This is a genomic window from Paraburkholderia phytofirmans (genome assembly GCF_046028095.1).
Taxonomy (GTDB): Bacteria; Pseudomonadota; Gammaproteobacteria; order Burkholderiales; family Burkholderiaceae; genus Paraburkholderia; species Paraburkholderia phytofirmans_A.
Window position 1 is genome coordinate 340,082 of record NZ_JAQQDJ010000008.1, and the last position, 55,014, is coordinate 395,095.

Consider the following 55,014-nt stretch of genomic DNA (forward strand, 5'->3'; position numbering starts at 1 on the left):
CGAGTGTTGCGCCGGGCGTCGGCACATTGGGCTTCATGCTGCCGACCACGCCGCTGCATCGGTTGCTGATGGAGTCGATCGATTCCGCGCTGGTCGTGACGAGCGGCAACACCAGCGACGAGCCGCCGTGCATCGACAACGCGGACGCCCGCGCGCGTCTCGGCCGTATCGCCGATGTCTTCCTGATGCACGACCGCGACATTTCCCGCCGGGTCGACGATTCGGTCGCGCGCGTGGTGCAGGGAACGGCGCGGATCGTGCGGCGCGCGCGCGGCTATGCGCCGGCGCCGCTGCTGTTGCCCAAAGGTTTCGCCGACACCCCCGCAGTGCTGGCGATGGGCGGCGAACTCAAGAACACCTTCTGCCTCGCGCGAGATGCGCGGGCGATCGTTTCGCATCACATCGGCGATCTGGAAGACGCGCTCACATATGCGGACTATCGCCGCGCGGTGGCGCAGTATCTGCGTCTGTTCGAGCATGAACCGCAGGCGATCGCGCTCGACCTGCATCCCGAGTATCTGTCGCGCAAGATCGGCTACGAGCTCGCGCAAGCCCCACAGATTCCGGTGATCGAAGTGCAGCATCATCACGCGCATCTCGCCGCGTGCATGGCCGAGAACGGCGTCCCCTTCGATGCGTTGCCGATGCTCGGCGTCGCGCTCGACGGCCTCGGTTACGGCGACGACGGCACGTTGTGGGGCGGCGAATTCATGCTGGCCGACTATCGCGGCTATACGCGCCTCGGCCGCTTCAAACCGGTAGCGATGCCGGGCGGCACGCGCGCCATCGACGAGCCGTGGCGCAATGCCTACGCGCATCTGCGGGCGGCTTTCGACTGGTACGGATTCACGCGCCACTACAGCGGTCTGGAGATGCAGCAGTTCCTGAGCAGCCGTCCGCGCGCGGCGCTCGATTCGATGATCGCGCAGCGTGTGAACAGCCCGCTCGCGAGTTCGGCGGGCCGTCTGTTCGACGCGGTGGCGGCCACGCTCGGCGTGTGCCGTGAGCGCGTGCTTTACGAAGGTCAGGCCGCGATCGAACTGGAGGCGCTGGTCGATCAGCACACGCTGCGCAACGACAGCGACGCGCATGCGTATCCGTTCGAACTGACCAACACCATGCCGGGCGGGTTGCGCTGCATCGAACCCCGGCCGATGTGGGAAGCCTTGCTCGACGATCTGCTGCGCTGCACGCCCGTGCCGGTGATCGCGGCGCGTTTTCACAAGGGCGTGGCGATCGCGATCGTGCGCATGGTGGAGAGTCTTGCCGATCTGCTGACCGGTCCGGCCGACACGCGCAGCGTCGCGCTATCGGGCGGCGTGTTCCAGAACCGCGTCCTGTTCGAACAGGTCGCCACGCGCCTCAACGAAGCGGGTTTTCGCGTGCTGACGCATCGCCAGGTGCCGGCCAACGACGGCGGATTGTCGCTCGGGCAGGCGGTCATCGCGGCGGCGCGGCAGCGCGACGAGGGTTGATGGTTGGCACGGGATAGAGGGGAGAGCGACATGTGTCTGGGCATCCCAGGGCAGATCGTCGAAGTGACGGATGCGGCGAACGATCTCGCGCTCGTCAATGTCGGCGGTGTGCGGCGCGTGATCAACATCGCCTTCGTGATCGACGAAGACCGGCCGGCAAGCGCGTGCGTCGGCGAATGGGTGCTGGTGCATGTCGGCTTTGCGATGAGCCGCGTCGACGAGCAGGAGGCGGCGCGCACGCTTGCGCTGCTGCATGAACTGGGCGTCGCGCAGGGCGAGATGGATGAGCTGCGCGGCGCGCCGTGAGCGCGCCGGCACCCGCACACGGAGACCGGTCATGCCTGAACACGAATCGCTGCAAGCGCTGTATCCGTTCCTGCATGGCGCGCATCAGGACGCGGAGCGGCTCGACGCCGCCTTGCTCGAATCGGTGCGTAGCAAGGCGCAGGACAGCGTGGATGCGAAAACGCGTTTCTTCGAGGAAAGCGCGCCCGAGGTCGTGCGCGTGGCTCACGCGATTGCCGGCGTGTATCGCCGTGGCGGACGGCTCTTCGCGATGGGCAATGGCGGTTCGAGTTGCGACGCGGCGCATATCGCGGTCGAGTTTCTGCATCCCGTCACGACGGGACGGCCCGCGCTCACCGCCGTCAATCTCGTCGCCGACATGGCCATGTTGACGGCGGTCGGCAACGACGTCGGCTTCAATCATATTTTCGTCCGGCAACTGGTGGCGCAGGCACGGCGCGGCGACGCGCTGATCGGCGTGTCGACGAGCGGCAATTCGGAGAACCTGCTGGCCGCGTTCGCGAAGGCGAAAGAGATGGAACTGCTGACCATCGGACTCTCCGGTCACGACGGCGGCCGCATGGCCACGAGCGCCGCGCTCGATCATTGCCTCGTGGTGAGAAGCGACAGCATTCATCGCGTGCAGGAGACCCATGTCGCGATTTATCACATTCTGTGGGATCTCGTGCATACGCTGCTCGCCGACGATCGCGGCGGTCTCGGCGCTTCGGCTACGGCGGCCAAGGTGGCCTTGGGAGGCGCGCCATGAAATACGTCGATGAGTTTCGCGACCCGGACAAGGCGAAAACGCTCGCGAAGGAAATCCGCGCGCTGGTGTCGCGCATCGAGCGCGCGAAGCAAAGGCCGCTGCAAATCATGGAGGTGTGCGGCGGCCACACTCACACGATTTTCCGCTACGGCATCCAGCAACTGCTGCCCGACGCCGTGGAGTTCGTTCACGGTCCTGGCTGCCCGGTGTGTGTGCTGCCGATGGGCCGTGTCGACGATTGCGTCGCGCTGGCGGAGCGTGCGGAAGTGATTTTCACGACCTTCGGCGACGCGATGCGCGTGCCCGGTTCGAAGAAAAGCCTGCTCAAGGCGAAGGCCGACGGCGCCGACGTGCGCATGGTCTATTCGCCGCTCGACGCATTGAAAATCGCGCAACTCAATCCGCACCGCGAGGTGATCTTCTTCGGCCTCGGCTTCGAGACGACCATGCCGAGCACTGCGATGACCGTCTTGCGGGCACACGCGCAAAAGGTCACGAATTTCTCGCTGTTCTGCAATCACATCACCATCATTCCGACTATCAAGGCGATTCTCGATTCGCCGGACTTGCACCTCGACGGCTTTCTCGGCCCCGGACATGTCAGCATGGTGATCGGCACGCGGCCGTATGACTTCATCGCGCGGCACTATCGCAAGCCGATCACGGTGGCCGGTTTCGAGCCGCTCGACGTGCTGCAGTCGATGTGGATGGTGCTCAGGCAGATCGCGGATGGCCGCTGCGAGGTCGAGAACCAGTATGGACGCATCGTGCCGGAGGATGGCAACGCGCAGGCGTTGTCGGCGGTGGCGCGCGTGTTCGAGATGCGTGAGTTTTTCGAATGGCGTGGACTCGGCTCGATCGACCATTCCGGCGTGCGGATGCGCGAGGCGTTCGCGGCATTCGACGCCGAGCGCAAGTTCGCGGTGCCGAATCTGAAGATCGCCGATCCGAAAGCCTGCCAATGTGGCGAGGTGCTCAAGGGCGTGATCAAGCCGCAGCAATGCAAGGTGTTCGGCACGGCGTGTACGCCCGAGTCGCCGCTCGGCGCGCTGATGGTGTCGAGCGAAGGGGCTTGCGCGGCGTATTACAACTATGGGCGGATCGATACGTCGCGTATCGATGAACGGCGCGCGGCGCGGCAAGCGGCGACTCAATTAGCGACGCAGGTAGTGCCGTGTCCCGGCGCCGGTGGCGTGGCCGATGCGCCTGCTGCGGCGATGCTCGCCACCTCTACCGTGCGAGGCGGCCCATGAATGACCGTGCCGCCACCTCGATCAAAACCAGCGCGCCACGCCGCGTGCGGGACGCCTCCGTCAATCTCGCGCACGGCGGCGGCGGCCGCGCAATGCGCGATCTGATCGAAGACGTGTTCGTGTCGACGTTCGACAATCCCACGCTCGCGGCGCTGGAAGATCAGGCCGTTTTCGCGCTTGCCGATCTCGCCGCGCACGGCGACCGGCTTGCCTTTACGACCGATAGTTACGTGGTCGATCCGCTGTTCTTTCCGGGCGGCGACATCGGCACGCTCGCGGTGTCCGGTACGGTGAACGACCTGGCGGTGTGCGGCGCGACGCCTTTATATCTGTCGTGCGCGGTGGTGATCGAGGAGGGATTCTCCGTCGATCTTCTGCGCCGCGTAGCGGCGAGCATGCAGCGTGTCGCGCTCGAAGCCGGCGTCGCGATCGTCACGGGCGATACAAAAGTGGTGGAACGCGGTTGCGCCGACAAGCTGTTCATCAACACCGCGGGCATTGGCGTGGTGCGCCGCGATGTCGCGATCTCGGCGCGCCACGCGCGTCCCGGCGACGTGGTGATCGTCAACGGGTATCTCGGCGATCACGGCGCGGCGATTCTGGTGGCGCGTCAGCAGCTTGCCCTTGAAGCCGACATGGAGAGCGACTGCTGTCCCCTCAACGGCCTGATCGCGGCCATGCTCGACGCGTGCCCGCAGATTCACTGTCTGCGCGATGCAACGCGCGGCGGTGTCGCGACCGTGCTCAATGAGTTCGCGCAAAGCTCGAACGTGACGATACGGCTCGATGAAGCAGCGCTGCCCTTGCGTGAACAGGTGAAGGGCGCCTGCGAGATTCTCGGCCTGGACCCGCTATATCTCGCCAATGAAGGCAAGCTGGTGGCCGTCGTGCCCGCCGATGCCGCCGAACGTGTGCTGGCGGCCATGCGCGCGCATCCGGCGGGACGCGAGGCGGCGGCGATCGGCACGGTCGAGCGGAGCGAGGCGGAGGCGAGCGGACTCGTCGTCATGCAGACGGTGTTCGGCGGACAACGCATCGTCGATATGCTGGTGGGCGAGCAACTGCCCCGTATCTGCTGAGCGGTCAAAAGGGAGCGCGGCGTGCACGAGTTGAGCATTGCGAACAGCGTCGTCGAGATTTGCGCGGAACAGGCGCATGGTGCGCGCGTGCGACGCGTGACGCTGGAGATCGGGCAACTGTCGGCGGTGATGCCGGAGGCGATCCGGTTCTGCTTCGACGTGTGCGCGAAGGATACGTCGGTGGAAGGCGCGACGCTCGAGATCGTCGTGATGCCGGGCGAAGCGCGCTGTCTCACGTGCGGTGCGACGCTCGCGCTCGACGTGCCGTACGGGCAGTGTGCTTGCGGGAGCGAGAGTCTCGAACTGATTTCCGGTCAGCAGTTGAAGATCCGGCAGATGGAGGTGGTGTGATGTGTACGACATGCGGATGTTCGAATACGCAGAGCGCGCCGGTGACCGATCTGGATGAGGCGGTGGCGGGTGGTGCACAGGCGCGGTCGGAAAGCGGTAGCGCGGGCTCGGCTGCAACCGTGTATCGGCGAGTTGGCGAGCATACGCGTGCGGGTGTCGGTGGCCATTCGCATGCACACTCACACTCACATTCGCACAGCCAACGCGATGATCACGAGCATGCGCATGGAGATGTCCAAGACCATCATCACGAACACGACCACTACCACGAACACAGCACCTCGATCGACCTCGAACGCGACATCCTGGCAAAGAACCAGCTGCTGGCCGAACACAATCGCGGCTGGCTCGCCGGCCGTTCGATACTCGCGCTGAACCTGATGAGCTCGCCAGGCGCCGGCAAGACGACCTTGCTCGAACGGACGATCCGCGACCTGGGTAACGCGTTCCCGCTGACGGTGATCGAAGGCGATCAGGCTACGCTCAACGACGCCGAGCGGATTCGCGCAACCGGCGCGCGGGTCGTGCAGATCAACACCGGCACCGGATGCCATCTCGACGCGGAGATGGCGTCGAGGGCATTGACGCAACTCGACCCGCCGTTGCATTCGGTGGTGATGATCGAAAACGTCGGCAACCTGGTGTGTCCGGCGTTATTCGATCTCGGTGAAGCGGCCAAGGTATTGATTCTTTCGGTGACTGAAGGCGAGGACAAGCCGATCAAGTATCCGCATATGTTCCGGGCGTGTTCGTTGTTGTTGCTGAACAAGATCGACTTGCTGCCTCATTTGCGCTTCGATGTAGAGCGGTGTATCGGGTATGCGAAGCGTGTCAATCCGCAACTGGAGATTTTCCAGGTGTCGGCGCAGAGCGGGGAGGGGATGGACGGGTGGTATGGTTGGTTGCGGACGAGAGCAACCTCGATTCACGCGTAGAGTGAAGAGCGGGGCTATCGCATATACACGTTGGGCCACCGCTTCTGTGAGCGAGAATCAGAATTTATGCCGCATTCCGATCCGCACTACCGCCTGTTTATCATCCGCCGAAGCGACGGCCCGTTGATCGCGGCACCGCCTGGTTCCCCGTCGAGTCCGTTCCCGACGCCTTCATGGGTCAATGCGACGCCACGCGTTTGATGCGATGGAAGTTGCGATCGAAGTAGATCAACCCGTCGCCATCGCTGCGCACGCTGATGCGTGTGGTCTTCACGAACATCACCGAGTGCGAGCCGACTTCCTTCAGGTCGACGATCTCGCCTTGCAGACTCGCCAGCGCGTCGCGCAAGACCGGCACGCCGTGCGTGCCTTCATCCCAGATCGACCAGCCGAAGCGTTCTTCCATCGGCACCTGGGTCATGCCCGCGAAGTGGCGCGCGAGCAGTTCGTGCTCACCGGGCAGCACGTTCACGCAAACGTGCCGGTTGCTCTGGAAGGTCGCGTGCATCGCGCTCGACCGGTTCAGGCAGACGAGCAGCGTGGGCGGCGTATCGGTGACGGAGCACACGGCGCTTGCGGTCACGCCGCAACGTCCATGCGGGCCGGCTGTCGTGATGACGTTCACGGCGGCGCTGAGGTGCGCCATGGCTTGACGGAATTGCTGTTTCACGTCGATGTGAGCTTCGGCGTCGGGAGTCGCGTGTGGGGTCGGCGTCATCGTTTAGATTCCTCGGGCAGTGTCGAGCGATTGGGTTCAAGCGTACTCAATCGCCGTGCGGAAAAAAATCCGCGCGAGCGGCAGGCGGGCAGGCGTGTTTCCCAGTTCGTCTAAAGCTTTCCCCAATGTGTGGTTGAGCACTGGCGCATGGACCATGATTAATGAGTCTTTCAGGGTAACTATCGCTTTGCAGCGCTTTTCCCGCTGGTTATGATGGACCGGGTATTACGCTTCGAATCGCATCTACAACAGCCACCATGTCCCAGCCCTCGTCGTCCACTACGCCCCTCGCACCGATCGTCTACATCGTCGACGACGACAGCGGCATGCGCACGTCGCTCGCGTGGCTGCTGGAATCGGTCGGCGTGAAGTCGGCGGGTTTCGCCAATGCGAGCGAGTTTCTCGGCGCATTCGATGCGGACGTGCCTGCCTGTCTCGTGCTCGACGTGCGGATGCCGGAGCAAAGCGGCTTCGATGTGCAAGCGAAATTGAATCGCCAGGGCGTCACTTTGCCAATTATTTTCGTGAGCGGCCACGGCGATATTCCGATGTCGGTGCGGGCGCTGCAAAACGGCGCGATCGATTTCGTCGAGAAGCCGTATAACTCGCAGCAGATGCTCGACCGCGTGCAAAACGCGTTGAAGCTTGCGTCGCAACGTCACGTAGCCGGCCAGAAGCAGCGCGAGTTGCGCAAGCGGATCGGGTCGCTGACCGCGCGTGAAAAGGAAGTGCTGCGCGGCGTGATCGACGGCAAAGGCAGCAAGCGCATTGCCAGCGATCTGTCGATCAGCGTGAAGACCGTCGACGTGCATCGCGCGAGCATCAAGGACAAGCTCGGCGCGGCGTCGATCGCGATGCTGGTGCGCGAGGTGATGGCGGTGTGGGATCAGGATGCGAACACGGGCGGCATGCAGCGTTGAGGCCGGCCGCTGTGGTGTTCCGCGCAACCGCATCCGCATCCGCATCAGCTTCAGCGCATGAAGAGTCCGCCGTTCACATCCCAGCACGCGCCGTTCGCGAAGTAGGCATTTTCCGCAGCAAGCATCACCGCAACATCGGCGACATAGTCCGCTGAGCCCAGACGTCCCGCTGGAATGTTCGCAATCACCGCCTTCAGTTTGTCGGGCGCCACGCTTTCATGCACGATCGGCAGATCCATCGGTCCAGGTGAAATGGCGTTGACGGTCACGCCCGCGGCGCCGAGATCGCGCGCGAAGACTTTGGTGAGCGTGATCACACCGCCTTTCGCGGCCGCATAGTGCGCGCCGGTTGCCGAGCCGCCGTTCTGTCCCGCGAGCGACGCGATATTGACGATGCGGCCCGTGCCCACGTCGGCGAATTGCTGGCCGAACACCTGGCAGCCGAACAGCACGCTGCGCAGGTTGACGTTGATGACCTGATCGAATTGCTCGGCGGTAATGTCCATCACGGAGACAACTTTGGAGGCACCCGCGTTATTCACCAACGCGTCGATACGCCCCCAACGCTGCAGGATTGCGTCGCGCGCCGCTGTGAAGGCAGCTTTCACGGTGACGTCGAGATTCAGCGCGAACGCAGTGGAACCGTCGGCGCTGAGATGGCGCGCGAGCGCTTGTGCGGCATCGAACGCGATATCGCCGATGGCGACCGCGTAGCCTGCCGCGTGAAAGCGCGTGGCGATCGCGGCGCCCAAACCGCGCGCGGCGCCGGTGACAAGAACGACTCTCTTCTGCATTACATCCACTCCACTTCCAGATAACGACCGCTGTTCGAGCGGCCCGAGGCATCGCCGAAGCGAATCAAGCGGCGAGGGCGGCTTCGAAACGCGCCGCGATCGCACACACCTGCTCATCCTGTCCCTTGCGTCCGACAATCTGCAAACCTGCCTTGAGCGGCGAGCCGCCAATCGGCAACGGCAAACTCAGCGCGGGATGGCCGCTCAGATTAAACGGCCGGATCAGCGACGACATGGCGATCACCGGCGTGCCGCTGCGCGCCTGTTCAAGTGTGATCGGCAGCGCGGGCAGTGTAGGCAGAATCAGCACGTCGACGTTTTCCAGAGCATGATCGACCGCCGCGGTGAAATCGCGGCGCACCTGTTCCGCTGCGTCGAGTTGCGCGGCGGTGGTGTTGGCTGCGGCGCGCAAGCGTGCGTCGAGATCCGCGCCGAGTTTGCCGCTTGCCACCAGATGGCCGAATGCGCGCGAAGTCTCGACGTTGATCACGGCGAGGCCCGCGTCGAAGGCGGCGGCGAGTCCTGCAAGCGGCAGCGTCTGCGCGACACAACCTGCCTTGTCGGCCGCGCGTGTCGCGGCTTCGAGGATTTCGGGCACGGCCTCGGCCTGCACGATGCCGACCTTGCACGCGCCTTGCCATGCATGCGCGGCGTTCGCATCGAAGTTCGCGGTGATGGCCTGCATCGCTGCAACGAGCGTGCGCATGTCTCGTGCAAACGGGCCGACACAATCTAGCGTGGATTCTCGCGGCGCCACGCCGAGCCGCGACACGCGCCCGAAGGTGGGCTTCAATCCGATCACGCCGCAGCATGCGGCGGGTCCGCGAATCGAGCCGCCGGTGTCGGTGCCGAGCGCGGCGTCGGCGAGTTTCAGGCCGACTGCCGCCGCCGATCCGCTCGACGATCCGCCTGGAATGCGCGCAGCGTCTTGCGGATTCTGCGGCGTGCCGGTGTAGTCGTTGATACCGGTCATGCCGAACGCCAACTCATGCATGTTCGCCTTGCCGACGATGTGCCAGCCAGCCGAAAGCAAACGTTCGACGACTTCCGCATGCTGTTGCGCGGGCGGTGTATCGGCGAGCGCACGGCTCGCGGCGGTGGTGGCATAACCGGCGATATCGATCGTGTCCTTGATCGCGATGCTCGGGCCGGTGCCGCCTATCGACAGCGTCTGGATAAACTCGTTCATGGATGCGGTTTCCTTGCGTTGACTTGCCACGGCGCGTCGAACAGACGCTCCGTGCGAAAGTGCGTGATGAGCCAGTCGCGGCCGTTATCGGCGGGCGCGAAATCCACTTCGAGGCGCGCCGAGATCAATTCGGCTTTAGCATCGACATAGCCCGAGGCCTGCAGCATGATCCAGCGGCCTTTCGCGCTCGCTCCCTGCACGTCGATGCTCTCCGACGTGAGAAAGTGCACGTTCACCGAGAAATGCGGCGAGGGCGGCAGGTAGCGCGTGAGCATCGCGAGAATTTCAGCGTGGCCTGTCAGGCGGCCGAACTTGTTCGCGTACTGTGGGCCGATGCCTTCCCAGATCGCGTCGGCGCGGAAGAGGGCCACGAGCGTCTCGCCTTCGAGCGCGCCGGACGGCACGTCGCATAGCGCCATATAGCGCGCCATCGTGCGGCGCACGGCTGACTCGGCTTCGAGCGCGGCGAGCCGTTCGGTCAACGTGGCAAGCGTATCCTGGTTCGCGTTCATTGCATTGCGCTCCGTTATGCTCCGTTGTGCTCCGTTGTGTTCAAGCCGCATTGGCATGTTGCGGCGGCACTTGCAGCGCGCGTCCGACACGCGCTTCGATCTTGCCGTAGCGCCACAGATTGTATTCGCCCACCGGCGTGGTGCGATACAGATTGCACACGGCGACCGTCGTGTCGAAATCGCGCACGTCGGCCATGATGTAGAAGGTCCACGGCGAGTTGTCGGCATGGCCCACGGTGAGACGGTCATCGTCCATGATGCCGAGCACCTTGACGCCTTCCATCGACTCGATCGCGGCCAGCATCTTGCCGTAAGCCTGCCAGACTTCGCCGATCTGTTCGCGCCGCAGGTCGAAGAAATTCTGCGTGACGCCGCAGCAGAACAGAACACGCAGCGGCAGCGTAGAGGTATCGGACATGAGATGTTGCTCCTTGCAATCCTGGTTGTGCGGATAGTGGTCGATCAGAAAGTGGCTTACAGGTAGCCCGGAATCGGCGGTACGCCGACGAACACCGCGCCTGCGCCGTCGTAGTTGCCTTCGCCGAGAAACGCATGCTGCGTGACGACCATCGAGTCGCGCATCAGGCGTTGCAACGGATGCGAGCGATAAATCGCCGTCGTGCCGCCGAGCCGGTAAGCGCGCTGCACGACGTCGGCGCCTTCGCGGGCGATCTGCGTCGCCGAAAGACGCAGCAGGCTCACCTGATCCGCTGTGACGGGGTTGCCGGCGAGGATCGATTGCCAGACCTGGTTAGTGGTGTCGTAGAAGAATGCGCGCGCCGAGCGCAATTGCGCCTCGGCTTTTGCGAGTTCGATGCGGTAGTAAGCGCGGTCGGCGAGTTGCGGCGCGCCTGTGGTCGTCTTGCGGCCGCCGGCCATGTGGTTGGCGACGTCGAGCGCGGCACGCGCGAGGCCGAGGTTGACCACGGCGAGCACTTGCGCGGCGTAGGCGATGGTTGGGTAGCGATACAACGGTTCGTCCACGCAGGGTTCGCCGCCACGCACGAAGGTCCAGTCGTCCGCGACGAACTGGTCGGACACGCGCAGATCGTGACTGCCGGTGCCCTGCATGCCGACCACGTCCCAGTTCTCGACGATCTGCACCTGATGCGCACGGAACACGGCCGTGCGCGGTTTGCCGCCCGCGCCGGGAGCGCCGACACCGATGCCCACGCCGAGCCAGTCCGCGCCCTTGCAGCCGCTCGCGAATTTCCATGTGCCGTTCACACGCCAGCCGCCTTCAGCGGGCTGCGCAGGCTGCACGGGGAAGAGGCCGCCCGCGAACACCTGGTCGGGGCCATCGGCATAGATTTCCGCTTGTGTATGCAGCGGCAGCGCCGCCAGATAGACGTTGGCCGAGCCGAAGCTCGCGACCCATGCCGCCGAACCGTCCGCGACCGCAATGCGCTCGATCATGTCGAGAAACAGGGCGGGCGCCAGCGCGTCACCGCCGAAGCGCCGCGGCGTGGCCGCGCGATACACGCCCGCACGCTTGAGCTTCGCGATCACGTCACGCGGCACATGCGAAAGGCGGTCGAATTCTTCGCGGCGCGCGGCGATCTCGGCGATCACTTCGTCGAGCGGCAGGCGCGCGGTGTTCGACGTATTCGATTGTTCGGCAGCAACGGCGGCGGTGTCGGACATGGTGGGATTTCTCCTTGATTCGTTATTGACTGGAATTCGCGGCAAGTTGGACCCGAAACGACCAACCACGCAGATTCAGACCAGTCTAGAAATGCAAAAAGAACGCTTCAATTGGGACGCCAGGCGCCGTTTTAAGTAATGCTCCGGGGGCATCTAAAGAAATCTTCAGACGCGGAACACGCGCACTGGTGTTATGTTTCTGCCCATACGTGATCGAACCTGTGTGCTGTACTGCCCGATGAATTTCCCCGCCGAAGAAGACTTCCATCGCCTGCTCGACGCGCTCACGCTGTGCGTGCTGCTGCACGACGCCGACACCAAGGCGATCGTGTGGGCGAATCGCGCGGCCTGCGACGCGCTTGGCTTTACGCTCGCCGAATTGCTGCCGCTCAAGGCGAAGGACATGACGCGGCCGGTGCCGAAATACCGCCGCGAGATCGGCGTCGGCGCAATGGACCGTTCGATTACCGAAGGCCCGCAGGTGTACGAGTGGTGTTACCGCTCGCGCACCGGTGCGGACATGTTGTCCGAGGCGATCGCCACTTACGTGCCGCTGCGCGAGCGCGCGGTGGTGATGGTGCAGTTCCGCGACATCAGCGTCGAAGACACGCTCAAGCAAACGCTGCGCCGTTACGAATCGCGGCTGCGCGAATTCATGCAGGATCTCGGCGAAGGCGTTGCGGTGCTGACGCCCACTGGCGAAGTGGAGTTCGTCAGCGAATCCGGCCGGCGCGTGCTCGGTCTGGAAGAGGGCGCGCCGATGGGCGACCTGCTCGACTATTGCAGCGAACCGGACCGCGAGCGTCTGCTGGAACAGCTCGCGAACGCGCCGCGGATTCAACCGTCGGCGCCGCAGCGTTATCGCATCACGCGCCGCGACGGCACGCCGGGCTGGTTGCGCATCACGTGCCGGCGTATCGAGATTGAAAACGAGCTGAATGGAAGGCTGCTGCACTTTCGCGACGTGACGGACGAAGTCGCCGTCGAAGAAGCGCGGCGCAATGAAGCGCGTCTGCTTGAATACGCGGGACGTTACAACGCAATGGGGGAAATGGCGACCGCGATTGCTCATGAGTTGAGCCAGCCGCTTGCCGCCGTGCGCAACTTCATCGAAGGCTCGATCCGGCGGCTCGCGCAACCCGCTTCGATCGACGACGCCGTATGGGGCCTGCGCAGCGCCGATCGCCAGGCCGAGCATGCGGCGTTGATCATCAAGAGTGTGCGCGATTACGTCGTCAAGCGCGAGCCGAGCGAGACGCATGCGGATCTGCGCGAGGTGCTCGCGGACGTGGCGTACTTCATCGAGTTGCGCGCGCGCGAGGCGGGCGTGACGCTCACGATCGAGCAGGCGACGCAGCCGCTGCCCGTCTACGTCGAGCGCGTGTTGATCGGCCAGGTGGTGTTGAATCTGGCCTTCAACGCGATCGAAGCGCTTGGAGAAGGGACAAACAAAAGCGCGACCTCGGAAAGCCGCGAGCTTCGCCTCGTCACGCACCTGCGCGGCAAACACGCGATTGCCCAGGTCATCGACAACGGCCCAGGCGTTCCCGCCGATGCTCACGGCCGTCTGTTCGACGGCTTCTCTTCGTCGAAAGCAGGCGGCAACGGCATCGGACTTTCGTTGTGCAAGAACATCGTCACGCGACACGGCGGCGAGATCTGGGCAAAACCGGCGCAGCACGGCGGGCTCGAATGCAGCTTCTCGCTGCCACTCGCCGCCGCGCCCGCCGGCTGATTGCAGCAGATCAATCATGCGTGGTGCTGGTGTGGCGCGGAATCGTCACGAGCGTGAGGGCCGTGATGACGCCGAAGCCGATCAGCATCAGCGCGACCGGCCACGGCGCGCGCACTTGCGCATACAGCGCGGTAGCCACGAGCGGCGCGAGTCCGCCGGAAAAAACCGAAGCGATTTCGTGGCCGAGCGCCATGCCCGAGTAACGCACTTCAGTGGGGAACAGTTCGCCCATCAACGCGGGTTGTGTGCCGATCATGGCCCCGTGGCAGAAGGGCAGGCCGAGCACGAGCGAGAGGAACACCAGCATCGGTTGATGCGTATCGATCAGCCAGAAGGCGGGAAACGCGATCACCACCAAGCCGAGCGCGCCGATCATATAGACGGGCCGCCGTCCGATTACATCCGATAGACGTCCCCACAACACGATCGTCACGAGTTCGAGCAGCATGGCGGCCATCACGCCGCCGAGCATCACCGAAACCGGCACGCCGATCGTCTTGCCGTACACCAGCACGAACGAAAGAAAGATATACGTCCCGCCGTTTTCGGCGACGCGCAGCCCCATTGCTTGCAAGACCTGCTTCGGATGATTGCGCAGCACCGTCAGCACAGGCATGTGCTTCGGTTTGGCGGCGGTGAAGTCGCGGCTCTCCGGCAGGCGCCGGCGAATGTACACGCCGACGCCGAAGATCAGCACGCTGGCCAGAAACGGCACACGCCAGCCCCACGACATGAAGCTTTCTACCGGCAAGCGCTGCACCAGATAGAACGCGGCCGCCGACAACACGAAGCCACCCGCCACGCCCAACTGGCTGAACGCCGCATAGTAGCCGCGACGATTGGCCGGCGCGCTCTCGCTGATCAGCAGCACGCCGCCGCCCCATTCGCCGCCTGACGCGATGCCTTGCACGACTCGCAAACACACGAGCGCGGCAGGCGCGAGAAAGCCGACTTGCGAGAAGGTGGGCAACAGGCCGATGCCGAAGGTGGCCACGCCCATCATCATCAGCGTGATGACGAGCGCGCGCTTGCGGCCGTGCCGGTCGCCGATATGGCCGAACACGATACCGCCCAGCGGCCGCGCGAGGAAACCGATCGCGAAGCCCGCGAAGGCGGCCAGCGTGCCGAGTAGCGGATCGCCGTGCAGCGGGAAGAACAATGGTCCGAAGATCAGTGCGGCGGCCGTGCCGTACAGAAAAAAGTCGTACCACTCGAGCGCATTGCCGAGCACGGAGGCGATGATGATCCGCCGCAAGGTTCGCGAGGTGGCCGGTGCCGCGGATACAGGTGGCGATCCGGCCGTGGGAGAAAACGTGTCGTTTTGCATCTGCGTGCCTGTTGGTTCGCGTTGACTAAAGGGAAAGGCGCTAGCGCGGGAAAGGCGCTAGCGCCCGAGTGATTTCGCGGTCTGCCCGCCGATGCCGAAATCGGTGTTCGGAATGTCCTTGATCATCACGCGGGCGGCGTCGAGCGGCGTGTCGAGCAGGTCAGCGCCGGTCTTGCTGAGCGCGGCGATCAGGGCTTCCTTTTGCGCGGGCGTGCGGCCCGCGATCAGGATCGCCACGATGGTGAGCAGCGGCGCTCGAACATTCGCGTTGCTCACGCCGCCCGAACCGAAATCGTGCGATGGCAGTTCACTCAGCAGAATCCGCACTGATTCGGCGGGCGCGCCGATTGCCTTCACGGTGGCCTGAGTGAGGCCCGCGATCAATTGCGCCTTGCGCGCCGGCCAGTGACCATCCGGCAAATAGACTTCCAGTGTAGGCATCCCTGTGCTCTAAAGTTCGAGGACCGAAAAGATCAAAGCAGGAAGCCGATCGCGCTCAACGCTTCGGTCGAATCGATCAGGCGAATCACCTTCTGCGCGATGCGCGGCTCGCCGCTTGCGAAACTGATGCGATGCGTGAGGTCCGCGGCGAACAGCGTCGACTTGCCGCGTTTATACGCGACGATGACTTGTGCCGAATTCACCGTGACTTCATCGCTGGCGTCGCTCGTGAGCGTGAAGCGCGACACGGTGCGCACAGTACGGGCGGCGTCGGTAGCCGATGCCGAATAGCCGGACATCATGCGTTGCACGCGTTTTTCGCGCATGTCCTGATCGTCGTACGCGTAGTTCAACGTGGCGGCGAAGTCGGTCGTGTCGTGATCGATCGGCACCACGTAGAAGCCCGCCGGGTCCCACAGCGTGAGCCACTCGCGATAGTCCTTGCGGTCCAGCAACTCGGCTTCGCGCCAGATGAGTTCGATTGCACCGGCAAAGGTCTTCTGTGAAAACAGCGTGTTCCTGTCGTCCATCATGCTTGCTCCATCATCGTGCGCCATTGCGCGTACGCTTCGCGCATGCCGGTTTCGTCGGTGGCGTGGGCGGTCTTTTCGCCGTTCGGCGCGGTGCTTTCGCGATTCAAGCCACGGTTGACGAGAATCGGCAGATCGGGTCCGGCCTGCGAGCCGCGTTGCACGCGCTCCCATGCTTCGGCGTCGTCCGGGCTGCCGAAGCCGAACGGGCCCTGGAAGTGTTCGTGAATGCGCAGACGCACGCGGTTCGCTTCCTCGGGGCCGCCGTCCATCGCGAGGGCGACGTGACGGATCTCGGTCTCGTTCGCGGAAATGGGCCGCAGTACGCGGAAAAACGCCATCGACAACGCAAGGTTAGGAAACAGATTCAGGTTGAAGCCGACGCCCATCAGGGAGCGCACGATGCGGCGCACTTCCTCCGGCGTGTGATCCTTGGCGAGCGAGGCCGCCAGTTCTTCGAAGCGTTCGGGAATCGGCGCGCCGTCGTCCATGTCGAGATCGACGATTTCCGGCACCAGCACGGCGAGGCTGTGGCCGTTGCCGAGCGAGCGGCAGAAAGCCTGGTCGCTGGTCATGAAGCTCGTGATTGCGGCGGCGGTTTCGTCGTCGATCGATTTCATCCAGGACTTGTGGACCACGGGGAAGTGATACAGGTCGGTGGTGTTCTCGAGCTGGATTTTCCAGTTGCCGTTGAAGCGGAAACGGTGTTCGCCGTTGGCCTTGATCGGATAGCCCGCGCCCTGCTTCATGAACAGATCGATCCACGGCTTGGCGCCGCCGAGGAAATCTTCCAGCGGCTCGATCTCCTGATTGAAGCTCGCAAAGATCAGGCCTTGATAGATGCCCACGCGCAGACTGGCAAGTGGCAGTTCGGTCTTGTCGATCACGCCTTCATAACCGTCGCCGTACGGCAGCGCGCGCAGGGCGCCGTCGAGGCCGTAGGTCCAGCTGTGATACGGGCACGTGAAGCCTTTCGCGTTGCCCTTGTGCTGTTCGCAGACGGTCGCGCCGCGATGACGGCAGCGGTTCTGCAAGACGTTGACCGCGCCGCTCTTGTCGCGCACCACGATCACCGGCTGACGGCCGATCGTGGTCGTGCGGAAGTCGCCCGGATTCGGCAGTTCGCTTTCGTGCGCGACCCAGATCCACGTCTTGTAGAAAATGCGTTCGAGTTCCGCTTCGAAGACGGCCGGGTCGTAGTACAGCGACGGGGCCACGCGGTCGGACTGCGCGCGCTGGTACAACGCGCTCGTATCGACGGTCTGATATGACGATTCGCTCATGGCTTGTGTAAGTGGGGTGGTCGATGAAGCGCAGTCTCGCCGACTCGCTGATATGCGTCAAATTGATCTAAAATGAAATATAAAATCAACCGCATGGATATCTCGATGAATTCGCTGGACCACGTTGACCTCAATTTGCTGCGCGTTTTTCAGGCGATTGTCGAAGAGCGCAGCCTGACTCGCGCGGGCGAGCGGCTGGCGCTGTCGCAGCCCGCCATCAGCTATTCGCTGGGGCGGTTGCGTACGCTGTTCGACGACCCGCTTTTCATCCGCACACGCGCCGGCATGCAGCCCACGCCGATCGCGCTGGAACTGTCGACCATCGTGTCCCGCGCGCTCGACACCGTGCGCGAAGCGCTGCGTTACGCGGAGCATTTCGACCCGGCGGTGAGCACGCGCACGTTCCGGCTGTCATTGTCGGACGCAGGCGAACTGGCCTATCTGCCGCCGATTTGCGAGGCTTTGCACCAGCAGGCGCCGCGCGTGAGGCTGCGTATCGAGCCATTGCCGGTCGAGGAAATGGAAGACGCACTGCGCGCGAGCCGGCTCGATTTCGCTATCGGCAATCTGCCCACGCTGACCGCGCGCACGCGGCATCAGCCGCTGTTCGAAGAGACGTACGTGTGTATGACGAGGAAGCGGCGCGGCCTGCCGCGCACGAAGGAGCTGAGTTTGAAGGCGTTTCTGGATGCGTCGCACGTGCAGATCACGTCGGTCGAGCACAGCCACCACGCGCTCGACGACGAATTTCGCACGCAAGGCGTCGGCCGTCATATTGCGCTGGAGCTACCGCATTTCGTGGCGTTGCCGAGTGTGCTGGCCGTCACCGATCTGTTCGCCACGCTGCCGCGCCGTCTCGCGCATATTTTCAATCGCGACGGCGGCTTTCAGATCTATGAATTGCCCGTGACCTTGCCGATCGCGGCGGTCACGATGCACTGGCACGAGCACTTCGATCAGGACGAGGGCAACGTGTGGCTGCGCAATCTGATGGCGGATATCGTCAAGCGCTTCGACGAGAAGTGACGACGAGACCAGGAAGTTCAGGCCTTTTTGAACAGGTCTCGCGCGATCGAACACAGTAACGTGGTGGTCGGCGATTCGTCCTGCAAGCGGCGGCTCATGATGATCGGCGAAGCGACATTGGCCGCCGGAATGGGCCGGTACACCACGCCGTGCGCGCGCAAACCCTCGACGCTTTCCGGCACGAGACACACGCCCACTTGCGCCGCCACCAGACCTAAAGCGGTCTGCAATTCCCGCACTTCATGAATCGCCTTCGGCTCCAACGCATGATCGTGCATGGCCGATAGCTGCTGGTCGGCATAGCTCGGCCGCGGCGTACTCGGGTAGACGATCAAGGTTTCCTGCGCGAGCGCCGCCAGCGTCAACGGCTTTTTTTGTCGCGCCAGCGGATGGTCTTGCGGCAATGCGGCAATCATTCTTTCTTCCACAAGAACCTCGCGCGCGAGTTGCGCGTCGTCGAAACGCAGGCGGCCGAAGCCTACGTCGATACGGCCGCCCTTGAGCGCGGCGAGCTGTTCGATCGTGAACATTTCGATCAGCGACAGCTCGATATGCGGCGCGGCCTCGCGAAACGCGCGGATCACGGCGGGCAGCGCGCCATACAGCGTCGACGGCACGAAGCCGATGACGACGCGCTCGGCCAGTTGCGCGAGGCGCCGCGTGAGCGGGGCGAGCTCGTCCGCCTCGTCGACGAGTCGCTTGGCCTGCGTATAGAAGATCCGCCCGGCCTCGGTCAGCCGCAGCGGCCGCGAACCGCGCTCGAACAGCGCCAGGCCGACGCTTTCCTCGATCTGCTGGATCTGGCGGCTGAGCGGCGGCTGCGTCATGTGGAGGCGCTGGGCGGCCCGCGTGATGTTCATTTCTTCGGCGACCGCGATGAAATAGCGGAGTTGGCGAAGTTCCATGCATACCCCTACGGTATGGAAGTAGTCGGAATCGGTGTTGGACTGCTTCGCGGGTTGTTTCTACTATTGGGGCTCCCGGTACAGCAGTTCAGGAGGGCAACGAATGATAGCAACACCCGTGAAGATCGAGAGCGTGGAGACGATTCTCGTCGACGTACCGACGATCCGTCCGCACCGCCTCTCGGTCGCAACGATGAACTGCCAGACGCTGGTGCTGGTGCGCATCCGTTGCGCCGACGGGTTGGTCGGCGTGGGCGAGGGCACCACGATCGGCGGCCTCGCGTACGGCGAGGAAAGCCCGGAAAGCATCAAGGTCAATATCGACACGTATTTCGCGCCGTTGCTCAAAGGCATGGACGCGACGCGTCCGGGCGCCGCGATGGCGAAACTGCGCAAACTGTTTCAGGGCAACCGCTTTGCGAAATCCGCGCTGGAAACGGCGTTGTTCGATGCGCAGGCACAGCGCCTCGGCGTGCCGCTCTCGGAGTTGTTCGGCGGGCGCGTGCGCGATTCCGTGGACGTGGCGTGGACGCTCGCAAGCGGCGACACGCAACGCGATATCGACGAAGCCGAGCAGGTGTACGAGACGAAGCGCCACCGCGTGTTCAAGCTGAAGATCGGCACGCGCGCCGTCGCCGAGGACGTGGCGCATGTCGTCGCGATCCAGAAAGCGGTGGAAGGACGCGGCGAAGTGCGTGTCGACGTGAACCAGGCATGGAGCGAAGCGGACGCGATCTGGGCCGCGCGGCGTTTTGCCGACGCGGGCGTGACGCTGATCGAGCAACCCATCGCCGCGGAGAATCGCGCGGGTCTGAAGCGCCTGACCGACCTCGCGCTGGTGCCGATCATGGCCGACGAAGCGCTGCACGGTCCGGCCGATGCGTTCGCCGTGGCCAGCGCGCGCGCCGCCGATGTGTTCGCCGTGAAGATCGCGCAATCCGGCGGCCTCGTGGGCGCCGCGCACGTGGCGGCCATCGCGTCGGCCGCGAACATCGATCTGTACGGCGGCACGATGCTCGAAGGCGCGGTGGGCACGATCGCTTCCGCGCAACTCTTCAGCACCTTTGGCGAGTTGAAGTGGGGCACGGAACTGTTCGGCCCGTTGCTGCTGACCGAAGAGATTCTCACCGAACCGCTGCGCTACGAGAATTTCGCGCTGCATCTGCCTCAAGGTCCGGGTCTTGGCATTACGCTCGACTGGGACAAGATCGACCGCCTGCGGCGCGATACGCGCAAAGGCGCCAGCGTTACCACGAACTGAAGCATCGAAGTACTGAAGGCTCATCCGTTAGCCATCCAGAACATCAATCGAAGGAGATACCTCATGAACAAGCAAGCTATCGACGCGCTGCTCAACAAGATCAACGACAGCGCCACCAGCGAAGGTAATCCGCGCACCAAGCAGATCGTCAACCGGATCGTGCAGGATCTGTTCTATACGATCGAAGATCTCGACGTGCAGCCCGCCGAATTCTGGACGGCGCTGAATTATCTCGGCGACGCCGGCAAGAGCGGCGAGCTCGGTCTGCTGGCCGCGGGTCTGGGTTTCGAGCATTTTCTCGATCTGCGTCTGGATGAAGCGGAGGCGAAGGCCGGCATTGAAGGCGGCACGCCGCGCACGATCGAAGGCCCGTTGTACGTGGCCGGCGCGCCGGTTTCCGACGGGCACGCGCGACTGGACGACGGCACCGATCCGGGGCAGACGCTGGTCATGCGTGGCCGCGTGCTCGGCGAAGACGGCAAGCCGCTCGCGCATGCGCTCGTCGAAGTGTGGCACGCGAACCATCTGGGCAATTACTCGTACTTCGACAAATCGCAGCCGGCCTTCAATCTGCGCCGTTCGATCCGTACCGACGCCGAAGGCAAATACAGCTTCCGCAGCGTGGTGCCGGTCGGCTATAGCGTGCCGCCGCAAGGCCAGACGCAATTGCTGCTCGATCAACTCGGCCGGCATGGGCATCGTCCTGCGCATATCCACTTCTTCGTTTCCGCGCCGGGTTTCCGCAAGCTGACCACGCAGATCAACATCGACGGCGATCCGTATCTGTGGGACGACTTCGCCTTCGCCACGCGCGACGGCCTCGTGCCGGCGGTCAAGCAGGCTGAAGGCGCCGAAGGCAAACCGTATGGCGTGGACGGCAATTTCGCGCTGATCGACTTCGACTTCACGCTGTTCAAGGAGCGCGACAACCTGCCGGACGCCGAAGTCGAGCGTCTGCGCGCCGAAGCCTGATGCGGCATTCGCAGGGCTGAAGCCGGGAGTTCGAGAGAAAACGCCCTGACGTATCGCACGAATCTGTCAGCCCTGGTTGCGCGGCGCGATTGGCCGCGCCGCTGGGGCTTTTTTTACCGATCAGAGAGGAGAGCAAGCATGCTGTTTCACGTTGAGATGACCGTCCACCTGCCGGCCGATATGGATGCCGAACGCGCCGCGCGCCTGAAAGCCGATGAGAAAGCGATGTCGCAAAAGCTGCAACAGGAGGGCGTTTGGCGGCATCTGTGGCGCATTGCCGGCCGCTACGCGAATATCAGCGTGTTCGACGTGGAGAGTCCCGCGCATCTGCACGACGTGCTGAGCCAGTTGCCGCTGTTTCCGTATATGGAAGTCGAAGTGCGCGCGCTGTGCCGGCATGCGTCGTCGATTCGCGACGACGACCGGTAAGAAAAGGCGTCTAAGAAAGGTGCTGCGATTGCAGCACCTTATGTCAGGCTTTAGAGATCCAACACCAGCACCGGCGACGTAGCGCGTGAAATGCAGCAGCAGATCACCTTGCCGCTTGCGCGTTCCGCTTTGCTCAGGCAATGGTCGCGATGCTCGGGCGTGCCGCTCACCACGTCGACCATGCACGTGCCGCATACGCCTTCGCCGCACGACGTATCCACCTCGATGCCGATCGATGCCAGTGCCGCGACGATGGTCGTGTCCTTGTCCACGCGCACGGTCGCGCCGCTGCTCGCGATCTGCACGTCGAAGGTATCGAGCGAGGCCGATTCGGCGCTCGTGGTCGAAGCCGGTTCGGCGGCAAAGCGTTCGAGATGGATCGCTTCAGACGCGAGGCGCGTTTCGCCGATCGCCACTACACGTTCCATGAAAGGCGCCGGCCCGCAGGTGTAAACGTGCGTGCCTTCGCGCGCTTCCGCGAGGCAATCGCCGAGCACCGCATCGAGTTGCTCGCGCGCGACGCCGAAGTGCAGCTTCACATAATCACTGAACGGCGCGCGTGAAAGCAGCGGCAAGAACGCCGCGTGCTCCGCGCTGCGCGCGAAATAATGCAACACGAAGCGCTCTTGTTGCTTGAGCAGACGGTACGCCATGCTCAGCAGCGGCGTCACACCAATACCCGCGGCGATCAGCACATGGTCTTCGGCGCCCGGCGCGAGCTGGAACAGATTGCGCGGTGCGCCGATGGTCAATTCGCTGCCGACGGTTACGTCCTCATGCAGCGACCGCGAGCCGCCGCGTGACGTGTCTTCGCGCTTCACGGCGAACAGATGCGCGTCCCGCTGGTCCGGGTCGCCGCACAACGAATATTGCCGCGTGACGCCGGATGGTCCGGTCACGTCGATGTGCGCGCCGGGTTCGTAGCGATCGAACGGTTGCCCGTCCAGTCGCGAGACGCTGAACGAGCGCACGCCATGCGCTTCGTCGCGGACGCTATCGACGCGCACGTTGAAGGTGGTTCTTTCCATGATCTTGCCGGCAAAAAAGTGGCGGACGGCGCATGCATCGAGCCGCATGCGGTTGTGCGTCAAGGATAAGAAACCGTGCTAAATCAGGCAAATCGATTAAAAATAGGCAGTTAGATAAACTGGACTGATAATAGTGCAGCGCAGGCATGCCAAACGCAACATTCAGATCCCCGCCAGATGCCGCACCAGCGCCTTTTCCGGCCGCGGCATCGCGTTCAGATCGCGCATGCAGATCAGCAACTGGCGCGCGGCCCAGCTATCGGTCAGCTCGATCGTGCGGATGCCGGGCGTGCCGCGATAGCGTTTCGCCGCGGTGGCCGGCACGATACCGACGCCGGCGCCTTGTTCGACCATGCAGCAGATGGCGTCGAACGTCCGTACGTGGGTGCGGAAGCTGAGCGGCTGGCCGGCCAGCAGCGAGCGCTCGCCGAGGTAGGCCTGCAATGCGCTGTCCGCGCTCAGTCCGATGAATTCCCTGTCCGCCACTTCCGCGAGCGTGGTGCGGCGCAGTGCGGCAAGCGGATCGTCGCGGCTCGTGATCAGCACGAGTTTGTCGATGGCGAAGGGGTAGGTCTGCAATGCGCCGTGATCGACCGCGTCGGAGATGATGCCGATTTCGGCCGCGCCGGTCAGCACGGCCTTGACCGTTTCGCTGCTTTGACGCTCCTTCAGATCGATCTGCACGTTGGGGTGATCGCGCAAAAACAGGCCGATCGCGGAGGGCAGGAACTCGGTGATGGCCGCTGTGTTGGTCCACAGCCGTATGCACGCTTTGCGGCCTTCCTGATGCTCGCCCAGTTCGCCCTGCATGCGTTCGATCTGCCCGAGCACGAGCCGCGCGTGATGCGCGAGCGTGTCGCCGGTCGGCGTGGATTCGACGCCGCGCCGTCCGCGTTCGAGCAGCGGCATGCCGAGCGCGTCTTCCATGCCGCGCAACCGCGCGCTCGCCGACGGCAGCGACATGTTCGCGCGCGCCGCGCCGTGGGTGATGCTGCCGGTTTCGAGGATATGCAGAAAGAGGCGTAGGTCGATGAGGTCGAAGCGCATGGAAGACGGATCGTTATGTGTGTGGAAGCGGGTGGGATTCAGCGAGGGTCACAGCCTTAGCCCCAGCCTAAGTCACGGTAAGTATCTTACGCATTGTGGCCCGCCTTGCGGCGATTGAAAATTGCCGGCATCACTTCAATAACAAGCTCCCAATGATCTCTTCGTTTGCGATGCGTGCGGGCGTGGTCGCCGCGACTTTCGTTGTCGCCGGCTTCGTCAAGGGGGTGACCGGCATGGGACTGCCGACCGTCGCCATGGGCGTGCTCGGCACGCTGATGCTGCCGGCGCAGGCCGCCGCCATGCTGCTGTTGCCGTCGTTCGTGACGAACGTCTGGCAACTTTTCGCGGGGCCGAGCGTGCGGGTGCTGCTCAAACGTTTGTGGCCGATGATGCTCGGCATCGTCGCCGGCACGGTCGCGGCCGCGTCGTTCATCGCGGGCGGAGGCGGCGAATGGGCCGTGGTCGGACTCGGCGCCGCGTTGACGCTCTACGCCGTGGCCGGTTTGCTGGCGTGGCGCTTTTCAGTGCCGGCGCGGCACGAGCGCTGGTTGTCGCCGGCGATCGGCGCGGTGACGGGTGTCGTCACCGGCGGCACTGGCGTGTTCGTCGTGCCGGCAGTACCGTATCTGCAGGGGCTCGCGTTGAAGAAAGAGGATCTGGTGCAGGCGCTCGGCTTGTCGTTCACGGTGTCGACGATCGCGCTGGCAATCGGCCTCGCCAGAGAGCACGCGTTTGCCGCCGGCGATCTGGGCGAATCGTCATTCGCCGTGGTGCCGGCGCTGCTCGGCATGTGGATCGGCCAGCGCGTGCGCGGACGCATCGGCGCGGACACGTTCAGACGCTGGTTCTTTATCTGTCTGCTCGGACTGGGTATTCAATTAATGGCACGAGCATTCGTTTAATCGGCAATGGCGAAACGAATGTGGAAGGAGCGATATCGTGTTGCACGTTATTCTGGATACACTCGGCGCGCTGGCAGTGCTGGCCAGCGTAGCCGCGCAAATCGCGTTGCTGCGTAAGTGCTGAATTCATTGCGTGGTAAGCAGCGTAAACGGCTTTGACGGAGCCGTTCCTGATTGAACGACTCCGCTGCCAGCTCAGAACGGTTTGGTCGGCAGATACTTTCCGTCGAGCGTGATCACGGCACGCTGACCGCCTTCCGGATCGTCGACCTTCTTGATGTCGAGCTTGAAGTTGATCGCGCTGATAATGCCGTCGCCGAACTGCTCGTGCACCAGCGCCTTCAGCGTCGAACCGTAGATCTGCACCATTTCGTAGAACCGGTAGATGGTCGGATCGGTCGGCACGCCGCCCGGAATGCTGCCGCGTAACGGGATGGTTTGCAGCAGGCGCACCGCATCTTCGCCGAGTTCGAGCTTATCGGCCACGACTTTCGCGGCATTCGCCGGCAGCGGATGCTGGCCGAGCAGCGCGGCGGTGACGAATGCAAGACTCAGACCGGTGCCTTCGTTGATCTGCTCGAACGTCAGATTCTTGCGAACCTTGGCGTCGATGATCGCGTCGGTCAGCGCTTCACGCGGGGCCTGGCTGTATTGGGACTGCGTCATGATGAATTTCCTCGTTCGTAAGTAAAGAAAGTAAGTGGAAAGTAAGTGCGGTCAGGCCGCGACGTCGAGTCGAGCCGGGGTGGCACACGTATGCGGATGATCCGCGAGAGAAACGAAGCGGTTCGTCGAGCCGTCGAGCGCATCGATCGAGCCGCTTTCGATGTCGTACACCCAGCCGTGCAGCGCGAGATGCCCCTGTTCGAGGGCGAGCCGGACGGAAGGATGAGTCTTGATGTTAGCGAGCTGCGCGATCACGTTTTCGCGGACCATGGAGTCGACCCGGTCGCGTTCGCTCTTGTGCTCGCGCGCCTCGTTGACGACTTTCGCGGAGTCCGCGTAATGCAGCCAGTTGCGCACGGCGGGCATATGGTCCATGCATTTGCAACTCGCGATGGCCGTCATCGCGCCGCAGTCGGAATGACCGCAGATCACCACATCGGTGACGCCGAGCGCGGCGACTGCGTACTCGACCGTGGCGGTCACGCCGCCCGGCTCCGGACCGTACGAGGGCACGATGTTGCCCGCGTTGCGGATCACGAACAGATCGCCTGGTTCGCGCTGCGTGACGAGTTCCGGCACGAGCCGGCTGTCTGAGCACGAAATGAACAAGGTGCGCGGGTTCTGGGTGGTGGCCAGCTTCCTGAATAGCTCGGAGCGCTGCGGAAAGGCGTCGCGCTGAAACTTCAGGAAGCCGTCGATGATGTCTTGCATGTTTCGCTCCATCAGGTTGTTCGTGGGGAATCGATGGATGAACAATGCGCCGATCAAGCTATAGCGTCCAAGACCGGTTTATTATTCTCTCGATAGGAAACACCAATAGGTCAAGAGGACGTCATGCTACTCAGGCACATCCGTTACTTTCTTGCAGTCGCCGAGCACCGCAATTTCACGCGCGCGGCCGAAGCGCTGCACGTGTCGCAGCCGACGCTGTCGCAACAGATCAAGCAGCTGGAAGACACCTTGCGGGTGCAATTGCTCGACCGGTCCGGCCGCACGATCCAGCTGACCGATGCCGGCACCGCCTATGTGCACTACGCTCAGCGCGCGCTGCAGGACCTCGAGGCGGGCAAGCGGGCGATTCACGACGTGGAGGAGTTGAGCCGCGGTTCGCTGCGTCTCGCGATGACACCGACCTTCACGGCCTACCTGATCGGCCCGCTTCTGGACAAGTACAACCGCCGCTATCCGAACATCACGCTGAACATCCTCGAAATGCCGCAGGACCGGATGGAAGCCTTGCTGAACGAAGACGCGCTCGACGTCGGCATCGCATTCGACGACACGAACACGCCGGACATCGAGACGCAAACACTATTTGTCGAAGCGCTGGCGATGGTGGTCGGCAAGGCGCATCCGTACGCGAAGCGTCGTTCCGCGTTGAAGCTGAGCCAGTTCCAGAACGAAGCGCTCGTTCTGCTCAACGAAGAGTTCGCAACGCGCCAGTACATCGATCGATATTGCAAGCTGCATGGTGTGTCGCCGCGCATCGCGATGGAGGTGAACTCAATTGGCGCGGTCGTCCAGATCGTGCGCCGCAGTGCACTCGCCACGCTGCTGCCGGCGGCGATCGCGCGCGAGCAGAACGAACTGTTTCTCGTGCAGTTGGAGCCGGCTCTGCCGCAGCGTACGGCTGCGCTGCTACTGCGCAAGGGCGCGTACCGGAACGCGGCAACGCGGGCGTTCATGGAGCTCGCGATGGAGGAGCGTGCGGCTGACACGGGCGGACGGCGCACCAAGACTGTTTTATAGAAACGCCGACGCTTCGGACCGCCTACACTGACAGGGGGAAGTACTGTTCGCTCTTATGTGCGTGCTTACTCGTGCTTTCCCATTCGCACTGGCGGGTGACACCGCTGGTCGCATCGAGCCTTCGGGCCATCCGCGTCACCTGTCTTCCGATTGTTCGTCTCAACCGACGTATCTATTCGCCTTCAGCCGCTTTATCCGCGCGGCCGACGTGCCTACATTGTCACCAGTGTCAGCGCCAGTGCATTTCCACCGCAACGCGCGAATCTTCGCGACAGCGTCGGCGCCAATCCCATCTATAGGAATCGATCATGAGCAAGCTCACAGGTAAAGTGGCAGTCGTAACCGGTGCATCGAAAGGTATCGGCGCGGCAATTGCCAAGGCATTGGCCGCGCAAGGCGCTTCGGTGGTGGTGAACTACGCGTCGAGCAAGGCCGGCGCGGACAGCGTGGTCGAGGCGATCACCGCTGCCGGTGGCAAGGCCGTGGCCGTTGCAGGCGACGTGTCCAAAGCAGCGGACGCGCAAGGCATCATCGATACGGCGGTGGAAACGTATGGCCGTCTCGACATTCTCGTCAACAATTCGGGCGTGTACGAATTCGCGCCGATCGAAGAGATCACCGAAGAGCATTTCCATAAGCACTTCAACGTGAACGTGCTGGGTCTGCTATTGACCACGCAGGCCGCTGTCAAGCATCTCGGCGAAGGCGCGAGCATCGTCAATATCAGTTCGGTCGTGAGCCGTATCACGCCGCCGGGCAGCGCGGTCTATACCGCCACCAAGGGCGCCGTCGACGGTATCACCGGCGTGCTGGCACGTGAGCTTGGCCCGCGCAAGATTCGCGTCAATTCGGTGAATCCGGGCATGGTCGCAACCGAAGGCACGCACACCGGCGGCATCCTCGGCTCGGACTTCGAAACGTGGGCCGTCAGCACGACGCCGCTCGGCCGTATCGGCCAGCCGGACGATATCGCCGATGTAGTCGCCTTCCTCGCTTCCGACGACGCACGCTGGCTGACTGGTGAAAGCCTGATCGCTAGCGGCGGATCGCGTTAAGCGGTTCGGCGTGAAGGGATGTGGCGTGGCCGCATGACGCCACGCCGCAAATGCAACACGAGAAAGAAAAGCCGCCCGCAGGCATCGCCTGCCGGGCGGCTTGTCGTTTCATTCGGCCGGTGCAGCGGGAGCTGGCTTGTCGTTTAATGCCGCCGCCGGTTTCCCCAACTCGACCGCGAACAACGCGTCCAGCAGATTCGACCCCGGCCGCTCGGCGAGCCGCGTCAGCGATTCGATCATCTGCACCCGGCAGTCCTGGAGCGGAATCATCCTGATTCGCCGCGATTCGTTGAATTCGGCGCGCGCGATGACCCCGACACCCATGCCTTGCGCGACTGCTTCTTCGAGCGCCTCGCGGCCGTCCACGTACATCACTGGTTCCACTTGCAGCGATTCGCGCACCAGTTCGATCTCGAGCAACTGCTGCGTGACGGATTGCGACTCGCGGAAAATCATCGGCTGCTGCACCAGTTCGGCGTAGCTCAGCTTGCGTTTCTTCGCCACCGGATAGCTCGCCGGCACCATCGCCACCAGCGGATCGCGCCGCAATACGCGCGCCTCCAGCCGGCTGTGCACTTGCGGCGCGGCGGTAATGGCCGCGTCGACGACGCTCGAGAGCACGCGCTGCATGCAATCCGCGGCGTTGGCGATGGACAGCGTCACGACGATGCCAGGATGCAGCTTGCGAAACGCGCCGATCAGCGCGACCGCCAGATCGGGCGCATCAGCGGCCAGCGACAGCGAGCCGGATTCGAGCCCGCCTGCTGATTCGAGCAGTTGCCGCGCGTCGCGTTCGCAACTGAGCATCTGCCGCGTCACGCTGAAGAGGCGCAGGCCGAGTTCGGTGGTCTCGACGCCGCGCGGCCCGCGTTCGAACAGTTTGACGCCGTAATCCTGTTCCAGCCGCCGCACGTGATCCGACACGGCCGGCTGCGTGAGCGAGAGCGCCTGCGCCGCTTTGGAAAACCCGCCATGTTCCGCGACCGCATGAAACGCCCGCAATTGCGCGTATTGCACGTGTGCCTCGCTATCCTATAAGTTATTGCGATACCTGCATCGATTATATCGATTTTACCGATGCCTCGCGTTTCTGTACTGTGTAAGTCACCAAACCAGCGATATCGGAGATTCCGAACATGGACAGCGTGATCGACCGTTCCCCCGCCGTGAACGCCGCGGGATATTCCGCCGTAACGTGCGTGGCGCCGGCCAGGGGCGAGCCGTATCTGTTGACGCCCGGGCCGCTGACTACGGCGTTCTCGACCAAGGAAGCGATGCTGCGCGACTGGGGTTCGTGGGACGGCGATTTCCGCGCGATGACCGCGCTGTTGCGCAGCAGCCTGCTGGAGATTGCCGGCGACACGGCGGGCGACTACGACTGCGTGCCGCTGCAAGGCAGCGGCAGCTATTGCGTCGAAGCGATGCTCGGCAGCCTCATCCCGCGTGACGGTCATGCGCTCGTGCTGGCCAACGGCGCGTACGGCAAGCGCATCGCGACCACGCTCGGTTATCTCGGCCGCGCCTTCACCTTGCTCGACAAGGGCGACTACCTGCCGCCGCGCGGCGCTGAAATCGAGCACATGCTGGACGCCGATCCGCGCATCACGCACGTGGTCGCCGTGCACTGCGAAACCAGCTCGGGCATTCTGAACCCGCTCGAGGAAATCGCCGCCGCCACCGCGAAGAAGGGCCGCAAGCTGCTGATCGATTCGATGAGCGCCTTCGGCGCGGTGCCGCTTAACGTGCGCGAGATTGCCTGCGAGGCCTTCGTGTCGTCGGCGAATAAATGTATCGAGGGCGTGCCGGGTTTCGGCTTCGTGATCGCCCGCAAGAGTGCGCTGCAGGAAGCGAAGGGCCGCAGTCACTCACTCGCGCTCGACGTCCACGATCAATGGGACGTGATGAACCGCACCGGCCAGTGGCGTTTCACGCCGCCCACGCACACGGTCGCCGCGTTTATCGAGGCGCTGCGCCTGCACAAGCTCGAAGGCGGGCAGCCGGGACGTCTCGCGCGCTACGCGAACAATCGCGACCTGCTGGTGGCCGGCATGCACGAACTCGGCTTCGAACCGCTGCTGAACGCGCGCTGGCGCTCGCCGATCATCGTGACGTTCTTCGCGCCGGCGCATCCGTCGTTCAAATTCGAGCGCTTCTATGAATTGATGAAGCAGCAGGGTTTCATCATCTATCCGGGCAAATTGACGGTGGTGGACAGTTTCCGGATCGGCTGCATCGGTCAGGTGGACGAGCACGTGATGCGCCGCGTCGTGGCGGCGTGCGGCAACGCGCTCAGGACGATGGGCGTCGAGCACGCCGCCCCGCCGGCGGCCGCGCTCGACGAGCGCAAGAGATTGGCCGACGCGGCTTGAAGCACAGCTCATGCGCACCGCGCGAGCTTAAGAAATTCCTTGGGATCGAAGTAAATGAAACACGTAAAAGCAGTGATTTTCGATTGGGCCGGCACCGTGGTCGATTACGGTTCGCTGGCGCCGATGGGCGCCTTTGTGGAGACCTTCGAACAGTTCGGTGTGTCGATCACGATCGATGAAGCGCGCGGCCCGATGGGCATGGCCAAGCGTCCGCATATCGCGGCGCTGATGGCGTTGCCGCGCGTCGCGCAAGCTTGGGTCGACAAGTACGGCCACGCGCCGGGCGAAGCGGATATCGACGCCGTATACGACGTGTTCGTGCCGAAGAACATCGCCGTGGCGGCGAGCTACAGCTCGGTGATTCCCGGCGTGGCCGACGTGGCGAGCGCGCTGCGCAGCGACGACATCCGGATCGGCACGACCACCGGCTATACGCGCGAGATCATGGCCGAGATCGTGCCGGGCGCGGCCGCGCAGGGGTTCTCGCCGGACAGCATCGTGTGCACCGGCGATACGCCGGAAGGACGGCCGTCGCCGTACATGATCTACAAGACGTTGCCGGAATTGGGCGTGTGGCGCGCGAAGGATGCGATCAAGGTCGACGACACCGAAGTCGGCATCGAAGAGGGCATCAACGGCGGCACGTGGGCGGTCGGCGTCGCGGTGAGCGGCAACGCTTTCGGCATGGCCGAAGACGACGTCAAGGCGCTGGCGCCCGATGAGTTCGCATGGCGTCGCAAGGCGGCGATCGAGAAGCTGCAGGCGGCGGGCGCGCACTATGTGATCGACAGCGTCGCGGATCTGATGCCGGTGGTGTACGACATCGAGGCGCGGCTGGCGCGAGGCGAGCGGCCTTGATCGGAAGAGAGGCCTCAAACGCCTCTCTCTAAGGCATTACTCGAAAAACCCCACCGCCAGATCGATAAACTCCCGGATCTTGCGCGGCACGAACTCCCGGCTCGGATACACGAGCGACACCGCCACGTCGCCGTTGAGCACGGCGTGATCCTCGAGAATCCGCATCAGCGTGCCCGCGCGCAATTCGTCATCGACCATCTCCAGCGGCAGCAGCGCAATGCCCATCGCGCCGAGCGCCGCCTGTTTCTGCATGATCATGCTGTTGACGGTGAACGACGCATCGAGCGCGATGCTGTCTTCGCCGCCTTCGCCGTTGTCGAAAACCCAGGTCTGCGGGCTCGTATCGAGCGGCGCGGTGATCACGCGGTGCCGCGCGAGATCAGCGGGCGTTTTCGGATGACCGGCCTGCGCGAGGTAAGCAGCCGACGCCACCGGCACCGCGTGCGAGTTGATCAGGCGGCGCACCACCAGCGACTCCGAGCGGATCATATGCTCGGTCACGATCCCCACGTCAAAACCGCCTTCGAGCAGATCGACACGCTTTTCCGTCAACGTGACGCGCAGATTCACCCGCGGAAACTTGGCCTGATACTCCGCGAACAGCGGCGTGAGGCGAAATAGCGAAAAGCTGCCCAGCGCCACGATGCGCAGATCGCCCGCGACTTCCTTCGACGCGGTGGTGGCGCGCGATTCGACTTCTTCGAGCTCGGCCATCAGCAAGCGGCAGCCGTCGGCATATTCGGCGCCGGCTTCGGTCAGCACGACCTTGCGCGTGGTGCGCTGGAACAGGCGAATGCCGAGATGCTTTTCAAGGCTCGACACGTGGCGCGTGACCACCGAGGTCGAGACGCCGAGTTGCTCCGCGGCCTGCGCGAAGCTGCCCGCGTCGGCGACCTTGACGAACGCCTGCATGGCCTGAAAGAGATTGATCATGAGAATGCGAGATACGCGCGGCGAGAGCGTGGGCAATTGTCTGTTGAAAAGGACGCGCTGCCTGTTTCTTGAGCAAACCTAGGCGCCGCGCGTCCGGCGGGTGAATTGTACTTCCTGACGCTGCGCGCTCATCCGCTCCTGCATGCGTGGCTTGCGCGCGGACAAGCTTTCACAGTGCCTCAAGTTTCGCGTGATTGTGCCGTTGACACGAGCTAATCACATTCTGGGACCCAGCCGTGCAACTCGCCTTCAATAACGACCGTCTGTCCAGCCGCATGCAGTTCGATTCGTCCGCCGCCGGTGAACCCGAGGTGGAGTCGTCGGTGATTGAATGGCTGTTGCACGACGATCAGGTGATGCGCGAATGCTTCACCCACGCGGCGGAAATTCTCAAGAGCGTGACCGGCGCGGCAATCACCGCGATCACGCTGCTCGACGAGGAGTACCAGCATTACCGCGCCGAGGTCGGCATGGCGATGCCGCTCGTCACACGGGCCCGTTCGCTCGCCGACTATGCGGTGCGCGACGCCGAGCTGTTCGTCATCGAGGATGCGCACGACGACACCCGCTTCGGCGAATGCATGCTGGTGCAGCGGCATCCGTTCGTGCGTTTCTACGCGGCGATCGCGCTGCGCGCGCCCAATGGCGAGATCGTCGGCGCGTTGTGCGCGATGGACCCGGCGCCCGGCCGTCTCGACGCGGGCCAGCGCGGCGTGTTCTATCACCTGCGCGCGATGATCGAGAACGACCTGAAGATGCGCACGGCCACCGCGATCGATCCGCTGACGCAGCTGTACAACCGCCGTTTCCTGCTGGAGAGCATCACGCGCCGCTGGAAAGAGGCGCAGGACGGCGACGTGATGGGATCGGTCGTGGTCGACGTGGACTGGTTCAAGCAATACAACGACACCTACGGCCATCAGGCGGGCGATCAGTGCCTGCGCAAGGTAGCCTCGGTGATGCAGGCCGCGGCCGACGGCGAACGCATCATCGTCGGGCGCATGGGCGGTGAGGAGTTCGGCCTGCTGGTGCTGCACGCGGAGCATGCGGCGCTCGAAGACACGCTCGACACGCTGCGTCAGGGCGTGGTGGATCTGGCAATCGAGCATCGCGCGTCGCCGCTCGGCAGGGTGACGGTGAGCGTGGGCGCGTCGTTGACGCGCATCAGCGAGACTTCCCGGCCGGCGCATCGCGAGGGTTTCGCGAGCGCGGATCGCGCGCTGTATCGATCGAAACATGGCGGTCGAAACCAGGTGACGATGGCATAGCGCGCCTGTGCGTTCAGGCAGTCTCAAGCTCCGCGTAGAGCTGGCTCACCCAGTCGGCGAACACGCGAACTTTGGTGCTGTAACGGCGGCTCGGCGGATAGGCGAGATAGACCTGCAGCGGGTCCGGCCGCCAGTCCGTGAGAATCGGCACGAGCTCGCCGCGCTCCACGGCCGGCCGCACCATGAAATCCAGCGTGTGAACGATGCCGAGTCCCGCCAGCGCGGTGGCCAGATGCGCATTGCTCTCGCTCACCATCACCGTATTGCGGACCTTGTCGAGCACGATACGCTCGCCGTCCTTGAGGAAATGCAGGGGCTGCACGAGTCCGCTGCTCGCTGAAAAATAGCCGGCCACCGCGTGCCGGTCATCGACGATCTCGCGCGGATGCAGCGGTGTGCCATGTTCGGCCAGATAGGCCGGGCTCGCGCACGTGGTCCAACGCAGCGTGCCGATAGCGTGCGTGACCAGATTGGGGTCGTCCGCCGTGCTGCGAATCGCGCAGTCGATGTTCTCCGCGATCAGATCGGCGGTCCGGTCCGTGACGCTCAAGCGCACCTGAATGTCCGGGTAACGCGCGCAAAATTCGGGCAGCGCGGGAATCAGGATGCCGCTCGCGGTCGAGCCGCCGCTGTCGACCCGCAGCACGCCGCGCGGATTCGCGCGGTCGCGGCCCAGGGTCGCTTCGATATCGTCGAGTTCACTCAGCAGATGCCGCGTGCGTTCGTAATACGCCGTGCCCTCTGTCGTGACGCTGACGCTGCGCGTGCTGCGTTCGAGCAGTTTCACGCCCAGATGATCTTCGAGCGACTTGACCCACTTGCTGACCGTCGCGTTCGGCATCTGCAGCGACTGCGCCGCCCGGCCGAAGCCGCCGGTTTCCACCACACGCGCAAAGATGCGGATGGCCTGCAAATGATCCATGCGGACTCCATTTCCCGGTGATTATCCACGTACGTGGATAAAGAAGTCACAGAATACCTATTTATCTCTATGTGTGCATGACATAAGCTTCTCTTCATGGTCAACCGACCTCACGCCCTTAGGAGCAGATCATGAACACATCCACGCTTGAAAACGTCAATTCCCGCAAACACGCCGGCAAGATCGTGCTGGTCACCGGCGGCAGCAGCGGCATCGGCTTTGCGGCCGCAACGCGCTTCGCCCAGGAAGGCGCGACGGTCTACATCACCGGCCGGCGTCAGGCCGAACTCGACGACGCGGTGGAGCGCATCGGCCACGGCGCCACCGGGATTCGCGCGGACATCTCGTCAGCCGAAGACCTCGATCGCATGTTCAACACCGTGCAGGCCGCCCACGACCGGCTCGACATTCTGTTCGCGAATGCGGGCGGCGGCGAGTTTTCGCCGCTCGGCGCGATCACCGAGGCGCAGTTCGACAAGTACTTCGGCATCAACGTCAAAGGCACGCTGTTCACGGTGCAGAAAGCCTTGCCATTGATGCGTCCCGGCAGCGCGATCGTCATCACGGGCTCGATCGCCGGAAGCAAGGGCATGCCGGCCTTCGGCGTGTATGCAGCGACCAAGGCCGCGCTGCGCTCGTTCGCGCGTACATGGGCGACCGATCTGAAAGGCCGCGGAATTCGCGTCAACGTGGTGGCGCCCGGCGTGGTGGTGACGCCGGCCTACAAATCCGAACTGGGGATGAATGACGAGCAGATCGCCGCCTTCACCCAGCAGGCCAGCGAGACGACGCCGCTTGGCCGCGTGGGCGAACCGGACGAGATCGCCAAGGCCGTTTCGTTCCTCGCTTCGGACGACGCGAGCTACATCACGGGGATCGAAATGGCTGTCGACGGTGGCATGGCGCAGGTGTAGCACTACCAGGCAATCGTCGAGTCTTCATATGAAAAGGCCGGTTTTTCCGGCCTTTTTTGCATGTGAAGAGCCAAGGGCCACGGCGCGTTCAGCAAAACATTCCGATATTCATCGAGTTAATGGATTGCGTATCTCAAGCGTGCGTCTGCGTGAGCTTTTATCCGTTACGCATAAGGTTCTCTTAAGCTTCAACTGTTCAGATAGAAGGAGACGGTTGCGTCAGGCGGGAGCATAAGAACGCTTCGCCGCGCCAGCAGGAGAGAGCCGCTGGTTGCACACGCAACGAAAAACAACCGAGAAAAACAACGATGCGTAACGGACGAAAATCCGCTCGAGAGGCAGACAAGACGCTTTGCAGATCCACCTACATGATGGAGTTGGCGCGCGGCAGTTCGTACATTGCCAGCACGTTGACGCCGAAGACGCAACAGGCCGCCATCGCTGAAGTCCTGAAGGGATTTCGCGAACAGCACGGCACCGACACGCTGCTCATCTTCCGCGAGCTGCTCGCGGAGAGTCTCAGGAATCGCAAGCACAAGCTTGCGGCGGAGGCGGTGCTCAATTTCAAGCTGCCTTAGTCGCGCCAGCCTCAGCTCGCGATCAGCTTCAGTCCCGCTGGCAGCGACTCGCCGAACACGCGGCCTTCGTCGGCGTTATCGAGCTCGACGCTCTCGCTCACCATGGTGATCCACGCGCGCGGCGCGTTGGCCGCTTCGAGGCGCCGCACTACCGCAAGACGCGAGTCTTCGGGCAAGTCGCGCGAACGGTCGCCGGTCATGCGAGCGATCTGCACGGCGGCGAACGCGGCGGGATCGACCTTCTTCCAGTCGAGCGCGAGGATCGCGTCGAGCCACGCGCCGGCAGTCTCCGGCGGCACGACGCTATGCGCACTGCCGTAAAACGGCCGCCGCGCACCGATACGGCCGACCGCCCACCAGCTTTGATGATTCTCAGCGGGTTTCTTCAGACGCGCGAGCACCGATTCGCCGAGTTCGATCTTGCGCTCCACGGGAATCCGTTCGAGCGATGCGCTCAGCCGAACCATGTCGGTGAAGCCGGTTTTCGCCACGTCGAACGGCAGCTTGTGACGCGATTGCGCGGCGCCTTGCAGATACGCCATCGCGTCGAGCACGCGCAGCTGCGCGCTCTCGTCGAGGCCGCCGGCGGCGCGGCGCCAGAGCGTCCACCATTCCGACCAGACCTGGCTTTCGTTGACGTACTGGATGCCGTCGTCGAACAACGACCAGAGTTGTTCGACGCGCCATTCGTCGAGTGGATAGCCGAAGCCGGGCCGCACGCAATAGCCGGCCAGATTCAGCCAGAGGCGCTCGTGATCCGCCGAGCGGCGCCGGCGGCGCGCGCGTTCCCACAGCGCGCCGAACAGTTCGCGCAGCAACGCGCTGTTCCAGCTTTCGCGCGGGCCCAGCAGTTGTTCGAGTTGCGAGCGCAGACGTTTGACTTCTTTCGGATCGACTTTCTGCGCGCGCGAGCCGAAGCAGCGGTCGATGTGGTCGATCGCCTGGTCGAGCGCCGGATCACGTTCCTGCGCGCCGTCCGCGCTCAGCTTCACTTGCGCGTCTTCACGGCGCAACTGGAATTCGAGCAGCCAGCGCTGCGTGGGATCGTCCAGTTCGATGCAGTGGACGTCGAGCGTGCCCACTTCCGTGAGCGACGTCGCGATCTGCACCGCGGTTTCGCGCGCGCTCTTCGCGCCGCGCGGTTGCACGATGGTCGCGATCGGCGGCAGGCGGACGAAATCGCCGCCGGCGAGATCGATCAGTTCGCCGGCTCGATACACCGTATCCGCGCTCGACGAGACAAGGTGAAACCGCACCGGATGCCCGAGACGCAGCGCGAAGGTGCGATCCGCGATCAGAATCTCGTGGCCTTCTTCCGTGCCGCGCGGCAGCAGGCAGATGCCGCGTTGCACGGGTTCGGCATCGGGCTTGCGGTTGCCGGCTTCGTCGAGCACGAGGAAATAGCTGCGCGGCGAGCCGCCGCCGATTTTCGGCGCGTTGCCCGAGCGCGCGAGCGAATAGGCGACCGCGCCGCGCGCCACGGCTACGTCGGGATTGTCGTTGTGCAGCACGTTGAGCGCTTCGCCGCGCCACGTGCCCAAGGTGCTGGCCAGACGTTGCGTGAGCGCTTCGGCGCGGAACACGCCGCCGTTCAGCAGCAACGTGTCGGGCACTGGCAACGTTGCTTCGTCCGATGAACCGGAGGGCTCGACGACGCCCAGCGCCTTGCGTGACTGCGCCGCGAAGCGGCTCAGGAACGCTGCGATATGACGCGTGACGGCGGCATCGGTCGCATAGGGCAGGCCGAATTCGACGATCGCGCCGCGCGGCCGGCCCGGCCGTTCGTGCGACGCCACCGCCGGAAAGAAACCATCGACGATGATCCGCTCGACCTCGTCGCGCGTGACTTGCGCCGTGCGCGCGCCACCTATCAGCTTCGAGCCCGCGCCCAGCAGTGTGATCGACGTGGAGTCGGGCGCCTGCGCGCCGAGTAGTTCTTCCTTCGCGTTGCGGCAACGCTCGACCAGTTGCGACAGGCTCGCCGCCGATAGGCGCGCACGCTCGCCCGACTGATTCGAGCCGCCCGGCAGCCGCGCTTCCACCAGATGCGCGAGCGCCAGATCCATGTTGTCGCCGCCGAGCATCAGGTGATTGCCCACGCCGATGCGCGTGAGCTGCGGCTCGCCGTCGCGCAGGCCGACTTCGATCAGCGTGAGGTCGGTGGTGCCGCCGCCCACGTCGCAGATGAGCACGAGACGGGTGTCAGCGAGTTCGCTCGCCAGCCGCTCGCGATGATGAAACAGCCAGTCGTAGAAGGCCGCTTGCGGCTCTTCAAGCAGCTTCAGGGTAGGCAAGCCGGCCATGCGGGCGGCTTCCACGGTCAATGCTCGCGCGCCTTCGTCGAACGATGCCGGCACCGTCAGCACTACATCCTGGCGTTCGAGCGGCGCGTCTGGAAAACGCTGATTCCAGGCCGCGCGCACGTGCGCCAGATAGCTCGCGCTGGCTTCGACCGGTGAGACTTTGCGGACGTCTTCAGCGGCGCCCCACGGCAGGATCGGCGCGGTGCGATCCACCGACGCATGCGAGAGCCAGCTCTTCGCGCTCGACACCAGCCGGCCCGGCACCTGTGCGCCCAGCACGCGCGCGAGCCGGCCGATCACAACCGGCTGCGTGTCCTGCTGTGCATCCTTGCGCGCGCCACTCTGAGCCGCACCGGACCATGGCAATTGCAGGTCGCCAGGGTTCAGTTCGCCTTGCGCGGCCTGATAGCGCACCGAGGGCAGAAGCGGCCGCGCGGCCACTTCGCCGGGGCTCACCAGCTGCTCGATCTCGAAGACGTGGATAAGCGGCGACCCACCCGGCGATCCCGCCTCCGCATAGGCGAGCACCGTGTTGCTGGTGCCGAGATCGATACCGACGCTGTACCGCTTCATCTCAGTCATGCATTCGCGTTGCCGCGCACGTCGAACTCGACCTTCCAGCGCTCGTCGGTGCCGCGCGGCACGGCTTCGAGTTCGAGCGTGCCCGCTTCGGTGACGCGCGCGTGCAGCTTCACCGGCACGACTTCACCGGCGTTACGGCCGGAGGCGGGCAGTGTGGCCTGAATTTCCTCGAGTTCCTGCAATTCCTCGGGACCCCAGAAGTCGAGCAGCGTGCCGACCTGATCCTGACGGCGCACCGACGATCCGAAGAAGCGGAAGTGCACCGGCTCGCCGACCACGAGGCCAAATTCCTGCGCGGGCAGTTCGGCCTCGGTGCCTTCCTCCATGCCAAACGGCGCCACGCACAGCGCCTGGATCGGCGGTTCGAGACCGGGCACGGCGGGCATCGCCGATTCGATCGCGATGTAGTACGCGCGCGCCGTACCGCCGCGAATCCGCACGCCGCGGCCGCGTCGCACGTAGCCGTAATAGGCCGCTCCGCGCGCCACCGCGAGATCGAGATCGGCGCCTTCGAGCAGCCGCGCCGGCGCCGCGCCTTCCGCGGCGAGCCAGTTGTTCAGCGTGCCCATGATGCGTTCGACGAGCAGCGGCGACTTGAACACGCCGCCGTTGAACAGCACCGCCGTGGGATGCAGGAAGCTCGCATTCTCGGCAGCCGCGATCCCGCTCGTTCCCGCCAGTTCAGCGAGCGCGCCCACTTGACGGCCGAGGAACGCCGCCAGATGCCGCGTGATGCCGGCGTCCTGCGCATACGGCAAGCCGAGTTGCGTCAGACCGGCACGCGCGCGGCTCACCGGACGCGCGGCGCTGTCCACCTGCGGGAAGAAGCCTTCGAGAATCGTCTGGGTCAATTCGGCGCGCGTGAGCTCGGTGCGGATCGAACCGCCGATCAGCTTCGAGCCGCGGCTCGGCACGACGAGCGGCACCGTGTCGGTGGCCGGATCGCTGAGCAGCGTTTCCTTGGCCGAGCGGCACGCGTAGGTGAGGGCGCGCAGTTGCCACGCGTCGGCTTGCGTGCCTTGTGCAGCCAGCTTGCGTGCAACCACGTGCGCGAGCGCGAGGTCCATGTTGTCGCCGCCGAGCAGAATGTGTTCGCCGACCGCGACGCGATGCAGTTCGAGGTTGCCTTCGCGTTCGATCACGGCGATCAGCGAGAGGTCGGTCGTGCCGCCGCCCACATCGACCACGAGGATGATGTCGCCGATCTTGACCTGCTTGCGCCAGTCGCCGCCGCTCTTCTGGATCCAGCTATACAGCGCGGCCTGCGGTTCTTCGAGCAGCGTCATGCGGCCGAAGCCCGCGGCCTCGGCGGCTTCGGCGGTCAGTTCGCGCGCGGCCGGATCGAACGATGCCGGGATCGTCACCGTGATGTCCTGCTCGCCGAACGGTGCGTCGGGATGCGCGTGGTCCCAGGCCTCGCGCAAGTGCGTCAGATAGCGCACCGAGCTCTCGAGCGGCGAGACGCGCGCGACTTCGGGCGGCGCGTCGTTGGGCAGAATTGCCGCGCGCCGGTCGACGCCCGGATGGCACAGCCAGCTCTTCGCGCTCGACACGAGCCGGATCGGCGTGGCCGCGCCACGGCTGCGGGCGAATTCGCCGACCGCGAATTCACGCTGGCCGGTCCACGGCAGATAGAGGTCGCCCGAGGCGAGTTCGTCCGGGTGCGGCAGATAGAGGAACGAGGGCAGCAGATCGAGGTTGTCGATCGCGCCGGGGCCCGTGAGCTGCGCGATCGGCAGCACGCCTTGCGAGGTCTTCTCGCCGTCGCTGGCGCTGGTGTCGACGTAGGACAGCGCGCAGTGTGTGGTGCCCAGGTCGATGCCGATGGCGTAGCGTGATTGGCGTACGTCGCTCATAGCTCCACCTCGGCCGGTGCGATGACCTTTGCGTTGTGGCTGTCCGCGAGCTTCGGCAGACGCACTTCGTCGACGCGCCAGCCGCGATGGCTGATGCTGCCGTTGAACGGCGCGCGGCCGACGACATTGCCGGTCAGGCGAATCGAGGCAGCGTCGAAACCTTCGGCCAGCGTGATGCGGCTGCCTTCGGCTTCGTCGCGCACCGGGCGGATCGTGAAGTGCTCGCGCAGCGTCGCGCGGCAACCGTCGTGCACGAGGCGCGCGGCCGCGCCGATATCGGCGTCGCTATAGCTCTTGATGTCTTCCTCGACGAAATCGATGAAGCGCGCGTCGCGTTGCAGCAGGCCGAGCAGTTGCAAGGCGGCGTCGGGGCTGGCTTCCTTCAGGACGGGCGCGGGCGCCGGTTGCGGTACGGGTGCCGGCGCCGGCGTAGGTGCAGGCGCGGCGCTGGCGGCAACGCCGCCGTCACGCAGGCGCAGCACTCCGGTCGCGAATTCGCCGTCGCCGAGGATGCGGAAGAACGTGCCCACGGCCAGGGAAATCCTGCCGAGGAAGGATGGGTTCGAATCGGTCATAAATGCTCCTGAGGTGCTCTGTTAAAGGACGAGCTGTCCTGGCTGCGCCGCACGCGGCCGGCCGCCGGAGCCCCGTTGGGCTTGAGCGGGCGGTCCTCGTGCGAGATTGCGAAGGCCGTCGGCATGCGTGCCGCCGGCGTCTGATTTACCGGGATGCGCGGCGCGGCTGGCGCGCGCAAAACCCGTATTTTGCCTTGCGGCGAGCCCGAAGCGGGCAAAGGCGGCCATTCTAGCGGGCAATGCGGCGAGATTGGCGGCTTGTCACGGGCGTGTGGTGAGCATTTCCGCGCGGCTGGTTAGCGCGATGTTCGCGCCTGGTTCACGCATTGTGCGGGCCGAATTCGGCGACGACCTGGTCGATGAACGCACGCAATTTCGGCGTGACGCGGCTGGCGGGGAAGACCAGATGCATCGGCCGCGCGGTCGCTTCGTAGCCGGTCAGCAGGCGCACGAGGCGGCCCGCCGCGAGTTCGTCTTTCACGGCTACTTCGGGAGCGAGCATCACGCCGCCGCCGTTGAGCGCGGCGGCCAGCAGCGCCTTCACGTCGTTGGCCTCAAAGCGGCCGGCAATCGGCACCGCCTGTTCGCCTTGAGCATCGGTGAAACGCCATGCGGTATCGGCTGGCATGCTCGTGTAGACGAAGCTCAGACACTCGTGCGCCGTCAGCTCCTGCGGCGTGCGCGGTTCGCCGCGTTCCGCCAGATAGCCGGGCGAGGCGCACGCGACCAGCCGATACGGCATCAACGGTCGCGCGATCAGCGACGAATCCGACAGCGCGCCAAGGCGGATCGCCGCCTCGTAACCCTCATCGATCAGATCGACGAAGCGGTCCGTCAATGTCAACTCGACCCGCACCTCGGAATGCGCTTTCAGATAGCGCGTGATCAGCGGCGCGAGACAGCAGGCGCCAAATGTGACGGGCGCGGTAATGCGCAGGCGTCCGCGCGGCGACGCCGACAGTTCCTGAGCGACCGACTCCGCCGCCGCCGCGTCGGCGAGCAGCGCCTTGCAGCGCTCGTAGAAAATCTGGCCGATTTCGGTGAGGCTCTGGCGGCGCGTGGTGCGGTTCAGCAGCCGGGCGCCGACGCGCTCTTCGAGCGTGCTCACGTGCTTGCCGGCCATCTGCGACGAAATGCCGAAGGCGAGCGCCGCCGCGGAGAACGAGCCGCTGTCGGCTGTTTTGACGAAGATTGCCATGCTGGTCAGTCGATCCATGATTCCCCATTCCTGCTTTCGACAGTCGTCGAATTGCACGTGTTTATTCCGTGTGAGTTTTGAATCATAGTGGTTCTCACCGGCGAGCGTGGGCTCGACGGAGCGATTCTCGGACATGCATGGAGTGTGAAACATGAAGATAGGCATTCTCGGCGCCGGCTTTATCGGCCGCGCGATGGCGACTTTGGCGAAGCAGAACGGTCACGAAGTCATGATCAGCAATTCCCGCGATCCGCGGACCTTGATCAGCACGGCTGCGGCGCTCGGTTGCGCGCTCGGCACGGCGCAGGAAGCGGCGAGGTTCGGCGAGGTGGTGGTGATCGCCGTGCCGTTCAGCAGCATCGACGCACTGCCGGCGGCCGCGCTCGACGGCAAGATCGTGATCGACACCTGCAATCACTATCCCGAGCGCGACGGCCGGATCGAGGCGCTCGCCAGCCACGCCACGACCACCAGCCAGATGCTCGCCGCCGCCTTGCCGGGCGCTCGCGTGGTGAAGGCCTTCAACGCGATTCTGGCGAGGGACCTCGAAACTGATGGCTCAGCGCCGCATACGCCGAAGCGCCGCGCGCTGCCGTTTGCCGGCGACGATGAAGCGGCCAAACGCGTCGTGAGCGAACTGCTGGATCAGTTCGGTTTCGATCCCGTCGATGCCGGCGCGCTGGCGGACAGTTGGCGCTTCGAACGCGCCAAGCCGGTGTATTGCATCCCGCTCGATCGCGCCGGCATGCTGGAAGGACTGGCTGCGGCACAGCGGGATGTGGAGTTGCCGCATGGGTCGTGGCGGCATTGACTGCCGCATCGGCAGTTCAGTCCCGAAAAGAGAGCCTTCAATTTGCCGGTCCAAGGTATAGACGAACGGTCGCGCTCGAGCAACGGCTACGCCGACGAAAAGAATCGCTCTTTCTCCCTGACGTGCGCTCACAGAAGAGTGGCGAGGCGGCGTGGATGCAAGCGCTCTGCAAAGGCAGTTGAGTTCCCCTCCATCATGCAAACGGGGCTGCGCGCGAAAAGGGACAAACTATCCGCGGGCGCGACCCCGTCGCACCCGCGCCTGATCAATCTAGCCGGTCGTAGTAGCGGACAACTGCGTCATATCCACTGCCGTGCTGGATTTGCGGATTGCGCGCATCGCCACCCATGCCACCAGATATGCCGACCCGCAGATGACGAACAGGATGTTATAGCCGGCATTGATCTGGCCAAGCAATTTGAAATGGTCGAGCAGCGTGCCGACCAGCAAAGGAAACAGCGTCGCCCCCAAGGCACCGGCCAGCCCCCCGATCCCCACAACCGAGCCGACAGCCGCTTTCGGGAACATGTCTGAAGCGGTCGTGAAAAGGTTGGCCGACCACCCCTGATGCGCTGCCGCAGCCAGGCTGAGGAGGCCCACCATCGCCCACATGTTATCGATCCACGGTGAGAAAGCGATCGGCGTGACCAGAAACGCAAGTCCGAGCATCGTGGTTTGACGGGCCTTCGTGACCGACCAGCCTCGCTCGATCAGCGCAGAGGAAATCCAGCCGCCGCCGATGCTGCCGATCGAAGTGGCAACGTAGACGATGACAAGCGGCAAACCGAGATTCTTCAGGTCGAGATGGAACCGCGAGTTGAAGTAGGACGGCAGCCAGAAGAGCATGAACCACCAGATGGGGTCGGTGAGAAGCTTGCCCGCGAAGAAAGCCCACGTGGGACGTAGCTTCAGCAGCGAGAACCAGTGCACGCGCGCGGTCGGAGAAACCGGCACCGGGTCGTCGTTGATGTACTCGATTTCAGATCTGGACATCTTCCCGTGTTTCAACGGGGCCTGGTACATCACGTACCAGAAGCCAAGCCAGATGAAGCCCGTCAGACCGGTGATCAGGAAAGCCGCTTCCCAGCCATACGTCGCGGCAAGCCACGGAACGACGGCGGGCGCTGCAACGGCGCCGATACTCGTGCCGGAAGTGAGGATCCCGACTGCCAGCGCCTGTTCCTGGCGCGGGAACCATTCCGATACCGTCTTGACCGCGCAGGGAAAGCTGCCGGACTCTGAAAGGCCCAGCAAGGCACGCATGACTCCGAAGCCGAACGTGCTGCGCACGAGGGCATGGCCGCACGCGGCAAGGCTCCAGAGCAGAACACAGACGCCATAGCCGAGCTTCACGCCGACCTTGTCGACGAGCTTGCCCGAAAGGAGCATGCCGATCGCGTAACAGCCGGTGAAAACGATGACAATGTAACTGTACTGGGTTTCCGACCAGTCGAATTGCAAAGCAAGTACAGGCTTGAGCAGCCCGAGAACCTGCCGGTCCAGGTAATTGATCGTGGTCGCGAAGAACAGCAGAGCGCAAATGCGCCACCGGTAATTTGAACGATCTTCCATGATGTATCTCTGTCTCCTGATGTGCGCTTGCGCAGGTTTGGCGCCTGCATTGGCGCGTTGGTTTGCGCTGTCGTTTGGTCAGTTGAACTTTGCTTCGCGTTTTTCCCGGAACGCGGCCACGCCTTCGATTGCATCCGGCGACGCTTTGCAGACTGAAGCGGCGAATTCGTGGGCGTATTCGGGCTGGCCGGTTTCCATCATGCGAAGGAGCCTCTTGCCGACCGACAGCGAAGTTCGTGAGCGCTTCTGCAAGGTGTCGCAGACGGCGTCGATCCGAGGCTGAAGTTCGTCCGGCTGCAGGGCTTCATTGACGATTCCCCACTGCGCAGCGCGACTTGCCGTGATGGGATCTCCGAGCAGGACCAGTTCGCGCGTGCGCGTCGCCCCTACGAGCTCGACGAGTCGTGCACATCCCATCCATCCCGGGATGGCGCCCACCGATGACTCGGGGAAACCTAGCCTCGCGTCGACGCTCGCGTAACGCAGATCGCACGCCAACGCCAGTTCAAATCCGCCTCCCAGCGCGCTGGCGGAAAGCACGGCGATGGTGGGCTTGTCCAGCTCCGCAAGTCTGCGGAACACGCGGTTTCCTTCCCGGATAAACCGGGAGCCCATTTTCCCGGCTTCGAGATCACCCCATTCATTGATGTCCGCGCCGCTGCAAAAAAAACGCTGACTCGATGTATCGAGTTTCAGCACGCGTACTTCATCGTTATGCTCGACGCTCGCAATAGCGTGCTCGATCTGTTCGAGCATGTGTATCGTCAATGCGTTATGGCGTGAAACCCGGTTGAGCGTGATGGTTGCAACACACCCGCTGATGTTGAAGAGAACGTCGGAATTCGACTGCATGAAGGCACCCGGTTTTTAAGGAGAAGAACAACCCTTGCATCGCGATCGACGAGGTCGGTTACTGTGCGGCCTCGGCCTCAAGGAGGCGCTCATCGACTATGGGCGTGAACTCCATGCGCGACAGGACATCCTTGTGGACGTCGATGCCCCTGGCCACCTCGATCAGACGAACCCCAAGCGGATCGAGTTTGAACACGGCACGCTCGGTGATGTACAGAACCTCTTTCCCTTCGAGCTGCGCCTGAACGCCGCTAAAGGTCACGTGGCGAACCTTTTTCACCGCCTTGGGAACGGAGCCGGGGCAGACAATCTCGAGCGTCCCGTCCTGCCGACTGACCTTCAGTCCTTTCGCTTCGAATGCGCCGCAGAACACGATTTTTTTGGCGCCTTGCGCGATGTCCATGAATCCGCCCGGTCCGACAACGGTGCTGCCCAGTTTCGAGACATTGACGTTGCCTTCTTCGTCGAATTCCCCCATCCCAAGGAACGTGACGTCGATACCGCCGCCGCTGTAAAAATCGAACTGGTCGACGCTCGGCACGATGGCGTCCGCATTACGGGCCGTGCCGAACATCGCGCCGTCAAGCATGGATCCCCGATGGATGCCCTGTTCGACCGAGCCCCAGTACTCGCCGCCTCGTCCTTGCGTCGAGAGCACGGCAGGGATTGCGCCGGGAAAGCCAAAACCGAAGTTCACGGACCGGTTCACGCCCAGTTCCTGAGCGGCACGTTCAGCAACGAAAAGACGCATGCCATCCGGCATTGCCATCTCCGCATCCGCGCCATGAGCCTCACCGCTCAATGTCGGGTCGTAATCACTAATGGCGCACTGGCGCTGGCTACCTGTCTCGACGATTTGATCGACCATTACGCCGGGGACTCGCACGAGACGCGCAAGTACGTGGCCGGCGGACTTCGCCTTGACTTGCGCGATGACCTTTCCGCCGCTGTTGTGCGCAGCCAGTGCGACCGCGTAGATGTCGAGATCGGCCGGCTCACGTTGGGTGGTGAGATTCCCGCGCTCGTCGGCCGACGACGCCATGACGAGGGCGAAGTCGATCCTGAACGGCTTGAAGCGCAGATACTCTTCGCCACCCACGTTGACGAGTTCTACGAGATCCTCGGTCGTCGCCGCATTGAGTTTGCCGCCGTCGAGCCGGGGATCGACAAAAGTTCGCAGGCCGACTCGCGTAATCACGCCTGGGCGCCCAGCCCCGATTTCGCGGAACAGGGTTGCGATGACGCCGCCAGGAAAGCTGTAAGCCTCGATCTGGCCGCTTTCAGCCAGTTTCTGCATTTCCGATGACCACACCCAGTGGCCGCCAATCACGCGCTTGACCATGCCGGTATGCGCGAGCCTGCCGAGGCCGCTGCCTCGTCCGTCTCCAACACCGAGGGCGTGGACAACCGTCAGATTTCGCGGGTGCCCAGTCTCGAGATACCGCGCTTCGATTGCGGCGAGCAGGGCGTCCGGTTCGAGCAGGCCGCCACCGGAACCGGTGATCGCAATCGTCGCACCGTCAAAGATTGAAGCGGCAACCGCTTCAGCGTTCGTCCATTTGTCCACCGTGCCTCCTTGTCATAAATTCGCATCAGTCCCGGTCTAATCAGAACTGAATCGTTACTTGTTGATAATGGTGGCATACGATTCGACGAGGTTCAAGAACTTGTGACGTGTGGTCGGGTCTACGACAGGTCTTTGGCTTTTCAGGCCGGAAATTTGATAAATTTTGCGTCAAGAGTCGTCAATGGCCTGGTGAAAACCCTTTTGACGTCGAACGCTCCGGCGTATTAAAGTAGAACCAAATCGTTACTTAATTTAAAAGACTAACCAGCGGTCCATGCCGTGCACTCGAATTCATCTCGACGTAACGCAGGAGGAAGTACCCATGCCACAACGCCCGATCGCGCTCGTAACAGGCGCCCGACGGGGAATCGGCCGGGCCATCGCGCTCGAACTCGCGGATGCCGGCTTCGACATCGCGCTGACCGACGTGAGCGCGTCCGACGAACTCGACAGCGTGTGCCACGCCGTCCAGCAACGAGGCGCACGAGCAGCTACGTTCGTCTCGGATCTGGCCCGCATCGAAACTCATGAAACGTTGCTGCAGTCGGTTGAAGACGCGCTTGGGGCTGTCACGTGCCTTGTCAACAATGCGGGCGTCTCGGTCATGTCGCGTGGCGACTTGCTGAACGTCACACCCGAAAGCTATGACCGATGCCTCGGAGTGAACACGCGCGGCACGTTCTTCCTCATGCAGGCATTTGGCAGGAGGGCAGAGCAGGCGGCGCGGCCGGGCGTTGCGGTCGGCACCTCCCGTTCGATCATCACGATCACGTCGTCTAACGCGGTCGCCGCGTCGATACAGCGCGGCGAGTATTGCGTATCGAAAGCCGGCCTATCCATGGCAACGACGCTGTTCTCGGTGCGCCTCGCCGAGGTCGGCGTGCGCGTCTACGAGGTGCAGCCGGGCTTTATCGAAACCGAGATGACATCTCCGTCCAGGGCGCGCTACGACGCGCAAATGGAGAGCGGGCTAACCACCATCAAACGGTGGGGTACGCCTCAGGAGGTGGCGACCGTCGTCCGCACCCTCGCGACAGACTGTCTCCCCTATAGCGTTGGCCAGGCGATCCGCGTAGACGGTGGCCTGCTCGTTCACAAGTACTGAGTCAATCATGCAAATCAATCTTCCCGGTACTGACGGTCAAACGTACGAATATCGCGTCAGAGGCACGCCTCTCGCGCCCGTGCGTCCCGCCAGACCATTCACGCGGATTGCTTACTCCGCGGCGCATGTCGTTGCAGACCCGCTGCGCGCCGGCGAACTGAATCGTCCCTGCGCAATCGACTGGACCCGCACGATCGAATACCGCCGCTATCTGCTCGAGCAGGGTCTGGGCATCGCAGAGGCAATGGATACGGCACAGCGGGGCATGGGACTTTCATGGCCGCAAGCCCGCGATCTTGTTGTGCGCACCCTTGAAGAAACACGAGATATTCCAGGAGCGCTTATCGCTTCAGGTTGCGGTACGGATCACCTGTCGCCCGGCGAAGCGACGACGTGCGACGACGTGATTCGTGCTTACGCCATGCAGATCGCCGAGGTGCAGCGTGCGGGAGGCCGGATCATCCTGATGGCGAGCCGCGCATTGGCTCGGGTCGCGCGCGGTGCGAACGACTACCTCCGTGTATATCGCGAAGTGCTGTCGATGTGCGAGCAGCCAGTGATCCTGCACTGGCTGGGCGAAGCATTCGACCCGGAACTGGCGGGCTATTGGGGGCATGCGAGTTTCAAAGACGCTGCGGACGTGTGCCTCGAAGCTATCGCGACGAGCAGTGCCAAGGTGGACGGGATCAAAATCTCCTTGCTCGACGATACGAAGGAAATCGCATTCCGGCGCCGCTTGCCCGCATCCGTGAAGATGTACACCGGCGACGACTTCAATTACCCCGAATTGATCGCGGGCGACGAGGCGGGCTATTCACACGCGCTGCTCGGCATATTCGATGCCATTGCCCCGGCCGCGTCGCAGGCGCTGGCCGCGCTGGCCGACAACGACCGCGCCCGTTACGACCGGCTGCTCGCACCGACTGTGCCCCTGTCGCGCCATATCTTTCGTGCGCCGACGCAGTACTACAAGACCGGTGTCGTGTTTCTCGCCTACCTGAATGGATTCCAGCCTCACTTCTTCATGCTCGGCGGCCATCACGGCATGCGCCCGCCTGTCTACCTGGCGGATGTGTTTCGCCTCGCTGACGAAGCGAATCTGCTGCTCGATCCGGAAGTCGCGGTTCACCGGATGCGCAACATCATGACGACGTTTGGCATCGCCTGATCTCGCTGCGCTTTTGGGCGTCGCTTTCGGAGGGCGTCCTTTCTTCTCGACCGGAACTCATCATGGACTCACTGCGCGGGCGACTCGATCGCTGCTCGATCAATACGGCCACGCTAGGCCATCGCGAACCCCTGAGCCTGACGATCGACCGCATCGCGCGCGCCGGTTTCGGCGGCGTCGCTCCGTGGCGGCACGAACTCGACGCGGCCAATCTCGACGATATTGCAAAGCAGATACGCGCTCTCGAACTGACGGTCACGGGCTACTGCCGCTCGACCTATTTTCCCGCGGATACCGCAGCGCAAAGGGCTGCCGCAATCCAGTCCAACCTGAACGCGTTGCGGCAAGCCGCGGAAATCGGCGCGCAATGCTTCGTGCTGGTTGTCGGTGGTTTGCCGGCCGGAAGTCGCGATCTGTCGGCCGCACGCGAGCAGGTTGCGGAAGGCGTCGCGACACTTTGCGGCGAGGCACGCAGGCTCGGTGTCCGACTTGCCATTGAACCGCTGCATCCGATGTACGCGGCCGACCGGTCCGTCATCAACACGATCAGTCAGGCACTGGCATTGTGTCAGGCCGTCGAACCGGATGGCGCGGACGTGTTGGGCATCGCCCTGGATATCTACCACTGCTGGTGGGATCCGCAACTCTCCGAATCGATACAGGCGGCGGGCGACGCACAGCGGATCTTCGCCTATCACGTGTCCGACTGGCTGCCCAATACTCGCGACATGCTACTCGATCGCGGAATGATGGGTGACGGGGTGGTGGACCTCGAACACATCGGCGGCCTTGTCGAGCATGCCGGCTATCGTGGCCTCGTCGAAGTCGAGATCTTTTCGAAGGAGCGCTGGTGGACTGCAGCGCCGGACGAGGTTCTGCGGATGTGCGCGAGTCGCCTGCAGTCTGTCTGCTAGAAGCGGCTGTGCGTCGGTTAAGGGTAATCTCGGCGGGGAGACGCGGGTGGTGTAAAGTTCTGGAACCTGTTTCACGAATCACGCAAGGTTGAAGCAATGTCCACCATGTCCGCGACCGAAAAGAAAACGCGCTTGCCGGAGCGTTCCACGAAAATACGGGACCCGGTCCAGACCCAGATCAAGATCCTGGCGGCCGCCAAGGCGGAGTTCGCGAAAGTGGGACTAGGCGGTGCCCGGATCGACACGATCGCGGAAAAGGCCGGCGTCAACAAGCGGATGATCTATGAGTACTTCGAGGGAAAGGACCAGTTGTTCCAGGCTGTCCTCGAAGACGCGTGGGCCGAAATTCGTACTGCGGAAAGCAGGTTGCAACTCGACGCGCTACCTCCAGTGGAAGCCATCAGGCAACTGATGATTTTCACGTGGGAGTACTACCTCAGTCACCCGGAATTCATTTCTCTGGTGAACAGCGCAAATCTGCATGAAGCCCGTCACGTGAAGAAATCACGGCGATTTCATGAACTGCACGGTGGTTTCATCGACATGCTGCAGCGTATCCTCGATCGGGGCGTCGCTACAGGGGATTTCCGGCCCGGTGTCGACCCGCGGCAATTGCATCTGACGCTCGCGGCGGTCGGCTATTACTACCTGAACAACCGCCACACCGGTGAGGTGATTTTCGGCTTCGACTTCATGTCGAAAGAGGCACGTGAGGCACGGCTCGAATTCAATATCGATACCGTGCTCAGCGTGCTTCGTCCGCGGTAAGCCCACCAGGCTGCCGTTGACACGGGCCAACGACGCCAACCATCGGCGAAAAAAGATATGAACGAATTCTGTCGAGTCTCGCGGATGCGTGCCAGTCGGCCCGGGCCGCGAGCTTTGTCCGGCCGGCCGTGAGGCCGGACAAAGCAGCCCGTTCAACTTCGACGGACTCGGGCCCAGATTCGCCAGGCACCCTCTCCCAAACGCCGCTTCAAACCTTGACGACAGAGGCCTGATAAATCTCGTCGACGGCCTTCTCGAGCGCTGCGTCGAACTCGCTGTCGCTCATCGAGTCCTTGAGCTCGTTGATCAATGCCCGCGAAAAGCTGGCGATCATGCCGTGATTCGAAGCGAGCCGTTGGCACGCGTCGGCGCGCGTGTAGCCTCCGGACAGCGCCACTACCCGTGCGACACGCGGGTGTTCGATCAGCGGACGATAGAAGTCCGCCGCGTCGGGTATGGTCAGCTTGAGCATCACGCGGCGGCTTTCCGGCAACGCATCGAGGCCTTTGATCAGTTCGGCGCGCAGGGTGGCTTCCGCGCCGGGCTTGTCCGGACTCTTGATCGAAACCTCGGGTTCGAGGATCGGCAGGAGGCCGTGCGCGTCGATCTGCGCCGCCAGTTCGAACTGTTGCTTGACGATCGCAGCGATCCCGCTTTGCGAATTCAGATTGATCACCGAGCGCATCTTGGTGCCGCAGATGCCGAGCTTCACGGCCCGCGCGAGCAGATCGTCCAGGCCGGGAATCGGCTTCATCAACTGGACACCGTCGGCTTCGGCTTGCAGGCCCTTGTCGACCTTCAGGAACGGTACGACGCCGCGCTCTTCCCACAGGAAGGCGGGAACGGGTTTGCCCTGAGCCTGTCCGTCCATGGTCGCTTCGAACAGGATGGCGCCGATGATCTTGTCCCCCGTAAAGGCGGGCGCCGTGATGATGCGCACGCGCATCTCGTGGATCAGTTTGAACATCTCGGCGTCACCGTTGTAGGCGGTCTCCGGAATGCCGTAGAGCCGCAGTGCGCCAGGGGTCGATCCGCCGCTCTGGTCCAGGGCGGCAAAAAATCCCTGTTTTTCACAAACTTGCGCCAGCATCTTTTCATCAGCCACGATCGTCTCCCTCTCTTTCACAGTGGAATATCGAACCAGCACGTCTGCTCGCGACGCGTCGAGTTGCATACGTTCAGTGTCACGATGTTAATGCAAATGTGAGATTTGACGAAAAAATGGTCGCCGGCGCGGCCAGTTGCCTTGCTCCGGCTTTCTTTCGGCACGGCGTTCAGGCGATCGACGCCGCAGATGCTCCGGGTGTGGCGCGACGCGATGACCGCGCCGTTCCAGAGAGAAGAGTCGTGTCGTTTTCGTAGCGACCGACATGCAAACATTATTTAACACACAATTACATGGTGGTTTGTTAGGCTTGTGCTCGCATGCGTCGCGGGCCGGGCCTTAAGCTCACGGTCGCTCCGCGGTCACTCAATAGTAAGTCCGTTCTTTCTGGGACCCACATGAAGTCGAGAATCATCGCACCGCTTTTGATCGTTTCCTTGCTTGGCACCTCGGTTGCCGCCTTCGCGCAACAGCATCATGACGACCACGATCACGGCGGCGGCCAGCCTTCGCACAACGGGCCGAACCCCGGTCACGGGGCTCCGCATGGGCAAGGACAAGGGCATGGACAAGGGTACGGTCACGGGCCGGCTCAGCACGACGCGTCGCGCGGCGGTCCCGACGGTCCCATTCCCCATAACGACTGGCACAAGGGCGAACGGATTCCGGCCGAATACCGCGATCGTAACTATGTCGTCGACGACTGGCACGGGCATGGTCTTCAAGCGCCGCCGCGCGGGTATCAGTGGATCGGCGTGAACGGGGACTACGTGCTCGCTGCGATCGCGACGGGTGTCATCGCAAACGTTCTGATTTCGGTGCACTAAGCGGGGGAATTGGTAGCGATCCTTCTGGACTGCCTTGCGCTGATGCACCGTTCGCGGCCGGTTCTCTTTGAAATCCCGGTGTGGTCGATCATCGCGTGCAGCATTTGCGAAAGGCTGTTCGCCCCGAAGGGGGCGAACAGGTTCGTGCTCACGAATCAATGAGGACTTTCCTGCCTGGCATACGTTGTTTCCCATCCGCCACCGAGCACCTTGTATAGCGTGATGAGGTTCGCGTCCGCGGCGGCCTTGCTCTGCTCGAGGTTACTCTGCGCATCGAGCAACTGTTTCTGCACGTTCAGCACATCGAGGAAATCCACCGCACCCGCCTTGTACCGTTGCTGCGCAATCGACAGCGCGCGCTGGTTCAGACTCACAACCGTTTTCAGCCGATCGCGCCGCCGCTGTTCGGCGTCATAGACAACCAGTGCGTCGTCCACCTCACGCCATGCCTGAAGCACAGTGTGCTTATAGACAATCGCCGCTTCCTGCTGCTGCGCCTCGCGCAAATGAAGCGTGCCTTTCAGGCGTCCGCCTTCGAATATCGGCAGCGTGATCGACGGTCCCACGACAAACTGGCCGGACGCCCAGTCGGCGAGATTCGACAGTTGCAGACTCTGGAACCCGGCGCTGCCGTTCAGCGAAATGCGCGGATAGAAGTCGGCCTTCGCCATGCCGATGGTCGCGGTGGCCGCATGCAGCTGGGCCTCGGCTTTGCGGATGTCGGGCCGGCGCTGCACCAGTTCCGACGGAACACCGATCGGCACCTGATCGGGCAGTGCCGGCACATCGTGCGGCTCGGCGAGCATCTGCTGCAACGCACCCGGTTCTTTCGCGAGCAGCACGCCAATCGCATTGATCGTTGTCGTGTTGCGCGATTCGAGCGTCGGGATCAGGCTTTCGATCGACTCCGCCTGGGCCATTGCGTTGGCCACATCGAGATCCGTCGTGACGCCTTCATGCACCCGGTTCTGCGTGAGCTTCGTGGCGTCGTGGGCGATGTCGAGGTTCTGTTTCGCGATCTGCAGCAGCGCCTGCGTGTCGCGCAACTGGATGTAGTCCCGCGCGAGTTCGGCGCGGGCGGACAGCAGGATTGCGTTACGGTCCTCGTACGAGGCATCGGAGAGTGCCGACGCGGCCTCGACACCGCGTCGCACGCGGCCCCAGAAGTCGAGTTCCCATGACGCGTCGAAGCCGAACTGGTACAGATCGTAAGCAGGCGAGCCCTTGGATCCCGGCAACGGCGCGACACCAAGTGGCGCGCTGCCCGATGCCGACTGCGTCTGACTTCCCGTCGGCGTGACGCCAAGCAGCGACAGGATGCCGTTCGGACTGCCGCGCTCGCGATCGTATGAGGCGGCGCCGTTCAGCGTCGGATATTCTTCGGCACCGGCAATGCGCTGTTGCGCCCGGCTTTGCCGCAGACGCGCCGACGCGGCCGCCACATCGAGATTCGCATCGGTCAGTTGCTGTTCCAGCGAGTCCAGTATCGGATCGTTGAACAGCGTCCACCATTCAGCTGTGAATTCGGATTCGACTGCCTTGCTCGAAGCCTGTGCGGTCCGGGTGCGGTTGAACACGTCGGGCGTGGCGGTCTGCGGAGGTTCGAAGTTTGGGCCGACCAGACAGCCCGTGAGCATGGAGCACAGCAGCAGCGCGAGCGCCGGTGTGCGCAGGGAGAAGTCGCTCGTG

General features: G+C 63.6%; 54 protein-coding genes (1 of these 54 running past the window's edge). 27 read left to right on the plus strand and 27 right to left on the minus strand.

Features of this window, described 5'->3' with window-relative positions:
• The 7 genes in view from hypF to hypB are tightly spaced (at most 31 nt apart) and all read left to right on the plus strand, a layout consistent with a single transcriptional unit that may run on beyond the window.
• Positions 1 to 1,475: the 3' portion of a carbamoyltransferase HypF gene (gene hypF / locus PQR54_RS23505; protein WP_408249809.1), read on the plus strand. Its footprint begins 937 nt before the window's first position; only the last 1,475 of its 2,412 coding nucleotides appear in the window; its start codon lies beyond the left edge, outside the window; the stop codon is at positions 1,473 to 1,475.
• A gap of 30 nt (positions 1,476 to 1,505) precedes the next feature.
• Positions 1,506 to 1,781, plus strand: coding sequence for a HypC/HybG/HupF family hydrogenase formation chaperone (locus PQR54_RS23510; RefSeq protein ID WP_168794162.1), 276 nt, complete (start codon positions 1,506 to 1,508; stop codon positions 1,779 to 1,781).
• Between the two features lie 31 nt (positions 1,782 to 1,812).
• Complete coding sequence (locus tag PQR54_RS23515) at positions 1,813 to 2,529, plus strand: D-sedoheptulose-7-phosphate isomerase (RefSeq protein WP_408249811.1); 717 nt, start codon at positions 1,813 to 1,815, stop codon at positions 2,527 to 2,529.
• Positions 2,526 to 3,782, plus strand: a complete 1,257-nt coding sequence (hypD, locus tag PQR54_RS23520; RefSeq protein WP_408249813.1) for a hydrogenase formation protein HypD — start codon at positions 2,526 to 2,528, stop codon at positions 3,780 to 3,782. Before PQR54_RS23515 ends, hypD begins: the two co-directional genes overlap by 4 nt.
• Positions 3,779 to 4,861, plus strand: a complete 1,083-nt coding sequence (hypE, locus tag PQR54_RS23525) for a hydrogenase expression/formation protein HypE (protein WP_408249815.1) — start codon at positions 3,779 to 3,781, stop codon at positions 4,859 to 4,861. Before hypD ends, hypE begins: the two co-directional genes overlap by 4 nt.
• 21 nt (positions 4,862 to 4,882) lie before the next feature.
• Positions 4,883 to 5,212 carry a hydrogenase maturation nickel metallochaperone HypA gene (hypA, locus tag PQR54_RS23530; protein ID WP_408249817.1) on the plus strand — a complete coding sequence of 110 codons (330 nt, stop codon included), beginning with the start codon at positions 4,883 to 4,885 and terminating at the stop codon, positions 5,210 to 5,212.
• On the plus strand, positions 5,212 to 6,147 hold the full coding sequence (hypB, locus tag PQR54_RS23535; protein ID WP_408249819.1) for a hydrogenase nickel incorporation protein HypB: 936 nt from the start codon (positions 5,212 to 5,214) through the stop codon (positions 6,145 to 6,147). The genes hypA and hypB overlap by 1 nt, the downstream gene beginning before the upstream one ends.
• 178 nt (positions 6,148 to 6,325) lie before the next feature.
• Here the strand turns inward: hypB and hpaC are convergent, their stop codons facing one another.
• Positions 6,326 to 6,865: a 4-hydroxyphenylacetate 3-monooxygenase, reductase component gene (hpaC, locus tag PQR54_RS23540; protein WP_408249821.1), complete on the minus strand. Its 540-nt coding sequence runs from the start codon at positions 6,863 to 6,865 to the stop codon at positions 6,326 to 6,328.
• A gap of 257 nt (positions 6,866 to 7,122) precedes the next feature.
• Here hpaC and PQR54_RS23545 point away from each other — a divergent pair, with 257 nt between their 5' ends.
• Positions 7,123 to 7,785 carry a response regulator transcription factor gene (locus PQR54_RS23545; protein ID WP_408249823.1) on the plus strand — a complete coding sequence of 221 codons (663 nt, stop codon included), beginning with the start codon at positions 7,123 to 7,125 and terminating at the stop codon, positions 7,783 to 7,785.
• A 50-nt stretch (positions 7,786 to 7,835) separates the two neighbouring features.
• On the opposite strand, the gene PQR54_RS23550 is transcribed toward PQR54_RS23545, so the two are convergent.
• From PQR54_RS23550 to PQR54_RS23570, 5 genes are all read right to left on the minus strand, one after another.
• Complete coding sequence (locus PQR54_RS23550) at positions 7,836 to 8,579, minus strand: SDR family NAD(P)-dependent oxidoreductase (RefSeq protein ID WP_408249825.1); 744 nt, start codon at positions 8,577 to 8,579, stop codon at positions 7,836 to 7,838.
• 64 nt (positions 8,580 to 8,643) lie between these two features.
• The gene (locus PQR54_RS23555) at positions 8,644 to 9,768 is read right to left on the minus strand and encodes an amidase (protein WP_408249827.1); all 1,125 of its coding nucleotides are present in this window, start codon (positions 9,766 to 9,768) and stop codon (positions 8,644 to 8,646) included.
• A complete protein-coding gene (locus PQR54_RS23560; RefSeq protein ID WP_408249829.1) occupies positions 9,765 to 10,280 on the minus strand; it encodes a nuclear transport factor 2 family protein in 516 nt (171 codons plus the stop codon). Before PQR54_RS23560 ends, PQR54_RS23555 begins: the two co-directional genes overlap by 4 nt.
• 40 nt (positions 10,281 to 10,320) lie before the next feature.
• Positions 10,321 to 10,698: a hypothetical protein gene (locus tag PQR54_RS23565; RefSeq protein ID WP_408249831.1), complete on the minus strand. Its 378-nt coding sequence runs from the start codon at positions 10,696 to 10,698 to the stop codon at positions 10,321 to 10,323.
• Positions 10,699 to 10,754: 56 nt separating this feature from the next.
• On the minus strand, positions 10,755 to 11,924 hold the full coding sequence (locus PQR54_RS23570) for an acyl-CoA dehydrogenase family protein (protein ID WP_408249833.1): 1,170 nt from the start codon (positions 11,922 to 11,924) through the stop codon (positions 10,755 to 10,757).
• A 238-nt stretch (positions 11,925 to 12,162) separates the two neighbouring features.
• Between PQR54_RS23570 and PQR54_RS23575 the strand changes: the two genes are divergently transcribed.
• Complete coding sequence (locus PQR54_RS23575; protein ID WP_408249835.1) at positions 12,163 to 13,659, plus strand: PAS domain-containing sensor histidine kinase; 1,497 nt, start codon at positions 12,163 to 12,165, stop codon at positions 13,657 to 13,659.
• A gap of 10 nt (positions 13,660 to 13,669) precedes the next feature.
• Here the strand turns inward: PQR54_RS23575 and PQR54_RS23580 are convergent, their stop codons facing one another.
• From PQR54_RS23580 to PQR54_RS23595, 4 genes are read right to left on the minus strand one after another with little or no spacing between them, the layout of a single operon-like run.
• Positions 13,670 to 14,986: an MFS transporter gene (locus PQR54_RS23580; protein ID WP_408249837.1), complete on the minus strand. Its 1,317-nt coding sequence runs from the start codon at positions 14,984 to 14,986 to the stop codon at positions 13,670 to 13,672.
• Between the two features lie 57 nt (positions 14,987 to 15,043).
• A complete protein-coding gene (locus PQR54_RS23585) occupies positions 15,044 to 15,427 on the minus strand; it encodes a tautomerase family protein (RefSeq protein ID WP_408249839.1) in 384 nt (127 codons plus the stop codon).
• A 32-nt stretch (positions 15,428 to 15,459) separates the two neighbouring features.
• Positions 15,460 to 15,960, minus strand: coding sequence for an aromatic-ring-hydroxylating dioxygenase subunit beta (locus tag PQR54_RS23590; protein WP_408249841.1), 501 nt, complete (start codon positions 15,958 to 15,960; stop codon positions 15,460 to 15,462).
• Positions 15,957 to 17,240, minus strand: coding sequence for an aromatic ring-hydroxylating oxygenase subunit alpha (locus PQR54_RS23595; RefSeq protein ID WP_408249843.1), 1,284 nt, complete (start codon positions 17,238 to 17,240; stop codon positions 15,957 to 15,959). The genes PQR54_RS23590 and PQR54_RS23595 overlap by 4 nt, the downstream gene beginning before the upstream one ends.
• A gap of 105 nt (positions 17,241 to 17,345) precedes the next feature.
• Between PQR54_RS23595 and PQR54_RS23600 the strand changes: the two genes are divergently transcribed.
• Entirely contained in the window at positions 17,346 to 18,266 is a 921-nt protein-coding gene (locus PQR54_RS23600; protein WP_408249936.1) for a LysR family transcriptional regulator, read from the plus strand.
• Positions 18,267 to 18,283: 17 nt separating this feature from the next.
• Here the strand turns inward: PQR54_RS23600 and PQR54_RS23605 are convergent, their stop codons facing one another.
• Positions 18,284 to 19,171 (minus strand): LysR family transcriptional regulator, encoded by an 888-nt coding sequence (locus tag PQR54_RS23605; RefSeq protein WP_408249845.1) that lies wholly within the window; start codon positions 19,169 to 19,171, stop codon positions 18,284 to 18,286.
• Positions 19,172 to 19,274: 103 nt separating this feature from the next.
• Here PQR54_RS23605 and PQR54_RS23610 point away from each other — a divergent pair, with 103 nt between their 5' ends.
• The 3 genes from PQR54_RS23610 (at position 19,275) to catC (ending at position 21,833) form a co-directional block, all read left to right on the plus strand.
• Positions 19,275 to 20,432, plus strand: a complete 1,158-nt coding sequence (locus PQR54_RS23610; RefSeq protein ID WP_408249847.1) for a muconate/chloromuconate family cycloisomerase — start codon at positions 19,275 to 19,277, stop codon at positions 20,430 to 20,432.
• A 63-nt stretch (positions 20,433 to 20,495) separates the two neighbouring features.
• Positions 20,496 to 21,404, plus strand: coding sequence for a catechol 1,2-dioxygenase (gene catA, locus PQR54_RS23615; RefSeq protein ID WP_408249849.1), 909 nt, complete (start codon positions 20,496 to 20,498; stop codon positions 21,402 to 21,404).
• A gap of 138 nt (positions 21,405 to 21,542) precedes the next feature.
• Entirely contained in the window at positions 21,543 to 21,833 is a 291-nt protein-coding gene (catC, locus tag PQR54_RS23620; RefSeq protein ID WP_408249851.1) for a muconolactone Delta-isomerase, read from the plus strand.
• 50 nt (positions 21,834 to 21,883) lie between these two features.
• Here catC and PQR54_RS23625 read toward each other — a convergent pair whose 3' ends face one another.
• Both PQR54_RS23625 and PQR54_RS23630 read right to left on the minus strand, forming a co-directional pair.
• Positions 21,884 to 22,861, minus strand: a complete 978-nt coding sequence (locus tag PQR54_RS23625) for a PDR/VanB family oxidoreductase (protein ID WP_408249853.1) — start codon at positions 22,859 to 22,861, stop codon at positions 21,884 to 21,886.
• A gap of 162 nt (positions 22,862 to 23,023) precedes the next feature.
• The gene (locus PQR54_RS23630) at positions 23,024 to 23,908 is read right to left on the minus strand and encodes a LysR family transcriptional regulator (protein WP_408249855.1); all 885 of its coding nucleotides are present in this window, start codon (positions 23,906 to 23,908) and stop codon (positions 23,024 to 23,026) included.
• 152 nt (positions 23,909 to 24,060) lie between these two features.
• Here PQR54_RS23630 and PQR54_RS23635 point away from each other — a divergent pair, with 152 nt between their 5' ends.
• Positions 24,061 to 24,810, plus strand: coding sequence for a sulfite exporter TauE/SafE family protein (locus tag PQR54_RS23635; protein ID WP_408249857.1), 750 nt, complete (start codon positions 24,061 to 24,063; stop codon positions 24,808 to 24,810).
• Positions 24,811 to 25,005: 195 nt separating this feature from the next.
• On the opposite strand, the gene cynS is transcribed toward PQR54_RS23635, so the two are convergent.
• Positions 25,006 to 25,476, minus strand: a complete 471-nt coding sequence (gene cynS / locus PQR54_RS23640) for a cyanase (RefSeq protein WP_408249859.1) — start codon at positions 25,474 to 25,476, stop codon at positions 25,006 to 25,008.
• Between the two features lie 51 nt (positions 25,477 to 25,527).
• Positions 25,528 to 26,187: a carbonic anhydrase gene (locus PQR54_RS23645; protein WP_408249861.1), complete on the minus strand. Its 660-nt coding sequence runs from the start codon at positions 26,185 to 26,187 to the stop codon at positions 25,528 to 25,530.
• A 123-nt stretch (positions 26,188 to 26,310) separates the two neighbouring features.
• Here PQR54_RS23645 and cynR point away from each other — a divergent pair, with 123 nt between their 5' ends.
• Complete coding sequence (cynR, locus tag PQR54_RS23650; RefSeq protein ID WP_408249863.1) at positions 26,311 to 27,225, plus strand: transcriptional regulator CynR; 915 nt, start codon at positions 26,311 to 26,313, stop codon at positions 27,223 to 27,225.
• A gap of 308 nt (positions 27,226 to 27,533) precedes the next feature.
• Positions 27,534 to 28,280 carry a glucose 1-dehydrogenase gene (locus PQR54_RS23655; protein ID WP_134455947.1) on the plus strand — a complete coding sequence of 249 codons (747 nt, stop codon included), beginning with the start codon at positions 27,534 to 27,536 and terminating at the stop codon, positions 28,278 to 28,280.
• Between the two features lie 108 nt (positions 28,281 to 28,388).
• On the opposite strand, the gene PQR54_RS23660 is transcribed toward PQR54_RS23655, so the two are convergent.
• Positions 28,389 to 29,297 (minus strand): LysR substrate-binding domain-containing protein, encoded by a 909-nt coding sequence (locus tag PQR54_RS23660; protein WP_408249865.1) that lies wholly within the window; start codon positions 29,295 to 29,297, stop codon positions 28,389 to 28,391.
• Between the two features lie 119 nt (positions 29,298 to 29,416).
• Here PQR54_RS23660 and PQR54_RS23665 point away from each other — a divergent pair, with 119 nt between their 5' ends.
• Positions 29,417 to 30,649 carry a 2-aminoethylphosphonate--pyruvate transaminase gene (locus PQR54_RS23665; RefSeq protein ID WP_408249867.1) on the plus strand — a complete coding sequence of 411 codons (1,233 nt, stop codon included), beginning with the start codon at positions 29,417 to 29,419 and terminating at the stop codon, positions 30,647 to 30,649.
• A gap of 54 nt (positions 30,650 to 30,703) precedes the next feature.
• Positions 30,704 to 31,507 carry a phosphonoacetaldehyde hydrolase gene (gene phnX / locus PQR54_RS23670; RefSeq protein WP_408249869.1) on the plus strand — a complete coding sequence of 268 codons (804 nt, stop codon included), beginning with the start codon at positions 30,704 to 30,706 and terminating at the stop codon, positions 31,505 to 31,507.
• Between the two features lie 36 nt (positions 31,508 to 31,543).
• Here the strand turns inward: phnX and PQR54_RS23675 are convergent, their stop codons facing one another.
• Positions 31,544 to 32,440 carry a LysR family transcriptional regulator gene (locus PQR54_RS23675; protein ID WP_408249871.1) on the minus strand — a complete coding sequence of 299 codons (897 nt, stop codon included), beginning with the start codon at positions 32,438 to 32,440 and terminating at the stop codon, positions 31,544 to 31,546.
• Positions 32,441 to 32,676: 236 nt separating this feature from the next.
• Here PQR54_RS23675 and PQR54_RS23680 point away from each other — a divergent pair, with 236 nt between their 5' ends.
• The gene (locus PQR54_RS23680; RefSeq protein WP_408249873.1) at positions 32,677 to 33,708 is read left to right on the plus strand and encodes a sensor domain-containing diguanylate cyclase; all 1,032 of its coding nucleotides are present in this window, start codon (positions 32,677 to 32,679) and stop codon (positions 33,706 to 33,708) included.
• 13 nt (positions 33,709 to 33,721) lie between these two features.
• Here the strand turns inward: PQR54_RS23680 and PQR54_RS23685 are convergent, their stop codons facing one another.
• Positions 33,722 to 34,630, minus strand: a complete 909-nt coding sequence (locus PQR54_RS23685) for a LysR family transcriptional regulator (protein WP_408249875.1) — start codon at positions 34,628 to 34,630, stop codon at positions 33,722 to 33,724.
• A 131-nt stretch (positions 34,631 to 34,761) separates the two neighbouring features.
• Here PQR54_RS23685 and PQR54_RS23690 point away from each other — a divergent pair, with 131 nt between their 5' ends.
• Together PQR54_RS23690 and PQR54_RS23695 are read left to right on the plus strand one after the other, a co-directional pair.
• Positions 34,762 to 35,544, plus strand: a complete 783-nt coding sequence (locus tag PQR54_RS23690) for a glucose 1-dehydrogenase (protein ID WP_408249877.1) — start codon at positions 34,762 to 34,764, stop codon at positions 35,542 to 35,544.
• A 368-nt stretch (positions 35,545 to 35,912) separates the two neighbouring features.
• Positions 35,913 to 36,122, plus strand: coding sequence for a hypothetical protein (locus PQR54_RS23695; protein WP_408249879.1), 210 nt, complete (start codon positions 35,913 to 35,915; stop codon positions 36,120 to 36,122).
• An 11-nt stretch (positions 36,123 to 36,133) separates the two neighbouring features.
• Here the strand turns inward: PQR54_RS23695 and PQR54_RS23700 are convergent, their stop codons facing one another.
• The 4 genes from PQR54_RS23700 to PQR54_RS23715 form a co-directional block, all read right to left on the minus strand.
• Complete coding sequence (locus PQR54_RS23700; protein ID WP_408249881.1) at positions 36,134 to 39,007, minus strand: Hsp70 family protein; 2,874 nt, start codon at positions 39,005 to 39,007, stop codon at positions 36,134 to 36,136.
• Positions 39,004 to 40,863, minus strand: coding sequence for an Hsp70 family protein (locus PQR54_RS23705; protein ID WP_408249883.1), 1,860 nt, complete (start codon positions 40,861 to 40,863; stop codon positions 39,004 to 39,006). Before PQR54_RS23705 ends, PQR54_RS23700 begins: the two co-directional genes overlap by 4 nt.
• A complete protein-coding gene (locus PQR54_RS23710; RefSeq protein WP_408249885.1) occupies positions 40,860 to 41,438 on the minus strand; it encodes a DUF2760 domain-containing protein in 579 nt (192 codons plus the stop codon). Before PQR54_RS23710 ends, PQR54_RS23705 begins: the two co-directional genes overlap by 4 nt.
• A 319-nt stretch (positions 41,439 to 41,757) precedes the next feature.
• On the minus strand, positions 41,758 to 42,654 hold the full coding sequence (locus PQR54_RS23715; RefSeq protein WP_408249887.1) for a LysR family transcriptional regulator: 897 nt from the start codon (positions 42,652 to 42,654) through the stop codon (positions 41,758 to 41,760).
• Positions 42,655 to 42,787: 133 nt separating this feature from the next.
• Between PQR54_RS23715 and PQR54_RS23720 the strand changes: the two genes are divergently transcribed.
• Positions 42,788 to 43,447: an NADPH-dependent F420 reductase gene (locus PQR54_RS23720; protein WP_408249889.1), complete on the plus strand. Its 660-nt coding sequence runs from the start codon at positions 42,788 to 42,790 to the stop codon at positions 43,445 to 43,447.
• A gap of 270 nt (positions 43,448 to 43,717) precedes the next feature.
• On the opposite strand, the gene PQR54_RS23725 is transcribed toward PQR54_RS23720, so the two are convergent.
• The 3 genes from PQR54_RS23725 to PQR54_RS23735 form a co-directional block, all read right to left on the minus strand.
• Positions 43,718 to 45,019, minus strand: a complete 1,302-nt coding sequence (locus PQR54_RS23725; RefSeq protein WP_408249891.1) for an MFS transporter — start codon at positions 45,017 to 45,019, stop codon at positions 43,718 to 43,720.
• Positions 45,020 to 45,097: 78 nt separating this feature from the next.
• The gene (locus PQR54_RS23730; RefSeq protein WP_408249892.1) at positions 45,098 to 45,871 is read right to left on the minus strand and encodes an enoyl-CoA hydratase/isomerase family protein; all 774 of its coding nucleotides are present in this window, start codon (positions 45,869 to 45,871) and stop codon (positions 45,098 to 45,100) included.
• Between the two features lie 58 nt (positions 45,872 to 45,929).
• Positions 45,930 to 47,438: an acyl CoA:acetate/3-ketoacid CoA transferase gene (locus tag PQR54_RS23735; protein ID WP_408249894.1), complete on the minus strand. Its 1,509-nt coding sequence runs from the start codon at positions 47,436 to 47,438 to the stop codon at positions 45,930 to 45,932.
• Between the two features lie 322 nt (positions 47,439 to 47,760).
• On the opposite strand from PQR54_RS23735, the gene PQR54_RS23740 reads away from it, so the two are divergent.
• The 4 genes from PQR54_RS23740 (at position 47,761) to PQR54_RS23755 (ending at position 51,393) form a co-directional block, all read left to right on the plus strand.
• A complete protein-coding gene (locus PQR54_RS23740; protein WP_408249896.1) occupies positions 47,761 to 48,543 on the plus strand; it encodes a 3-ketoacyl-ACP reductase in 783 nt (260 codons plus the stop codon).
• 7 nt (positions 48,544 to 48,550) lie between these two features.
• Positions 48,551 to 49,711 carry a dihydrodipicolinate synthase family protein gene (locus tag PQR54_RS23745; protein ID WP_408249898.1) on the plus strand — a complete coding sequence of 387 codons (1,161 nt, stop codon included), beginning with the start codon at positions 48,551 to 48,553 and terminating at the stop codon, positions 49,709 to 49,711.
• Positions 49,712 to 49,773: 62 nt separating this feature from the next.
• The gene (locus PQR54_RS23750) at positions 49,774 to 50,625 is read left to right on the plus strand and encodes a sugar phosphate isomerase/epimerase family protein (RefSeq protein WP_408249900.1); all 852 of its coding nucleotides are present in this window, start codon (positions 49,774 to 49,776) and stop codon (positions 50,623 to 50,625) included.
• A 96-nt stretch (positions 50,626 to 50,721) separates the two neighbouring features.
• Positions 50,722 to 51,393: a TetR/AcrR family transcriptional regulator gene (locus PQR54_RS23755; RefSeq protein ID WP_408249902.1), complete on the plus strand. Its 672-nt coding sequence runs from the start codon at positions 50,722 to 50,724 to the stop codon at positions 51,391 to 51,393.
• A gap of 208 nt (positions 51,394 to 51,601) precedes the next feature.
• On the opposite strand, the gene PQR54_RS23760 is transcribed toward PQR54_RS23755, so the two are convergent.
• Complete coding sequence (locus tag PQR54_RS23760) at positions 51,602 to 52,498, minus strand: fructose bisphosphate aldolase (protein ID WP_459251831.1); 897 nt, start codon at positions 52,496 to 52,498, stop codon at positions 51,602 to 51,604.
• Positions 52,499 to 52,896: 398 nt separating this feature from the next.
• Between PQR54_RS23760 and PQR54_RS23765 the strand changes: the two genes are divergently transcribed.
• On the plus strand, positions 52,897 to 53,325 hold the full coding sequence (locus PQR54_RS23765; protein ID WP_408249904.1) for an RcnB family protein: 429 nt from the start codon (positions 52,897 to 52,899) through the stop codon (positions 53,323 to 53,325).
• 155 nt (positions 53,326 to 53,480) lie between these two features.
• Here PQR54_RS23765 and PQR54_RS23770 read toward each other — a convergent pair.
• Positions 53,481 to 55,014, minus strand: a 1,534-nt coding sequence (locus PQR54_RS23770) for an efflux transporter outer membrane subunit (protein WP_408249906.1), incomplete at its 5' end; no start/stop codon positions are given.

Coding starts and splice junctions, on each gene's coding strand:
- PQR54_RS23510 (WP_168794162.1), top strand. CDS start 1,506: ATGTGTCTGGGCATCCCAGGGCAGATCGTCGAAGTGACGGATGCGGCG.
- PQR54_RS23515 (WP_408249811.1), top strand. CDS start 1,813: ATGCCTGAACACGAATCGCTGCAAGCGCTGTATCCGTTCCTGCATGGC.
- hypD (WP_408249813.1), top strand. CDS start 2,526: ATGAAATACGTCGATGAGTTTCGCGACCCGGACAAGGCGAAAACGCTC.
- hypE (WP_408249815.1), top strand. CDS start 3,779: ATGAATGACCGTGCCGCCACCTCGATCAAAACCAGCGCGCCACGCCGC.
- hypB (WP_408249819.1), top strand. CDS start 5,212: ATGTGTACGACATGCGGATGTTCGAATACGCAGAGCGCGCCGGTGACC.
- hpaC (WP_408249821.1), bottom strand. CDS start 6,865: ATGACGCCGACCCCACACGCGACTCCCGACGCCGAAGCTCACATCGAC.
- PQR54_RS23545 (WP_408249823.1), top strand. CDS start 7,123: ATGTCCCAGCCCTCGTCGTCCACTACGCCCCTCGCACCGATCGTCTAC.
- PQR54_RS23550 (WP_408249825.1), bottom strand. CDS start 8,579: ATGCAGAAGAGAGTCGTTCTTGTCACCGGCGCCGCGCGCGGTTTGGGC.
- PQR54_RS23555 (WP_408249827.1), bottom strand. CDS start 9,768: ATGAACGAGTTTATCCAGACGCTGTCGATAGGCGGCACCGGCCCGAGC.
- PQR54_RS23560 (WP_408249829.1), bottom strand. CDS start 10,280: ATGAACGCGAACCAGGATACGCTTGCCACGTTGACCGAACGGCTCGCC.
- PQR54_RS23565 (WP_408249831.1), bottom strand. CDS start 10,698: ATGTCCGATACCTCTACGCTGCCGCTGCGTGTTCTGTTCTGCTGCGGC.
- PQR54_RS23570 (WP_408249833.1), bottom strand. CDS start 11,924: ATGTCCGACACCGCCGCCGTTGCTGCCGAACAATCGAATACGTCGAAC.
- PQR54_RS23575 (WP_408249835.1), top strand. CDS start 12,163: ATGAATTTCCCCGCCGAAGAAGACTTCCATCGCCTGCTCGACGCGCTC.
- PQR54_RS23580 (WP_408249837.1), bottom strand. CDS start 14,986: ATGCAAAACGACACGTTTTCTCCCACGGCCGGATCGCCACCTGTATCC.
- PQR54_RS23585 (WP_408249839.1), bottom strand. CDS start 15,427: ATGCCTACACTGGAAGTCTATTTGCCGGATGGTCACTGGCCGGCGCGC.
- PQR54_RS23590 (WP_408249841.1), bottom strand. CDS start 15,960: ATGATGGACGACAGGAACACGCTGTTTTCACAGAAGACCTTTGCCGGT.
- PQR54_RS23595 (WP_408249843.1), bottom strand. CDS start 17,240: ATGAGCGAATCGTCATATCAGACCGTCGATACGAGCGCGTTGTACCAG.
- PQR54_RS23600 (WP_408249936.1), top strand. CDS start 17,346: ATGAATTCGCTGGACCACGTTGACCTCAATTTGCTGCGCGTTTTTCAG.
- PQR54_RS23605 (WP_408249845.1), bottom strand. CDS start 19,171: ATGGAACTTCGCCAACTCCGCTATTTCATCGCGGTCGCCGAAGAAATG.
- PQR54_RS23610 (WP_408249847.1), top strand. CDS start 19,275: ATGATAGCAACACCCGTGAAGATCGAGAGCGTGGAGACGATTCTCGTC.
- catA (WP_408249849.1), top strand. CDS start 20,496: ATGAACAAGCAAGCTATCGACGCGCTGCTCAACAAGATCAACGACAGC.
- catC (WP_408249851.1), top strand. CDS start 21,543: ATGCTGTTTCACGTTGAGATGACCGTCCACCTGCCGGCCGATATGGAT.
- PQR54_RS23625 (WP_408249853.1), bottom strand. CDS start 22,861: ATGGAAAGAACCACCTTCAACGTGCGCGTCGATAGCGTCCGCGACGAA.
- PQR54_RS23630 (WP_408249855.1), bottom strand. CDS start 23,908: ATGCGCTTCGACCTCATCGACCTACGCCTCTTTCTGCATATCCTCGAA.
- PQR54_RS23635 (WP_408249857.1), top strand. CDS start 24,061: ATGATCTCTTCGTTTGCGATGCGTGCGGGCGTGGTCGCCGCGACTTTC.
- cynS (WP_408249859.1), bottom strand. CDS start 25,476: ATGACGCAGTCCCAATACAGCCAGGCCCCGCGTGAAGCGCTGACCGAC.
- PQR54_RS23645 (WP_408249861.1), bottom strand. CDS start 26,187: ATGCAAGACATCATCGACGGCTTCCTGAAGTTTCAGCGCGACGCCTTT.
- cynR (WP_408249863.1), top strand. CDS start 26,311: ATGCTACTCAGGCACATCCGTTACTTTCTTGCAGTCGCCGAGCACCGC.
- PQR54_RS23655 (WP_134455947.1), top strand. CDS start 27,534: ATGAGCAAGCTCACAGGTAAAGTGGCAGTCGTAACCGGTGCATCGAAA.
- PQR54_RS23665 (WP_408249867.1), top strand. CDS start 29,417: ATGGACAGCGTGATCGACCGTTCCCCCGCCGTGAACGCCGCGGGATAT.
- phnX (WP_408249869.1), top strand. CDS start 30,704: ATGAAACACGTAAAAGCAGTGATTTTCGATTGGGCCGGCACCGTGGTC.
- PQR54_RS23675 (WP_408249871.1), bottom strand. CDS start 32,440: ATGATCAATCTCTTTCAGGCCATGCAGGCGTTCGTCAAGGTCGCCGAC.
- PQR54_RS23685 (WP_408249875.1), bottom strand. CDS start 34,630: ATGGATCATTTGCAGGCCATCCGCATCTTTGCGCGTGTGGTGGAAACC.
- PQR54_RS23690 (WP_408249877.1), top strand. CDS start 34,762: ATGAACACATCCACGCTTGAAAACGTCAATTCCCGCAAACACGCCGGC.
- PQR54_RS23695 (WP_408249879.1), top strand. CDS start 35,913: ATGATGGAGTTGGCGCGCGGCAGTTCGTACATTGCCAGCACGTTGACG.
- PQR54_RS23700 (WP_408249881.1), bottom strand. CDS start 39,007: ATGACTGAGATGAAGCGGTACAGCGTCGGTATCGATCTCGGCACCAGC.
- PQR54_RS23705 (WP_408249883.1), bottom strand. CDS start 40,863: ATGAGCGACGTACGCCAATCACGCTACGCCATCGGCATCGACCTGGGC.
- PQR54_RS23710 (WP_408249885.1), bottom strand. CDS start 41,438: ATGACCGATTCGAACCCATCCTTCCTCGGCAGGATTTCCCTGGCCGTG.
- PQR54_RS23715 (WP_408249887.1), bottom strand. CDS start 42,654: ATGGATCGACTGACCAGCATGGCAATCTTCGTCAAAACAGCCGACAGC.
- PQR54_RS23720 (WP_408249889.1), top strand. CDS start 42,788: ATGAAGATAGGCATTCTCGGCGCCGGCTTTATCGGCCGCGCGATGGCG.
- PQR54_RS23725 (WP_408249891.1), bottom strand. CDS start 45,019: ATGGAAGATCGTTCAAATTACCGGTGGCGCATTTGCGCTCTGCTGTTC.
- PQR54_RS23730 (WP_408249892.1), bottom strand. CDS start 45,871: ATGCAGTCGAATTCCGACGTTCTCTTCAACATCAGCGGGTGTGTTGCA.
- PQR54_RS23740 (WP_408249896.1), top strand. CDS start 47,761: ATGCCACAACGCCCGATCGCGCTCGTAACAGGCGCCCGACGGGGAATC.
- PQR54_RS23745 (WP_408249898.1), top strand. CDS start 48,551: ATGCAAATCAATCTTCCCGGTACTGACGGTCAAACGTACGAATATCGC.
- PQR54_RS23750 (WP_408249900.1), top strand. CDS start 49,774: ATGGACTCACTGCGCGGGCGACTCGATCGCTGCTCGATCAATACGGCC.
- PQR54_RS23755 (WP_408249902.1), top strand. CDS start 50,722: ATGTCCACCATGTCCGCGACCGAAAAGAAAACGCGCTTGCCGGAGCGT.
- PQR54_RS23765 (WP_408249904.1), top strand. CDS start 52,897: ATGAAGTCGAGAATCATCGCACCGCTTTTGATCGTTTCCTTGCTTGGC.